This window comes from Methylomicrobium lacus (genome assembly GCF_041897535.1).
Taxonomy (GTDB): Bacteria; Pseudomonadota; Gammaproteobacteria; order Methylococcales; family Methylomonadaceae; genus Methylomicrobium; species Methylomicrobium lacus_A.
In genome coordinates this window covers 516,653-574,323 of the sequence record NZ_CP169217.1, presented here as the reverse complement: position 1 = coordinate 574,323, position 57,671 = coordinate 516,653, and the positions used below count along the sequence as shown (strand labels likewise).

Below are 57,671 nucleotides of genomic sequence, written 5' to 3'. Positions count from 1 at the left end.
AAAAACGCGCCAAACGCTTTGCTCGGCAGCATCCGGAGCTCAAGGAGCAATATCGAAAAACACTGCTGTTGCTGTCTCAAAATCCCCATCATCCATCGTTGCGCTTGCATCCCTTGAAAGGCAAATTGGCTGCCTTACAGTCGGTATCGATCAATATCAGTTATCGAATCACCCTGGAAATGGTGATTACCGAAAAGGAAATCATTTTGGTCAATGTCGGCAGTCATGATGAGGTTTATCAAACATGACTGCCCCCTCCGAATGAGTTATGATCAGCTTTTTTTCAGCGCAAAATCCAACATGGCCGAACCGATCAAAACCACGCATCCCGGCGGTTGCCCGCACGATTGTCCCGATACCTGCTCGATGATATTCGAAGTCGAGGACGGCAAGCTGACCGGCGTCAAAGGCAATCCCGATCATCCGATGACGCGGGGAGGGCTCTGCGTCAAGTTGAAGGATTACGAAAAACGCCATTATCATCCCGATCGCCTCTTGTATCCGATGCGCCGCAGCGGCCCGAAAGGCAGTGGGCAGTTCACGCGGATCAGTTGGGATGAAGCGCTGGACGAGATCGTCAGCCGCTGGCAGGCGATCATCGCCGAACACGGCCCGCAGGCGATCGTGCCTTACAGCTACCTCGGCAATCAGGGCCTGGTGCATGGACTGAACGGCGGCGATGCTTTCTTCAACCGCATGGGCGCGACGGTCACCGAGCGCACCTTCTGCGGCGAGGGTTCGAGCACCGCCTGGCTGCTGACGGTCGGGCCGACCGCCGGGGTCGATCCGGAAAGCTTCATCCATGCCAAATACATCATCATCTGGGCCTGTAATTCGGTCAGCACCAATCTGCATCACTGGCACATCGTCAAGGAAGCGCAGAAACAGGGCGCCAAGGTCGTCGTGATCGATGCCTATGCCTCCCGCACGGCGAAGGAAGCCGATTGGCATATCGCGCCGAAGCCTGGTACGGACGGTGCGCTGGCGATGGCGATGATCCATACGATCATCGAAGAGGGCTTGATCGATCAGGATTATGTCGATAACTACACGGTCGGATTTCCGGAGCTGGCGGAACGCGCGCTTACGCGGACGCCGGAATGGGCGGCCGAAATCACCGGCATCCCGGCCGACGACATCCGCGAGCTGGCCCGCGAATACGCGGTCACGCAGCCTGCCGCGATACGGATCGGCGTCGCGCTGGAGCGGCATCACGGCGGCGGCCAGACCATTCGCGCTGTGGCTTGTCTTCCCGCCTTGACTGGCGCCTGGCGTCATGTCGGCGGCGGCATCCTGCAGTTTCCGGTCTGGGAGCATCCTTATCGGTTCGACGTGATCTGCCGGCCGGACTTGATCCCGGAAGGCACGCGCGTGATCAACGCCTTGCAGATTGGCCGCGCCCTGACCATCGATCCGCCCGCTGGCCCGCCGATCAAGTCGATCATGTGCTGGAACGCGAACCCGGTCACCCAGGCGCCGGAAACCGATAGGATCGTCGAAGGCTTGAAGAACGAGGATCTGTTTCTGGTTTCGGCGGAACACTTCATCTCCGACACCGCCCTGTATGCGGACATCCTGTTGCCGGCGTCGATGGGCGCGGAGATGGAAGACGTCATCCTGTCCTGGGGCCATCTGTACCTGACTTACAATGCCAAATGCGTCGAATCGCCTGGCGAGGCGATCCCGAACAACGAGATTTTCCGGCGTCTGGCCGCGCGGTTAGGTTTTCAGGAAGACAATTTCAAGTGGTCCGATGCCGAATGCCTGGAACATTATATCGACTGGGATGCCCCTGCTTGTAAAGGCATCGATCTGGCGATTTTGCGCAAGCAGGGTTTCGCTCGTTTGAACGTCGGCACCAAGGACGATCGGGCGCCGCACAAGGAAGGCAACTTTCCGACGCCGTCCGGCAAATGCCAGCTGATCGCCGATGGCGCGACCAATTTCGTGCCGGGACCTTTCCGGCAGATGTACGATGGCTTGCAACCGGGCGAAGCGCTGGACCCGTTGCCGGATTATGTGCCTTCCCGGGAAACGGCGGCCACGAATCCGGAGCTTGCCAAACGCTATCCGTTGAACATCGTGTCACCGAAGAGCCACGGTTTCCTGAACTCTTGTTATGCGAACATGGAAAACAAGATTCAGGGGCAGGGCGAGCAATTCGTGCTGATCAACGCCCTCGATGCCGATCAGCGTGGCATCCGGCAGGGCGAGAAGGTCAGGGTCTTTAACGGGCGGGGCGCTTTTGCGGGCGTTGCGAAGATCAGCGAGGATGTGAAGCCGGGATTGGTCGTCGCGACGTTGGGCTACTGGCGACAATTGAATGATGGGACGGTGAACAGCATCAGTTCGGCGGAACTGGTCAATATGGGCAATGCGCCGTCGTTTTCGGATAATTTGGTGCAGGTGGAAGCGCTGCAATGAAAACTTGACGCGACGGCTGCATCATTCTCGATCAATAACGAAATTCATTGCCTTCAGCGGTTTTATTTTTATCGGTGACTCCGGTCAATGAGTAGCCTCGATTCCGCATGGCTACATCGAGGCTTGCTCAATTGCTAAAAGTGCCAGCAGCATTGGCCGCGTGATAGAATGATCCTGCCTGACGGAGCGAATATTCATCCATCTAGCAGGCGGATCGGGAATAATACCAATAATGAGCTAAGGGGATCTTTATGAAAATGCAAACTGTACTGGCAGTTGTTGTCTTCGCGGGAATGGCAAGCGTCAGTTCGCTAACTTACGCGGAAGGCGAGCTGGATAATTTCTGGTTTAATACGCGGATTAAAACGACGATAAAAAAGAATCATGGTGCTGAGACTTCGGGTGTCTTCCCTCCCTCCTCGGCCGTCTTCAATAAAAATCCCATTCACTTTGATAGCGGTAAAGACACTTGCTACTCAGCCTTGAAATGGCAGGGTGCAGGTAGTCGGCGATATTCCCTGATTGCTATTTGTAAAGATAGCGCGGGTGACTTTAAAAATTACACCTCTCCAAATGAGGACGTCCAGAGTGTTGAATACGACGATGGCAGTATTCTTTTTATAGCGACTTCGCTAAACCCGGGAAACGGATTCACGTTGCCACAAGCAGGGCAGCTTGCCGATTCTGCTACTAAAGGCATTAGCTTTGGCGGATCCTTCTATTTAATGACAAGTCTGACAAACGCTGGAGACGTCAAAACGGTTAAACTGCTGACACCTGTTGACGGGAGCACTATTTATTTTGAGCAATTATCGGGCCCGAAGACAATTATCGGTACCTCCGGTCCAGGTCTCACGATGAAGCTAGTGGACACTGATCAAGTTCCACAGGGAGCCAAAGACTGCCTTGCCAGTGTGCTCGGCACAGGTCCTCAGTTCTCTAAGTGCGATCACCCAGACATTTAATCAAAGGGAATGCCACTCTAAACTTTTCGCAGCCATGTGGGTCGGGCACGCTTTTTGTGCCCGACATTTCAAAATACAACCACAGTTTGCTTCGTTTTTCTCCGATCTGGCGCTTAATTGGATTCTCAAAAGTTGGGCAACGATGAAACTGTTGTCCGACCTACAAGGGTAAGACTACTTAAGCGTCAAGTTGGCGATTTGCGAGAGATTCTTGTACTGGGCGATTAAGGCTCATAAATAAGATAGCAGCCAAGCCGAAATCAGTTTTTCAGTCCCGGCAGGATAATATTTGTGGCCAAGCCATATAGCGACGGAATAGCCAAAGACAATAAAGGCAACCACCTGTGAAGTGTACCATCGTTCCAACCGGCGAGTACGGTGAACGAACAAGTCTTTCCTATCGTGGGGCTGTTCGTGAAAGGTTTGCTCTTCATCCAGTACCTGCTTGTGCATGTTTTTCAGGCATCCTCTTTGATTTTCCACCGCTAAAGACAAACCACAGTACAGCAACAGCGCCACTAGGCGCAAGCCCGGCTTAGGTGGTGGGAGAGTCAGCAATTGTGTTAAGGGTTTTTGGAGTTTTTCATCCAAGGCGGCGTCTACCCACGGTTTCAACCCCGGCAAGTAGCTTATTGCCAGCCAGATCAGCACCAGCATTACTATCCAGATTTGTAACCGGCCCAAGCCGTAAACACGGCTGGCTGCATGATCTCGTACTTGGTCGGCTGGCAAGCCATCAAGAGGAGGTTGAAACAACAAAGCTAGGGGGAGCCAGAGCCACACGGTAGCTTTCAGACTCCAGCGCCAAAGCAAGGCTGGGAAGTACCATAACAGAATTATCACGAACCAAGCTACTCGTAAGCCAACATTCTCTGCTGATTTTAATTTTGACCATAACCCCTTTACCGTAAATATATCATCGACTCGCCCCGCGTCGGGCAGCAATTCTGGGAGGTGAGTGAAATCGACCATTAGCAGGTTTTCCCGCCAGTTGTAAGGCATACAAAGCAATCCGGCTATCGGATGGTGTAGTGTGGAATAGATTCGGATGCATAAACTTCTGGTCCAAATGCCCAAGGCCATAAACGGAATTAGAATGGAATACAAGAAATACTGAGTCGCTTTCTCTATCCAACTTGCAATCCCACCCATTGCCGCAACCGTTATCGCAATCGCAACTAAGCCTGCTGCCAAAACCGCAGACAAACCGGCAATCAAACTGACAGAAAAACCGGCAATTAAACCCGCACCGACACTAACACTAATTCCAGAAACAGTAATCGCAACCACAGCCGCCATTAACACGAAAACCGCATCATCAACCAATCCCCTAATCGCAGCTGTTACCGCAACCGCAAACACAACCGTAAATACAAATACAGTAGCACCTAGCTCTGCAGCACGCCAACAAAACGCTAGGCCTTCATACCCATAGAGCCAATCACCGGCAAGATCGTAAGTTATGAAGAGTGTAACGGGAGTTACCAACATGAAGATAAGCGTTTTTTCGCGCCCGGTTGTGTTTCCCCAATATTCTTTGTATTGTTTTGCCAGTGCTAACCCCTGTTCCTTTGATTTTTCTGATCGCAGTAATAGAATGGGAGCGGCTAAGGCGCTCAGTAGCAGCCACCACTGCCTTTCGCAATGAAAAGCCAGCCAGATATAAGCAGTAAGAACCAACAGGGTTTCGGCGATCGCCAACAGCGATATTTTCCCGGTGGAGATGGATGCCTCGGAACAGCGCAGCACCCATTTAGGCGTGCTTAGGGGGAGTTGGTATGCATAATTATTAGAAGTATCCGGGAAGGTAGATTATATATTCTATGCCCGGCTTTTCGATATATCAATTTGGTGATGTGTTTTGGCTTAGCTCCTACTCCGTCCCTTAATGAGGATGGCAAAAGAAAACGAAGCCCGTATGAAGCAACGCGGAATACGGGGTATCGATACCGCAAACAGTCAAAACGGATTCCGCACCCCTTCGAATCCCTGTCATTCTCAAGCGCATAGAGCAGGTCGTCGATTGATCGTAGTTCCGCGGTTTCTGCTTCGATACAGGTTATCGCACAACCTAAGTCCGTGGCTTCGATTACCCCGGATTCCGCAAGCTGCATCCGAGCAACTCGTTAAACCCCAATTTACCCCGATTCGCCGTATTGTCCCGTTTCCTCGTCGATTCCGACGGTCCAGTCTTCGGTAAGCAGGCCAAGGAGAACGTAACGATGCAAGGAAGAATACTGCCAATCGGCGGCGCGTCAAGCCGTGTTCGGATTCCAGTGGATATAATCGACGTGCTGGTTAAAGTCGTCATCGTCGCGTATCGTATGATCCCAAAATCGCCGCTGCCATAACCGATATTCGCCACCGTTGTCGCGGGACAACGGAATTCCAGAAGCGCGAAGCCCGTGTGTAAAGTGGGATTTGATCGCCCGCCAGCGCCCCGAATAATCCGGGTCGCCAGCGGGTAATGTCCAGATGGCGTGCAGATGATCCGGCAAGATCACGATCGCGTCGATGGTAAAGGGCCGTTCCGCCCGCACCGAGCGAAATGCGTCCCGTAACAGGCCAACGTGGCAAACTAGCCTATCCGAAGACCAGTCGCGCAAAGTCACCGTAAAGAAATAAGTCCTGCCCGCGAGCCGATTGCGTCGATAATGCACCATGCCGTTTCAAGAAATAAAATCGTAGCCCGTATGAAGCAATGCGGAATACGGGACATCGAAGCCGCAAGCAGCCATAACCGATTCCACACCCCGTTGAAGTCGTATCATTGGCAAGCGGATAAGTCATGATGTCGATTGATCGGAATCGGACATTTTAAACCTCGATGCAGGTTATTGAACATCCGAATTTGGCGCCTTCGAACCCCGGATTCCGCAAGCTCCATCCAGGCTTCTCTAAAGCGGCCCTTGTTGTCAAGTCTCCGTGCCTGTATTTATATCAGTTTTTCATTCCTCGGAAATTTCGATCAGTTTATGTTTAAAGACAAAAGGTTTTCAGGCTTCTCTCCGCGGTCAATGCCGCACGATGTAATCGGAGGGTTGGCCTCAATCTACTGTGACGGATTGTATCCAAGCCCGGAACGAGGTCCAACCTTCCGAAAACTTTTATCTTTAAAAATGCCGCTCCTTTCCTAACCCTTCGAATGCACTTAAGGCGTTGAATCTAAGTTATTTTGAACAACACTTTCGGTTTTTCGCATTAAACCCGTTGCCAGTCGAATGTCTCTCCGGTGATCCATAAGCGGTGCAGGATGACCGCCAATTTCCGCGCCACCGCCACCCGCGCCTTGCCGACGCCCTTTTGTGCCTCCAGCCGCTCACCCCAACGTTTCAAGGCACAATCTCGCTGCGTATGGCTCAGGAGATTATGCGCCGCCTCCACCAGCAGCCAGCGAAGTAAACCGTCACCTTCCTTGGTAATCCGCCCTCGGTAATCGATGTCGCCGGATTGATAGACGCTCGGGACTAAGCCGAGATAAGCGCCGACTTGGTCGCTGCGCTGAAAACGTTCAGGATCGTCGATAGTGGCCAGGTAAGCCGCCGCCGTCAACGGCCCGACGCCCGGTACGCTCATCAATCGCCGGCAAACGCTGTCTTGCCGGATCCGCACCTTGATCTCTTTGCGTAACACTTCCGCCGCATCGATCGACTGCCGCCACAGATTCAATAATGGCGTTAAAGCGCCCGCCAAGGCAGGTTCGCGCGCCTCGACCACGGCCTGGACTTTCATCTCGAACTCCCGCTCCGCCACCTTCCCCAACTTGATCCCATGCGCCCGCAACAAGCCTCGGATGCGGGCATTGAGTGCATTCGCCGTCTCGACTAGCCCCGCCCGCGCCGCCAGCCAAGTACACAACTCCCGTGCCGCTCCTGATTTGCGGTGCACCGCCGTATACCAACCCGTGCGTGCCATATTCGCGAGGTCGCGGGCGTTCACACGATCGGTCTTCTTCTTGGTACAGACCACCGCCTTGGCGCGCCTCGCATCAATAATCACCGCTTCGTGACCTAATCTTTCCAACACCTGCACCGCCCATTCCGCCAAGGGCGACGCCTCCACGACGCACTTCATCGCCTCCTCACCGCCAAGGCAGATGCGGAAACCATCCGCATCGGTCGGTATCTCTTCTTCCCGCACAATGCCGCCAGCTCCATCCATCAGGCAAATAGCGCTTGCTTTGCTTGCTAAATCAATGCCACAGTAGTTCATGTCAGCCTCCGGTTATTTTGGGGCTTCCTTTGCGGATGACCCCGTGTTTGTTTAATCAACTTTCGGAGGCTGACACTTTTTATTCAAACTGTCCACCCGTTTCGGTGCAGGATGACAGCGGGCCGCTTTATTACATCTACTCGCTGCGGTACATGCAGCAAGTCAAGGCGAAGAAGACGGGCTAGAGCTGTTGGGCAGTAAGTTGAAACTTTCTGTATTATAAACCGTACAATTTAACCTGAGCCCATTATCGAATTTTTATAGCAATGGTAGTAATAAATCCCTAATATGTTCCCTTAAAAAATTTGGCGTACAATTTATTCTCTCTGCTGCTCGAGTTAAGCTTTCACCTGCAAGCACCTTATAGGCTGCTTGCCGTGTAAGGAAGAAAGTATGATCATCATTACCGCCAGGATTCAAACCCTTCTTACCCCAATGTGTAATTGGCGTAACTTGTCTGACCTTCGCTCTCTCCAGATAATTGAGACCTTGTGTCGGCTTTGGATCCGTTGCTCCAGCGACTTCATCACCAAAATATATATCGCCGCTGAATTGATTGAATGCCTGTAATGTTTGTGGAGACTGATTATTAAGCAAATCTAATATACCTTCTCTAACGTTCGGCACATTTACTAAGCCACCATGTGAATTTTCCCGTGTTTGTGGTATATGCGCCCAATATTGAGTCTTTGGCAATCCTGGTAAAGTTGATGATTGGAAAAGTACAGTGCCGTCCCCATTCGAAATCTTTCCGGGTGGTATACTTTGGGTTTCAGTAGTATGTAGTCGCCATTCTCCAGAATATCTTTTCGCCATGTAGGCTGTTTTTCCATTAAGTCCGACAATTACGTTAATTTTATTACTTAATCGTGAGATTATTTTTGGAATGTTTTTATGCAAATCATCGTAATATTTCCAAGCCGAACTTAAAATTTGTTGGCGTAAATCCTTACGTTCGTTATTCATTAAAGCATCAGGATAAAACAATGATGTTTCACCTGCGACGGGATATTTTACATTAATGCCATTAACCGGATTTGATGGCCACACCCCGCTATGCGCGGGAAGGAGTTGGAACAGGCCTGGCATGGTGGCTGCCGATCTTTTCAATGCAGCATTGTTAATCAGAAAGTCAATGGGGGTGCCAACACCTTTTTCGATTACATCGATAGGCTTTAAGGCGCCGTAAAACGGCGGCGCGCAGAAAATAATTTTATCTATAAAATTATCAAATTCTGCTGTGTTAGAAAGCATGTTCATTAACACGCAACCACCCATACTGTGGGTTACAAAAGACACTTTTTGCATGTTATGCCCATTCTGGTCTAATAACTCGCGCAAAAAATTGCATAACCGTTTAGCTTCTAAGGGTATGCTGTCACGCCAGTCATAACAAAACAAACCTCTCCCCACATCGGAAAAAAAATCTCCATAATGGTCACCAAGTACAGGTGGCGATATAGTCGAGCGCGAAATAATACTTTGACCATATAGATCGACCGCTCCTTCTGGAGTTAATTTTGAAAATTCTAGACTATCGACCTCTCCAAACACACCTAAATCTATCCACCTAGTATTATCATCGGCAACATCATACAATTCACCCCCCATTATTCCATGTAAAAAAATTGTCTTATATTTAGATTTTTTTATTCTTTCAGCCCATGTATTCCATACTAATTGTTTGTAATGATCTTCTTTATTCATGGTTTTTTCCTGATAATTATTGACTACACAAAATTACTCTTATTTAACGGCAACTTGAATAATGGAGTCAGGTTAATTTATGTAATTTAACCTGACTCCATTATCCTGGCTGCATATCCTGGCTTTCAGTCAGAAATTCGAACCAACCCACCTTTAGCGGGTGGTTGTTTAGTACAATATCACTCAGTTTAAATAAGGTAACTTAATTCCACTGTAAGTAGGTTAGATAGGCTATGATATGAGGTTCATTAACCGCGAACGGTGTGTTTTCGACAGCTTATTCTTGGTTATGTCGACTATGTCATCAGTCTGATAGTATTTCACCACATCATCACAGCCGTCTCGCCTCTCCTTTCCGCGTAATATAATCTGATACGTAAAACATACTTGCGATCTTTAAAAAGCTGTAATTTCAAGTAGGCGTTACGATCTTCACCGCTATCATCGTCGGCGCTAACATATTTCAATTGCCCACCGTCATCTTCAAAAAGCACTATTAACGTGTCGGATGCGCCAAAAGTTTTTAATTCATATTTGCGTGTCGCATTTGGCTTAATATAAAAATTTTTTTGTTGCCCTGCTTCAATTGTGAGTTGAACCGATTCAAATGGTTTCAAATCGGTATAGTCTGCGACGGTCAACGGAGGATAAAATGTCCGCACCCAAGTTAAATCTCGTTGAGAAAGCCCTCCGGCAGGATTTAGTCCGTTACGATATTTTGTCGGTTCTTTGATTAATCCAGCTTCAAATGGATAATGCATTATCGAGTCCGGATCCCAGTTAGAACCTTGTACTGTATCAGGTGAAATCTTGCGGATAATATTTCAAAAAGTAACCTCGCGTGACCAGCTGTTTGGAGGCTGAGCCAGCGAGTGGTAAACCGCTTCTTCATCCCAAGCGATGCCAGAATTGGGATTTTGATGTTCATGAGGAAAACCCAGGGTATGACCGATTTCATGTATTGCTGTATCGATTTCTGAGGCAGCTTCCGTTAAATTCCAACCAAAATTCATTGTTCATTCGTCGGCCCCATGAGTCAACACATCACGCCCAATGTAAGACCATGCTCCATCACCCAGCATAAAACCAATACGAATTTCGGCATCCTGACGATTTGTTACTTCCATGAATTCAAGACCGATACCTACATCTTTCCAATGCTTAAACGCAGCACGAACAACGTTTTTTTCAGCTTCGTTGGTAGCCCATTTAACCCATTTGCTGGTACCGTTTGCTAATGTTATGTTTTCGCCATCGGTAGCTTTATCGAAGAAATAATAATGAAGTATGGTGCCGTTTGCCCATTTCTTAGCCGACTCCCTGATGAGACGAGCTCGATGTGGATTAACACCGGGATCGAATGGCTTTTCAATATCCTCAGGCATTCGACAATAACGTGGAGTCGTCACTGACGATATTGTTTTTTCCGGTTTATCTATAGTGGATTTTTTAGTCATAGCCATCTCCTTTCATCTTAATTTATGAGATTCTAATTCTGAAGGTTGAATTACCTTTTTTTGGTAATTCAACATTTTCAGGTATTCGATAGATTGCGAAAAAGTCGCAAACCAATCTATGCCGTTTGTTTCGAAATAACCGTAAAACTAATTAATCAGCAATAGTCAACGCAACAATGTCATTACCACGTTTTCCTAGAACTTTAACTTTAGAGTCTTCAATTCGAAGTGTGCTTGTGTAAAAAAGATCGTCAACAGGCATTTTTAACACAGTTAATCCGAGGACTATGAAATGTTCGCTGTTATTACTTGCACCATATACAGGTCGCCCATTTGGCAAAAATAACACGCTGCTTACTTCATCAAATTTCGTTCCTGTACCTAAATGACTAACAATCCATTTGGAATCACCTTCTCCGGTTTTGTAGGCGAATGACTGTCCCGGGCCAAAGCGAAAGGATTTACCGATCAATGCCGGAGAAGACGCAACGTTAATCCCATTGACGACAAACTGAATACGGGGGGGATTATCCGCCGTTCGAGTAGGATACGCCTCGCGAAGACCGTCGTCTGATAGGTAAAATTCATATTCTATTGGTGCGAATGGCAACTTTCGATCAGGCTTTCCAGATTGTTTGAGAGTTGCGGAAAGAGCATTTTCTGAATAAATTATCCACGTCCATGTTGATCCGTCTGAAGATAAATAAAGTTGTTGACGTGATTTGTCGACATCAGCCTCGGCCACTGGCTTGCCGTTGTCTATAAGCTCAACTTTATCGGCTCCATCGATTGTTCTATCGACAACTGTTAGCCATCGCTTTCCATCCCTGCTAAATACGAAGGCCTCAATTGGTTCGTCAAAAATTTCTTTCCCATTTTGATGGAGAAGAGTACGCCCCGCCTTGTCGCCATAAACGAAGGTTGCAACACCATCATCTGTCGATGATATCCAACGCAGAAGGTCCCAATTCATTTTAGCTGAAGCTGGATTTCCAATTACCGACATTAAGCAGTTCTTTGCTGCGATGAAAATGGGTGTTGATGTTGGGGAATTAGTTGGAACATCATGCAATCGATCAAATCTTGAAGGCTGCAAATTACCATTTTTGTACCATCCTACTGTTTTTGAATCAGAGAAAAAGGCTACGTAGTGATTGAAGTCGGAAGACGGTAATATTCTTTGTGAAATTAGTGGTGATATAGGCGAGCCATTGATAAGTATGCTCTTGGGGCCATCTACAAGATAATTTTTGCCACCTTTGGCTGCAAAATAAACCAGTCGGCCTTGAATCCAGACGGCGCCAGGAAAGATTCTGTCGAAGGATGGGCCCGGCCCCTGTAGGGTTACATATCGTTCCATGCTTCCGACCCGCTCTCTGGCAGCATAGTTGTCTCCCTTGGAGGGTAGGACATGCGCCCCTGCTTTAAGTCCTTCTAGCTGAATACTCCCAAGGATTTGTTCGGAAATCATTTGCTCAGCTATAACTGGGCTAATTAACATAGCATATGAAAATGTAGTTAATTTTAACCAATGATTGAGCATAGCTAGCCTCATTTAAAGCGATATGACAATTGATTCACACAAAAAAATACGATATCCGCTATCCAGGATAATAGTTAGGAGGAGCATAATTAGGAGGGTTTGGGATGTCGTTTCCAGGATTTTTACATTCCTTGACTTCGATATTACCCTCCTTATTGGTAGAGAATGCGCAGCCCTTAGTAATCAACAGGTCTAGTAACTTATATTTATCAACTTCCTGTATATGCGAAAAGCAGAAATCATTGAGCTTTGTAATAAGGTAATCATTTTGCAAGCTTTTATTGGTAGGGTGAAAAAGGAAAGACAAACATTCATCAGTAGTAAATGTCTGGTGCAAGTGCATATCTTGCAAAGATTTGATAGCGGATGTAATCTTTTCCGCTGTATTCGCATCGGTTCCTATAGAAATAATGCTTGGTTGGCTAAAACTAGCTGTCGCGCCGCCGCTGTTTGTCGATAAATCTGTTAGCACTTGATCTCTTGCCGATTCGATGCCTTTTCTATTATCAGTCGCATCCTTCCATAGTTTTTCAAATTTAGTTCTTTCACTCATCGTCGCCGTTAGGTCATCTTCTGCTTTCTTCAAGGCTGCCTTTTTAGTTGTATCAGTCGGGGCAGACTCGCTCTCTGCTTTAGCTTTATCATAAACGCCTTGTTTTTCTGATAACGTAGCGCTTGCTTTTTCATAGCTACCTTTATACTTTTCTTCATTTGTACGAGCAGCATCAAGAGATGATTGTATTTTGGCAATGTCCTCGGCAGAACCCGTCGTACTTTTGCCGCCACCTAAAGTGACGAGAGCGGGTCTAGCATAGCCAGTTAGTTGCTCAATAGCAAGCATCGTTACCATCGTGTTTTGATAGCGATGCAGCTCAGTTGCTAATTGATCGCCGGTAATCGTGTTATTTAGTGAATTCACGCAGAGCTGATAGAGCAATTCATTTTGGGTATCGGTAAGCTGGGTGTGCAGACGGAATGATGCGGCTGATTCAGCTGAAGAGCCAGCACCTGCCATTTTTGCCGCAATGCCTGCTGTTTCTTCGGCGCTTAGGTTGCCACTGAACGCTGTACTTAAGGCCTGAAATACATCGGGGCTCTTGGCAGCGCAGGCTCTCATAACCCCATCCTTGCCCATTTTTATAATTGTGGCGGATTGCTTGGCATCAGTGAATGCAATTTTGTATCCGTCGCCCTTTGTAGTTCGAAAGATAGAGTGGTAATTGGCATTACATCCACTGAACAAAAGAAAACAAGAAAATAGTAATGCCCTTTCGTGAGCTGAAACTGGTTTGTTAAATATGGCATACCTCATGGTAGTTCGTTCCTGTCGTTAAACTGAATACAGTTGACATACTCACATCTGTTTAATTCGGGTAGGTAGGGCATGTTTTTTATGTCCGACAATTTCTATGATTTAAAATGGCAATGTGCGCTGGGTTTGATCGCTCCTGTAAAGTCTCATCACCGATAAATATAAAAATCAATAATCTAAAGACGACAGAGGTGCTATCAAACCGCCTACCAGGATGCGTTCAATCGCGTCCTGAATATGTATTAGGCTGTTGTCGAAACACCCATGACTACTCTCAATGAGGCGTGTTCCCGTGTTGACCTGTTTGTCTTTGAGGATAGTCAATGTCCCTTGGGCCGTTGTTGCATAGAATTTCCGCCATTCCTTTACATCCTCCAGGATAGATGCATCCTTATTCCATAATTCCTCGATGGGTTCCTTGGATGCGAAGGCTTTCTCCATGCCCAGCAGCGGGGTCTTGTGGACGCGTTCCAGGGCGCGGCTGACGAGATAAAGGAGGGATTTGCGGTTAGGGCCTACGGTGTCGTCCAATTCCAGGCTGTCCGAAAGCGCGTGAATCTTGAATTGGGCGCTGGCCAGGTTGCCATTGTCCAAGGCCTTCCGGTAGTGGCGGAGAGCAAAAGAGCCAAGTCGCAGGCCGGGGCGAACAGGGTACAGCTTGCCGTATTGAGTTGCTGATTGGCGAGTTCGCTGAGAAGCCGTCCGGTTACGAAAGAGCCTGCCGAGTGGCCGATCATGTGCACCTCCAGCTTGCCGCCGGAGGCCTCGGCCAGTGCATTGATTTGTTTTCCTAGCGCGCTTAACCCGCCTCCCGTGTCTGCCGAACGCTCCACATTCTCCTTCATCTCCGACCACAGACCGCGCGCAACGATATACCGGCAAGCCGATTCCAAGGCGCGGTCGCTGGCTTCGATGAAGGCATCGCCAAGACCCTGCTGTGGCAGGCCCGCCGCTCCGAAGATACCTTTTAAGGCGTCTTCGAGCATGTTCGCCAGAATCTCGCTCCAGCCGCTTTTCCAGGTAACGAACAGCGGATAAATCCCATTATTTTGGAAATTAGGGCCTAGCACTCTAATACGCTGGATGGAGTCCGCTTCCGAGTTCAGTCCACCATGGGCATAGATCGCCAGCCGCCATTTACCGTCACCCGTCTGCTTTTTGAACCATTTCAGCGGCTGCTCATAGCCTAAATATTTGACCGCATCGGCGGCATCTTCCAACTGCGGCAGCCGGTTGATAATCAGGCCGTTATTGCCCGTGACCAAGGTGTGCTGGTAAGCTTGGGCCGAATTCCAGACATCGGTGCGTTTGGCAAGCGAATCGGGGGCGCCGTCAAACCCTAGAATGGAAATAGAGGCGAGAAGATTGCCGCGGCGCAGGAGGCCTGCGAGCGCGGGTTTTTGGGTTGTAGGATGCACTACCGGCACCCCCATCGAAACGGCCCAGGCATCACTGCCATATTTAACCCAATCCTGGTAGGTGAGGATGGCGAAGCCATTCCGGCCCCAGCTCGCACCCCAAGAGTTTTGTACCACAAAGCCTTTCTGGTTGTAGCCCACTATCGCGAAAGCGTGCCCCCCAAGAATTTCCTCGCTATGTTCGATGGGGGGAAGATCAGCATGCGATTTGATATCTCCTTTATCGACGCTAAAATTCCAGCCTGCGTGCACCTGGGACGAAACATAGATAGCCCCCACCTCCTTGACCGCCGCCTGCATGTCGACCACGGAGTCCTTGTTGATCCTGTAATAGACTCCCAATGGCCGGGTCAGGGCGTCTTCGTCCCAACCGCTCTTGGGGCGCACGAACTTGCCTTTCTTGTAGGGCCACAAGGTTTCCAGGCAGACGCCGTGACGATGCCAGCCCTTCAGAGCCCCCCGGCAACTGGAGCCTTCGTAATCCTCGCCTTCCCATTCATCATAAAAGCGCGCCAGATGATAGAGCATACGGGTGCTGACCAAGTCCTTTTTCGCGAAAGAATTACCGGCCCGAAAGGCGTCCAGCCAGAGCAAATAATTAACCACCGCGGCCAAACCAAAGCTGGTACAAGCGCCTTTCGCACCTTGGTCAAGAATCAGTCCGTTCTTAAGGTACGCCGGCAGTATTTTGCCTATCGCTTGTTCGCTGGGATACACCGGCGGAAGATTGCCTAAGGGAGCTTGGTAAACGATATCGCGCAACTCCAGACGATCCGGCCGCGCATCCAATACCAGGTTATTTTTACCAAACGTTGTGGTTTTAGTCGGCATCGCAGAGCTCCATAAACCCAATCCCCAACACACAAATGCTGTTAAGTTAAGAGTAGCTTCGCTCCTTCTCCCTCCGGGAGAAGGCTGGGATGAGGGGGGCAAAATAAAGTATTTTTCCTTATTTTTGATCCTCATCACCCCAACCCTCTCCAGCAGGAGAGGAAGCTTTCTTCTTAACTTAACGGCATTGCCCAACCCCCAGCACGGTGTTAACTTGATTTTGCCTTAGTTTACTAGCTCTGTTGTTTTAAGTTGTGAGCAAAGTGTGATGGTTTTGTTAGCATTCCCTCATGTAATGAATTTATGGGGTTGGCCCTGTGGAACGGAACGTTACCTATGGCAACGGAGATGGGTTTTCTTGAACGGAACAAGGGGAGAGGATATCTACTTTACTGCAGAGATTTCTGGCCGAAATCAGCCTCCCGAACTTAAAACGCTCCTCGCTCCAGCCGAAAGTTTCGCAATTGCTTCGGCTCTTGGCGGCTTGAAGAGATGCGCGAGGAGTTACGGCATCGGGAAGTGAGCCAGAAATTGACATTGGTCAGGAGACTATAAAAATCAAATTTGATTTTTTCTTGATTCAACATGGCTTCTTCGAAGCCACGATCTGAGGTTTTAGTAGTTAACTTGTCGCGGTAACATGGTTATCACAGGAATATCTATTTTACGGCGTTATAGCGTCTCTAAAAATGCGCTACCCGGCATGTTTCGAATTAATTCGATTAGGAGTAGACTCGTGGAACTCATGAAAAAGCTGATAAATCGAAACGCTCATCTTCTGATAGCCATGGTCCCCGTACTGATATATTTCGTCAGTTGTTTTTTGTTTGAGCTGAACGGTAAAAGCAGTCTGACCATCAAAAACCTGATAGTCGATGAGGTCAAAAAACACCCCTCAACGATTTCTTATGCATTCATTGAATATAAATCTCAAATACTTTGGTTGAGCAGTAGTTTATTGTCGATCATTGCGTATGGAGTCGCTTTGATCTGGAGCTCCATTATATTCGCACGCTGCTGCCGGCCCGCTCATTCGATTCATCTGCTCGTCGCCGGAACTGCAATCATCTCGTTTAACTTGCTGCTTCTGATCAAAGCCGATTCGACAAACGCCATTTACAATCATATTTTCGACACGACTTATCAGGCTCTCAGGGTATGTCCTCTGATTTCCCTGACGATGCTCAACATGGTCCATCATGTTATTTTACTGATCAATTTGCTTGCTACGGTTGCGCCCGTATTTATCCTGATTGCGATTTCCTGCGCTATTGCCTCGCCGACGGACACGGAAAATCTGGATTTGAAATTTTTTGTTGATCGTATGAATTATTTAAAACAAGGCATCATGATTGGTTCGCTCATTTTATTATTTGGCTTGATACACATGGACGTGTGGATGCAGTGGCCGGTTGAGTTGATTGAAGCCCCCGACATCAAAGACAAGGTGCAATCTTCTCTCGTGGTCATCTCTCAATTTTGGGGAATTGCCTATTCGTTGATCCTGATCTCTTTCTATGCCACTGCCGTGTATTTTTGGCGCTATCGAACGAGCCTTTATCTGGTCCTGTCGTCACCCCAAACCGATATTTCCGCATGGCTTGACGACAATGGTTTTACCTTTTCATGGCATAAACATGTTTTGCAAATAGGCACTATGTTAACCCCATTTCTAGCGGGATCTTTAAGGACGGGGTTGGATTTATTACCTTTGAATTAACCATTGAACAGGGATGTTGACGAAAAATAATATCCGGGTATTGTGTAAACTTGCCATCCACCGATATATTGGGTTAGTAAACCCCTAATGTCCTGTCCTTGCATGTTTCCTGCTTATTATTGGTATATAACCCTATGAAAAATAAATTTTTTATTGTCATGTTGTTGCTGGCTTTCGGTGCTCCCGCCTTGGCCGATGTGATCGGCTCCGTGGATACCGAATTCAAACTGATTGGCCCCGACAATAAAATCGTCATTGAAGCATTTGACGATCCGGATGTCGCCGGCGTGACCTGTTATATCAGCCGCGCAAAAACCGGGGGAGTTTCCGGAGCCGTCGGCGTAGCGGAAGACACTTCCGACGCCTCCTTGTCCTGCCATCAAACCGGACCGGTGAATCTTGATCCGAAAATTAAAACAGGCGACCGCGATGGCGAGGATGTATTCAAAAAACGCACATCGCTGGTTTTCAAGTCGATGCAGGTGGTCAGGTTCTATGATAAAAATCGCAACACTTTGGTTTATATGGTCTATAGCGACCGTGTATTAAAAGGCTCGCCGAAAAACAGTATCTCCGCCGTACCGATCCAGTCTTGGCGTTAAGGGGATTGCGGCGGCACCTGGGAGCTTAGTGCACGCCCTTACACACAAATGCCGTCATACCCGCCGGGAAGCGGGTATCCAGGGTCAGGGATGGCAAGCCCGATACGTCCCTGTAACCTCGGCAACTGCTCCTGCGTTGCTCTACCTCCTGCATCCATGCAGTCGTGGATTCCGGCAATCCCTGCCGGAATGACGGAGTTGTGTATCAAGGTATGAGATTAATGGGATGCGCAAGGCGTTGCGGTATCCGGGGGGAGGGAAGGAATTGTCGCTGCGTAGGCGGTACTCATACTGCGCCAGCTATCGAACCTTTCGCCTGGAGCCAATTCGTTAGCGAGCGGGAGAGTATTGGCTTTTAACCCCTGCGTTTAATTGCAAAGTCGCTCATCGGCAAAAGGCTTAATGTGAGGGTTTTATTAGGAGTCTTGCTGCGCCCGCCATCATTGCCGGTTGCTATGCAATGATTACGAAAAACCGTGAGCTCTTTAGTCGCGGATTCTTTGCTGATGAATGGCCCAAAGATGCCTTCCCGAGCATAAAAGAACCATTCGGTTCTTCCTGTTTTAGGGTTAAGCTGATTAAAAATTCTTTCTGGTCGGAACATTTGAATTCCCCTTTGTCATGAAATAGATCAAACCATGAGCAAACAAAGCCGCCAAACAAGGCAGTTTGTAATAAAACTCAACCTATGCAGCTGGGACTGAACAACGACGCTGCTTTTTGCCGAATTCCTTATGGAAAGGTGCATTGTATTTCCTCTAGAGTAATGACAAATATAGCAGATTATCTTTCGCTTAAATTTATTTTTCAATAGCGTAGTCTTTGGGAGGCATAATGATGTAGGGATAGGATTTCTAGGGACAGATAATTCCATTATTTTCGCTAAAAATTAGGCGTATTTTTCCAGAGATTAAACTACATGATCTAACGTACATGCTTTCTAATCTGGTTTATGATTTAACAGTTCAGGCTTGATGGCGGCATAAATTTTTAACGATTCATCTACGCCGCTTAATCGATCTTTCAAAGCGGGCGTCTCCGCAATTGCGGCGATCCGGCTATTCCCGACATGGCAAATCAGGGCGGGTAATAAACTCCGGCCGGCATTGCACTCGCTATTTTTCCGGGCCAAGGTAATCTGATGCAGACAACTGACGGTGACCGATGGGGATCATGCTCAAAGCCGTCAATGATATGCGAATCGACTGCCAACTCTGCGGTGTCGAGGAGGGAGGGGATCCTAAGCCGCGGTCCCGTAATCCCTGACGTAATGGCGGTCTTGTGTTTAACAGCATGTTTTTACCGGTATTATCGACGCTGTTGTTTACTCTATAATGTTGCAAAACCGCCAATGGGGAATTTGATGAACTACTTATCGAGACTGTCTTTACCTTTGATTTTTGGCCTAAGTGCCTGTTCCAGCGTGTATTACAGCGGCCTGGAGAAAATAGGAATACCTAAACGGGACGTGATGGTCTATCGGGTCGAAAAGGCGCGGGATACTCAGGAAGAAACGAAGGAGCAATTCAAATCCGCGCTGGAGCAGTTTACGGCGGTCACTCATTTTAAAGGCGGCGATCTGGAGGCGACTTACAACAAGCTAAACCATGAGTATGAGGCCAGTGTTGATAAGGCGGATGAAGTCAAGCAACGCATCAAGGATATCGAGGACGTATCGGAAGCCTTGTTCAGTGAATGGGAAAATGAAATAACCCAATACAGCAGCGCTTCTCTCAAGCGCAGCAGTCAAAACAAGCTCAAAGAAACAAAAATCCAATATCAGCAATTGATTAGGGCCATGAAGAGCGCCGAATCAAAAATCAATCCTATTCTGGTGGTTTTCAAAGATCAAGTGATGTTTATGAAGCATAATCTTAACGCCCAAGCCATTGCCTCTCTGAAAACCGACTTGGGCTCAATAAAAACGGATGTTTCAAACCTGATTGCTGCTATGGAAAAGTCCATCAATGAAGCCAATGCCTTTATCAAAACGATGGAAAAATAAAAAATTAGCCCATTTTTTGATACCGTGACTTGAAGCGCTCTCAACTCACTTTTTTAGATTCAATGGGGAGTAGTGCCGCCTTAAAGTTGGTTCAAAAAGGTCACCCTATTTTTGTATGTGAACCTTCGCATGATATCTTGGCCATTCGCTGAGGCACTGATCCAGCCTTTGGCCTTGATGGTAGCTTTTCCGGGCACGAGCTTGTTCTTGGGTATTTTGGGTTGGGATAGGGTAAAGCGTATTTCCGAGAAGTTGATGCCGTCAATAGATATGCCTTTTTCAGTTGCTATTTCTTCAAGCCGGTTCGTCCACATGCGCATAAATTCTGACTGGCCCGCAGCATCCAAATCTAAAAATAGCTTCTTTCCTTTGATGAGCTTCCAATGACCGGTATAAACATAGGTTTGTGGCGATTCCACTTCGGTAAGCGTAAAGGTTCCATCGTCATTGAATATCATCGTCGAATCGTTCGCGCCTGACCTGGAACCGAGCCGTCTGACCGTCATTTTTGTCTTGCTGTAGGTGCTCCACCTAGTGGCAAAAAGAGCGTTATTCTCGTTGGTACTTCCAGTTCCAGTGCTGCCATCACTATTAGCTGCATTAATTTTCACGGAAGTTCCGTTGTCGTGCCGTACGCGCATCACGCCAGTTGCTGGATCGAAAGTCCAGCCTGGCTGCGCCAAGTCCGTGCGTTGGCTGAGCAGTTGGCCGTCAACTAGCACGCTGGATGGCATAAAGGCAACCCGTAATACTTCGGTCGATGCGGCGTCCGCGGTGACATAGCCAACCCCTGCAGGACTGTAGGAAACCGATTTCACGACCGACGACGAACCGGTGATATGTGTTTCGCCTGCTGGCGCCCATTCGGGAATAGCATGCAGACCTGTCATAAAGTGGCGGATATAGTCGCCGTACCCATCCGTGAACCACTGGTTGTTCACGGTTGGGCCATCAATGACGATGCCGTTAGACCTTGCCATATAGGTAGCCCAGTTGAAGGCTCGGTAGGCTTTCTCCTTGGCAGCCACATCGCCAGTTCGCGCATAAAGCATGGCGTTGATGGAGGCGTATCGGGAGGTATGACTGCCCATCACATGCGGGAATGCATTCTGCTCTTTTATCGCGTTGGCACCATATTGAGGGGCTGCGAAGTTTTCCTCGACCCATGCAATCAGCCCTCGGACATGCGTTTCCCAGTTCGGGTCGTTTTCTGGATGTTCCATGAGATAACGGGCCAGCATCATCGGATTCAGTTGGTTGATGTTGCCGAGATCTGTTTGAATCGGGACGTCTTCGAAATAGTTGGCCCAGACGTTATTTTGCATCGGATAGGTCATCATCCAGGTCCACACGCTCTGGCGAGCATTCTGATAATCGGCCGTATTCCCCAATTTCAGTCGAATCAGTTCGTCGAAAAGTTCAATCGGGCTGACCACATGAGCGCAGTAATCCTCCCTGATTTGTCCGGTTTGGGCATGGACGCGAAACGGCCATGGCGACTGACTGGAATTACCGGTTCGTACCTTGGTGGCTAGGACGTCGGCCGAGTGAATGGCGGCATCCAGATACCGGGGATTGCCGCTGAATTTATACAGCAGTAGCCAGCCATACCCCAACTCACCAATTTTGTCCGGTTCGAGGTAATAGCGGCCGTCACCGCTCCCTGAGTCATCACCGTAGGATGCTCCCTGATAGAGCAGAGAGCCGGCATCGCCGCTGGCGTAGGGTACACCGCCCCAAACCCATGCGGATGGAGTCATGCCATTATCCAGGTGATGAGAGGCCAATTCCTCAACCTTCTGCATGACTGCAATATCACCGGAATACGCATAGTATTTCAACGCCGATTCTATCAGCATGGCGTATAGTCCGGCCGGATTGTGCGGCCAGTTCGCCACCTGTTGGGTATCTGGTGACAGATAACTTTGGCTGAAGTAGGCGGGCTCCCCTGTAGCAGGATCATTGGGGACACGGTTAAGGAAGTAATCCCAGGCATTGGCGATCACCTTTCCATATCCGTCCGCCGGTTTAGGCGTCCACGGTATAATCTGATTGTCACTGTCCAAGACGACAGTGTGACCGTTCAATGTATCGGCTTTTGCTATTCCCGCAGAATTTAACCCGGGGAGGAGAAATTGAAGTATCCCAAGTATTACGGCGGCACTCCATGCTCGGCTCAGGCGTCGCAACCATAACTGACTTCTGGATAACAGATCCGTGCGGTGTGGGTTCGCTGACGTGTAATCGGAATTGTTCATAACCGCTCCTTATTGTCTAACTGTTTAATTTCGTTGCGATAACTTGTTAAGGCGATATGTTATGTTGCGCACGATCCTGTGGATGAATATTTACAGGTTGGCGATGAGGTGCGAAGCCCAAAATTTGATGTGCTTAATTGTTGGGCTTCCTTATATCAGTATCAGCCTACAAAACCCAATATATGGGATGTTGAACGCGCCGACATCATCTCGGCACGACTTCCACGGCAGTGAGATTCCATCGATCAGCGGTTGGCGCAGGAGCGTTGATGGTAACTGTCGTATTCGCCTCTGCAATCCTAGTAAGCGATCGTTGTACCCAGAACGTGTCGTCCGCACCTGTATCTACCCACTGGTGCATCATAGTCTGGGCAGTGCCTAAGGTGCGGTCGATGGCGTTGTCCCAATCGTTGCCAACTCCGAACACCCAGGCATTGGTCTTAGTGGTGGTCAAATAGACACTGGGTGCTCCTGAAGGAGAGGATGCTCCAACGCTTGCGCCGACTCCGCCTGCGCCGGATAGGGATACAACCGTTAGTGACTGGTCGTACTCCTCGTTTGATTGAACGGATTGTACAGATACATTGGAAAGTCCCGTGTTGGCGTACGCACTCCAAACCTCCGATGTGCCGGCCTCGGTATTCGTCCGTCGAACCAGCGTCCAGTTAAGGCCAGCTCCACTGACCGTCGCTGTTTGTCCACCGGTGACTGCTGGCCCGTCTGAAGCGACAAACGCCAGCAACAACGCATTGGGTTCCGAGGTGCTAAACAAAGGGGTGACGACGGTACCTTGGCCGTCCTTCGAAACCACTTGGTCGATGTTGATGCCTGTCGACGTTGCCGGCGCATTAGAACCCGAGGGTAAGGCGAGGCTTTTCGAAAAAGTCACGTCGACCCAGTAGTTGCTCGAACGCCAAGTCTTAGTCGGAAACGCGCTTGGACCATAACTATATACACCGTTACCTCCATTTTCACCATCCCGAAGCATATGAAGGGGCGCATTATCGGTTCCGTTCTCAGCAAAATACCCGGTATCCGCTGCATAATGTCCATTGGGAGCATAATAGGACGCCACGTAGACAGTGTTAGCGGAGATTGCTACAGGCGTTGAGAAGCGCGCCTGCTGCCAACCCGAGGCAGTTTCACTACTGAAAATCGCGGTCGCAATAAGGTTTCCGTCACTGGTCCATAAATTCCCAATGTGGGTGCCATTGTTAGCATTGCCACCCTTGTAAAACCGGATGCCGGTGACGAAACCATTCACGTCCGACTTGAACTTTACCCCCAGTTCAACAGAAGATGCATCCGCATGAATCGAATCTTGCGGCACCGACGTTAAGGTCCAGACACTGCTCTCGCTTGCCCCATCCTCGTAGGTATCTCCTCCCCCGGAGAGACCATCACTATTAGCTGCATTAATTTTCACGGAAGTTCCGTTGTCGTGCCGTACGCGCATCACGCCAGTTGCTGGATCGAAAGTCCAGCCTGGCTGCGCCAAGTCCGTGCGTTGGCTGAGCAGTTGGCCGTCAACTAGCACGCTGGATGGCATAAAGGCAACCCGTAATACTTCGGTCGATGCGGCGTCCGCGGTGACATAGCCAACCCCTGCAGGACTGTAGGAAACCGATTTCACGACCGACGACGAACCGGTGATATGTGTTTCGCCTGCTGGCGCCCATTCGGGAATAGCATGCAGACCTGTCATAAAGTGGCGGATATAGTCGCCGTACCCATCCGTGAACCACTGGTTGTTCACGGTTGGGCCATCAATGACGATGCCGTTAGACCTTGCCATATAGGTAGCCCAGTTGAAGGCTCGGTAGGCTTTCTCCTTGGCAGCCACATCGCCAGTTCGCGCATAAAGCATGGCGTTGATGGAGGCGTATCGGGAGGTATGACTGCCCATCACATGCGGGAATGCATTCTGCTCTTTTATCGCGTTGGCACCATATTGAGGGGCTGCGAAGTTTTCCTCGACCCATGCAATCAGCCCTCGGACATGCGTTTCCCAGTTCGGGTCGTTTTCTGGATGTTCCATGAGATAACGGGCCAGCATCATCGGATTCAGTTGGTTGATGTTGCCGAGATCTGTTTGAATCGGGACGTCTTCGAAATAGTTGGCCCAGACGTTATTTTGCATCGGATAGGTCATCATCCAGGTCCACACGCTCTGGCGAGCATTCTGATAATCGGCCGTATTCCCCAATTTCAGTCGAATCAGTTCGTCGAAAAGTTCAATCGGGCTGACCACATGAGCGCAGTAATCCTCCCTGATTTGTCCGGTTTGGGCATGGACGCGAAACGGCCATGGCGACTGACTGGAATTACCGGTTCGTACCTTGGTGGCTAGGACGTCGGCCGAGTGAATGGCGGCATCCAGATACCGGGGATTGCCGCTGAATTTATACAGCAGTAGCCAGCCATACCCCAACTCACCAATTTTGTCCGGTTCTAGGTAATAGCGGCCGTCACCGCTCCCTGAGTCATCACCGTAGGATGCTCCCTGATAGAGCAGAGAGCCGGCATCGCCGCTGGCGTAAGGGACATCGTCCCACAGCCAGGTGGATGGAGTCATGCCATTATCCAGGTGATGAGTAGCCAATTCCTCGACCTTTTGCACGACTGTCATGTCGCCAGAATACGCATAGTATTTCAACGCCGATTCTATCAGCATGGCGTATAGTCCGGCCGGATTGTGCGGCCAGTTCGCCACCTGTTGGGTATCTGGTGACAGATAACTTTGGCTGAAGTAGGCGGGCTCCCCTGTAGCAGGGTCATTGGGGATCCGGTTAAGGAAGTAATCCCAGGCATTGGCGATCACCTTTCCATATCCGTCCGCCGGTTTAGGCGTCCACGGTATAATCTGATTGTCACTGTCCAAGACGACAGTGTGACCGTTCAATGTATCGGCTTTTGCTATTCCCGCAGAATTTAAGCCCAGGAGAAGAAATTGAAATATTGCTGCGGCAATCCATACTCGGATCAGGCGTTGCAACCATAACTGACTTCCGGATAACAGAGCCGTGCGGTGTGGGGGCGTTGATTTGCGATCGTAATTGGTCATAACTGTACCTGATTGCCAGATTGTTTAACTTCGCCGCAATAAAGCGGGTAAATTTTTAGATTATTTCTTTGCCGCCGCCGAAAATATGTCACAAGAAGCAATATCGCCACTTTCCATGCCTTTGCGCAGCCAATAGGTCCGTTGCTGCCGGAAAAACTGTCCTAGCCTTTTCAGATTTCGCCGAAACCTCGTCCCAACCCGCCTTCAGGGATTCTTTTGCGTCATCCCATTTGTCATCCGTGGTGTCGGCCATTTCCATGGCTTTCGCTTCGGCTCGTTCGAGTTTGGGTTCCAATTCATCAATTGCCGCACGAATATCGCTGATCGCTTCCTGAGATTCGTCCATTGCCTTGTTTTTAAGTTCAGTGAATTTGGCTGGTTGTTCATTAATGGAAGAGATGTTCTTCGAGTCGGGGTAAGGAAATGCTCCTTCCTTGGGAAAAAGGAAGGAGATAAACCCCAAAGCCAGCAAGTTTTATTTTCTATCTAGTGCAGTGTACGTCTACGAAAGTTGTATTTTGTTTCTTTATAAATGGTTGGGTGACACGAACCGATATTGTCTGGGGTCCGTTTTGCCTGGTCTTTACACCGGCCACATAAACCTCTTGAACCGAGCATCCCAGCTGATCCACAATTTCGATTTGGTGAATACCAAGCTCTGGAGCTTCAACGTGTGCCTCATGGTTTACCTGTACTTCAGGCGCCCAGTACGAATATTTTTTATTTCTGGCGCCGAGTGTGTCAGTCCAGGTGATCCTTAGCCCATCCATGATGGCGCCATTTTCGTCATAGAACCTCGTGTCGATTTCATGAGGCGCTCTAGGCCCGACTTTGAAATTGTCGGTCTTGGAATCACTCGGGACAAACCCATGTGTGTTTTGGTCGCAATCGACAATAGATAGGTCTGCGCAACCGTAGTTATCTATGGGGGTCAACCAGGCCTTGTATTCGCCGCCATTATTGGGGGTATCGTCATAAGGAAAGAGCTGGACGGGGACGCTACCTCCGGGGGTGCTTCCTGTAGCGTGCTGCACGCACCCGCCAGTCGCCACAACACCCGCGAAAACACCGCCGACTACTTTAACCTGACGGCATCCAGCAGGATCCGTTGACAACAGGGTCTTTCCTGAAGGATCCGTGACCATAAAAACGTAGATCCCGTCGTCTAAGCCCTTAGCGTTAGTACCGGCGCCCTTGCCTGGTCCGCCGTTTAGGTAAACAAGTTCTTTGCTAGCGTAAATGTTGAAGTTTACCTCGCTGCCGTCCACGAGCGATGTCCAAATTGCTTCGGAAAATGCCGGCTGCGCTATGGCAGTCGCCGCGACCACACTTAGCACAGATAAGATTGTCTTTTTTTTCATGGCTAAATCCTCATGTAAATTGGTATGTCACTTTGCCTATTTCTGATCTAGTTTTAATTTGTTCACTTCATATTCCCTCCACCTGTATTCATAGGTTTTTATTATTCAAGCCGATTTTGGGGCTGTGAGTTGCCGCAATGACGGCTAACGGATTCGAATGAATTATGTCTTCGATTTTTCCCTGCTTTCGCATGGCTGCGACGCAGGCGCTTGCTGGTTCAGGGCTCGATCAGTTTTTTGCTCGTTAGAAAACCGTGCACATTGCCAGCGCTGTCTTCGTAGTAACCCACGATGTCACCGCGCGGATTGATTCCTGTCGCTACCGTTCCCACGTCCCCTTGCAGCGCGGAGCCGGATACCCGGATGGCAGTAAAATTGCCTTTGCTCTGCAGAAAACCGGGCAGGTTGCCATTGGTGTCCGTAGCATTGCCCACGATTTCACCGCGCGGGTTGATTCCGCGAGCGGCGGTTAACGGGGCTTCGGGGACGTCGATGGTGCTGAACAAGCCCTTATTCAGCAGAAATCCGTGCGTATTGGAAGCGGGGCCGCTGTCCTGGTATTGGCCTACGATTTCGCCTTTGGCATTGATCCCATTCGCCAACGTGGAGGTCGCCCCGAGGTAATCGAGGGTGGTAAACTCGCCTTTGCGCAGCAGAAAACCGTGCGTCTTAAAAGGCGGGGATGCGTCCTGGTACTGGCCTACGATATCGCTCCTGGGATTGATCCCATTGGCAAATGTGTAAGTCGAGCCTGGGACGTCGATGGAAGTGAACTCGCCTTTGCTCAGCAGAAAGCCATGGAAGCGTTTGTTAAAATCCAGGTAATGACCGACGATGTCCCCTTTGGGATTGATGCCGGTCGCAAAGGTGGATATCGCATCCGGAACATCGATCGAAGCGAGTTTGCCTTGGCTGAGCAGAAAGCCATGAACCGTGGGTGGACTGCCTTCGTCCGAATAAGAACCCACGATGTCGCCTTTGGGGGTGATGCCATTCGCTAGCGTGGCGCTTGCGCCGGGGACGTCGATGGGAGTGAAGTCGCGCTCCTGTGCCAGAGTCGTGCGCACTAGGCAAAAGGCTAACAGCAGAGAAAAGCCAAGCGTCGTGAAGTGCGGCATCGTCATGAAGGGCATGGTGGACTCCCAATTCGCAAACAGGAAAGTAGCTCGTCGAAGGCGCAGCGGTTGCCAGCTCCTGATCCCGTAGGAGTGAAACCCAGGATGGCTCATAAAACTCTGGAGTCAGGAAACTGTCGATATTGCCTTGGGCTTATGGTAGCCGCTAGATCAAAGAAAAATCTGTACGGTAGCGTACCGAGAGCCTGTGAACTTTCGATTCCTGTTTGAAAAAGAGAGAAAAAAGAAGCTCAGAAGGATTGATTGCCCTCCGATTACATCAATCTGTGCGGCTCGATTTTTCGCGCCAAAAAAACCTAAGCCTGAGTCCACGAACAAGGTTGGCTTAATTCTTTTCTTAGTATACTGGCGCGGCTGGTAAAGATGTGATCAAACCGTGACGGGTTTGTTAGCACTCCCTCCATAAGACAAATAATAATTTTGAGGGTTTTTCATATGGAACAGAACGTGATTTACGCATTCGGCCCGTTTCGCCTGGAAACAAAAACCCAGATCCTGTGCCATGAAGGCGAGAGCATCCGTTTACAGCCTAAGGTTTACCGTTTATTGCTGTATTTTTTGCGGCATCCGGGCCGCCTGATCGCCAGGGAGGAGCTTTTCGATGGGGTGTGGCGCGGTTCTGTTGTCGAGGATGCGTCCTTGCGGCAGGCCGTTAACGCCTTGCGCAAGGCCTTGCTCGACGACAGCAAAACGCCGCGCTATATCTTGACCGTTTGCAAACGCGGCTATCGTTTTCTCCCTGACGTCGCGGTGGCCTATGCCTCTGAGGACAAGGTCAGCACGGTTCAAACGAAGGGGTTGCCCTACCAGTCAAAAACCGAATATTCCGATACCGCATGGCAATATGATGCCGCATTGGAACAGTTGCTCGAAGCGTTTGAACAAGCCGCCGATGGCAACAGGCGCCTGATTTTTTTGAATGGCGATAGGGGGATAGGTAAAACGGCTTTACTTGAGCGGTTTCTGGCCAAAATCAGTCATTCCGATCTGACTATGCTGCGCGCCCGTTGCGTGCAATTAGGCGGAGCCGCAGAACCCTTTCTGCCCTTGTTGGAAGCCCTGGAGCGTCGGTGTCAGGAGCCCTCAGGTAAGCGGCTGATCGAATCCCTGCATCGGGTTGCACCGACTTGGCTGTATCAAATGTTGAATATGCTTGAGCCAGAGGAAATCGCCGCACTGCAGCCGAAAGTTTCGCAGCTCAGTACCGGTCGCATGTTGCGGGAACGCGCCGATTTCTTTGAAAAGCTGGGGAATGATCAGCCTTTAATCCTGATCCTGGACAATTCGCACTGGAGCGATGAGTTCACCCTGGATTTGCTGAATTTTTTGGTGTCCAGATGCTCGCCTACGCGGTTGCTGATGATCCTCAGCTTCCGGTCGAGCGAGAACTGCGCCGGTACCCGGCGGCTTGAAGAGATGCGCGAGGAATTGAGGCATCGGGGATTGTGTCGGGAATTGTCGCTGCAAAGACTGCAATAAGGCGAGTCTGCGATCGAATTTTCGCGGAGTTGGCTCGAAAACTGGATTCGCCGATGGACAATCCGCTGTAGAGGGCTATGACCTAACGACGCTATCGGGGGGTAGGCGGGCTTGATGGGTAAAGACATTAGCTCTCATGATGAGTTGACAAAGGCTATTCAGAACGCCCCAGTTTTAATTTATCGCGGGATTTTAGGTTTGAAAAACAGTCTGCGACCGCATTTGCGGTCGCAGACTGTCAAGTCAATTAGTTGACGACTTTTACGTTTTCCGCTTGCGGGCCTTTAGGGCCGCGGGTAACAGAAAATTCGACTTTTTGGCCTTCATCCAGGCTTTTGTAGCCGCCTGCATTGACGATGCTTCTGAAGTGAACGAAAACATCGGGGCCTGAACTTTGTTCAATGAAACCGAAGCCTTTTTCAGAGTTAAACCATTTGACGGTGCCGGTAGTAAGTGTAGACATAGTAAGTCCTGTATAAATATATATTGATTTTGAGCCTTAAGAAGGCGTGGTCTAGCTGGTAAAATTGGAACTTACTAAATGAAAAACAGGACGAGAAACTACGAGAGAAACGTCGAAATGGTAAACAGAGGGTAAATCTTCTTTTCAAGCTGGGGTCAGTATGTGCTTATTATTCCGCGATGTCAAACTATATTTTGCAATGGCATGGGAGCGAAGCGGGGAGGGGCGGCAAGAAGGCAAATAGATCGAAAGGTCTCCCCGTTAGCCCCTGTTGCCTAACAGGGAGACGCCATTTTTTAGAGGCAACATCAATGAACAGGCTTTCCCTCGTAATCATCACGGCCAAAGAATCCCGAGTTAGCCGAGTCTTTCACCAAAAGTGAATATAAATTACGCGCCGAAGCGACGGTAGGCTTCCCCTTGTAGATGGCCAAGCCCTTCGTCGCCGGGTCTTTATGCTCGTGGATAATCGCATCGGCGACAGCCAAACCCAGGCTTTGTCCCTGATAATTGTCGATGCCGAAATGCACCCCCAGGTAAATCCGGCTCTGGCCGTTTTCCAACTGAAGCTCGGAGAATGTCGAAACATCGCGCGTGGTGCCGTCCTGGCCGCCAATGGGCGTTTGCAGCTGACCGGTCCCATTATTGGTGCCAATCAGCCAAGGCAGTGTGGTCAAAGTCACCGGCGTATTTCCCGGATTGATGTTATCGGAACGGAAAAATGCCCGCAGTATCTCCGTACCCGCCGCGACGGTGGCGCTATGGCCGCTGGTGCTGGATGGATGGGACGGCGTCGTCGCCAACGGCTTCCAATCATAATTGGCCACCGCGCCGGACGCATCGGCGTTGATCGCGGTGATCGGACGCCAGAAAACCAGATCGTATTTCGACTGCCAGGCGGCAATGCGGGCATCGGCCAGAGCATTATCCAGCGCGGCGAACAGCTTGGCGTTCTGATCCAGCGTCAGGTTACGCGCTGCCGACGCGATCCGCGCCGCTTCGTTGACGAAAACTTCCGCATCCGATTTGTAATACAAGGCCTGGAGCAGTTGATCGTCGCTGCGGTTCCCCGGATGCGCCGAATCCTGGCCGTGGGTCTTTACGAAATCCACCTCCTGAGCGTATTCGGCACTGCCGACTTTCAGCGAAGGCGGGACCTCGGCAACCAGTTGTTGTTTTCTCAGGAGGCTCAAGCTAAACGGTGCGACGTTTTTCCAATTGAAGTCGATGGCCGCCGCCGGCTGTATTATTCCACCCACAAATCCGGTCGGAGAGCCAGTGCTAGGATCGATGTCGCCGGCCGATCCGTTACTCGGCCGCCATAATCCGACACCCGGATTGCCCGTGGCATTCGGCGCGACGGCGCCGCTTTCGTTCACAAAGAGATTGGTCGATGGGGTATAGGTTGTCCTGATCGCCGCGTTGTCACCCTGCCTGGCGGCCAATGCGGCGGCTGCGGCCTGGTGTCCTGCCGCGATACCGGGATCGCTGGCGTTAACCCCCGTCAGATCGCTTTCTAACCGATCCTGCAACCACTGGCGGGTTGCGGCCCAGGACTCATTGTTTGGCAAGGCGCCGATCAGTACGTCATACGCCGCCTGCGCCGCCGCAGCCGACGCTGAACGCGCAGTCAAACCGCCGGGAGCAGCGCTTTCCTGAGCGTAATAGCTCTTGCGGCTAAAATGATCGACCGCATTGACCGCGTCGAAGACCGCCCTTGCCTCGATCGCATGAAGACGGGTGGCGACATTCGAGTTAAGCGCGATTTTCTTGTCTCCGGTTGAGAGAGACGTCGCGCCTTTGGTCGCCAGAATCGTGTATTCATTCCAGTCGGTCACCGCGTCGGCAAAAGCCTGCGTTGCCGATAAAGTGGCTGCGACAGCCAAGGCGATCCGGGAGTAAGTTTTTGGGGAGGCTAAAGTTTTCATGATATGTCCTTATTGAGTGAAGAGAGTCAGTCGTCGATAGCGTCGAGCCAGGAGGGCGGCTCGGCGACTTGTCATGTCAAACGACCCGCACCGAGAGCACCCCTTGGATCGAACTGATTCGGGCAAGCAGGGGAGGCGGAATGTGGTCGTTGATGTCGATCAGCGAATAGGCGTAATCGCCGCGGGACTTGTTCAAGAAGTCAACGATATTGATCTTGTGCTCGGCCAGAATGCCGGTAATTTGGCTGACCATGCCGGGCACGTTTTCGTTGGCGATCGCCAGTCGCAAGCCTTCGGTGCGGGGCAAATGAACGTCCGGAAAATTCACCGAACGGCGAATGTTGCCGTTCTCCAGGAAATCGCGTACTTGCTCCGAAACCATGGATGCGCAGTTGTCCTCGGCCTCGACAGTGGAAGCGCCAAGATGCGGCAATACGATCGTGCGCGGGTGATTCAGCAACGCCCGCGACGGAAAATCCGAAACATAGGCATGAAGCGTGCTGGATTCCAGCGCGGCTAAAACGGCGCTTTCATCGACGATGGCGGCGCGCGAGAAATTCAATAAAGTCGCTGTAGGCTTTATCTTGGCGAGACGCGCCGCGTTAATCAAATGACGGGTATGATCGTTCAGCGGCACGTGTAGGGTCACGAAATCGGCGCGCGCCAACAGTTCATCCAGGCTGCCGGCGGCAATCGCATCCGACGATAGCTGCCAGGCGCTTTCAACCGTCAACTGCGGGTCGAAGCCGATCACTTTCAGGCCGAGCGCGGCCGCGGCATTGCTGACCTTGACGCCGATGGCGCCGAGTCCCACGACGCCCAGGGTCTTGCCGGACAGTTCAAAGCCGGAGAAGCGTTTTTTGCCTTGTTCGACCAAGGTTTCCAGTTCTTCGCCGTCGCCTTCGAGATGTTTGGTGAAATACCAGGCATCGGGAATATTGCGCGCCGCCAGCAACAGCCCCGCGATGACCAGCTCGGTCACCGCGTTCGCATTGGCGCCCGGCGCGTTGAAGACAGGAATGCCGCGCTTGGAGTATTCGGCGACAGGAATATTGTTCACGCCGGTGCCGGCCCGCCCCACCGCTTTGATCGTCTCGGGAATGGCTTCCTGATGCAGATCATGGGAGCGTAGCAGGATCGCATCGGGGTGTTCGATGCCCGGTCCAATGAGATAACGGTCGGACGGAAACTTTTCCAGGCCGCTGGGCGATAGCGTGTTGTAGGTTTTGATTTTGAAAGGAGGGAAATGCTGTGTCATCTGGTTTCTCGCTAAGAGTTTCTTATCCTGATCCGGTGTTACTGCGGTGTCGGCAGTCCGTTTTGATCGAACAGTCCTTCGAACAATACCGAACTCAAATAACGCTCTCCGGAATCCGGCAACACCACCACGATCGTTTTGCCCTGATTCTGGGGCAGCTTGGCTTGACGAACCGCCACGGCCACGGCAGCACCGCTCGATATTCCGGAGAGAATGCCTTCTTCTCTTGCCAAGCGCCTGGCATAATCAATCGCCTCTTCATTGGTCACTTGTCCGATTTCGTCAATCAGCGATAAATCCAGTACGTCGGGCACGAAGCCCGCCCCAATGCCCTGTATTTTGTGCGGCGCCGGTTTCAGCTCCTCGCCGGCAAGCCGTTGCGTGAGTACCGGGCTGGCGGCGGGCTCGACCGCGACAGAAAGTATCGGCTTGCCCTGGGTCTGCTTGATATAACGTGAAACGCCGGTAATGGTGCCGCCGGTGCCGACGCCCGCAACAAAGATGTCGATTTTGCCGTCCGTGTCATGCCAAATTTCAGGCCCGGTGGTTTGTTCATGAATCGCAGGATTCGCGGGGTTTTTAAATTGTTGCAGCAAGACGTAGCGATCCGGATCGGACGCGGCGATTTCTTCGGCTTTGGCGATCGCGCCGCTCATGCCGCGCGCCGCCTCGGTCAGCACCAGCTTCGCGCCGTAGGTGATCAATAATTTTCTGCGCTCCAGGCTCATGCTTTCCGGCATCGTCAAGGTCAACGGGATGCCTTTGGCGGCCGCGACAAACGCCAGTGCAATGCCGGTGTTGCCGCTGGTCGGTTCGATCAGTTCCTTGCCGGGCCCCAAAAGCCCGCGTTTTTCGGCATCCTCGACCATCGCGGCGCCGATGCGGCACTTAACGGAATAGGCGGGATTGCGCCCTTCGATCTTGGCGAGAATGGTCGCGTTAGCATAAACGCTGATTCGATTGAGCTTTACCAGAGGCGTGTGGCCAATAGACTTGGCGTTGTCTTCAAACCAATGCGGCATCTTTTTTCCTGATGATTGAGTGGATATTTTTAGGAGTTGTTTCTGGCGGGGCTTAGTTGATAACCTTGAGCTAAGGTTAATCGGGATGCCCTATAAATTGAAACGATATTATTGGGTATGTATATCAAATAATGAGATGAGAACCGCAGGGCAGTTCTGTGCCTGCTGAGGCAAGGTTGATGGCAATCCTGATCAGGATCATGCGCTGTATGCGCGGTGGGTAAAGACTGAAATGCGATTGCAGAAAGGCAGGCTTTTTCGGGGCGCTGATGATGGGTCAACCCTGACGTATCGCCAATAAATAGACGCCCAGGCCAACCATCACCGCGCCGCTGATCAGTTTGAGCCAGCGGCCTTCGTTTTCCTGAAGCCGCCGTTGGCTGAGCGTCAAGATACCGATGCCGAGCACGACCGCATCGTCAAACATATAGGCCGCGTTGTACAGCAACAGATAGCCGTAGTAACTGAAGACGTCAAAGTGCTGCAAGGTCAGGATACGGGTATAAAGCGCCGGAAACCCCGAGGTGCAGAGAAACTCGACGATCTGTACCAGGACGGCCAGAACCACGGCGCCGAGCATCGCGCCAAGCAGATTTTCGGCTTGCAGGATATGGCGGATTTGCGCATAGATGCCGGGTTTTGATCTTTGCGGTATCGACAGCGAAATGCCGCGTCCGTAGGCCAGGAAATCCTTGATATGGATGGTGCCGGCGAGGATCGCCACGGCCGCGATGATCACCTCCGAGCTGCGCGATAGCCCGACGAGCAGGAACAGGTTCAGCCAGGCCGCCATGAAAGCGAGGTAGGCGAGCCCTTCGACCGCGACAAAGGTTCCCGCGACAGCGAGCATGCGCCAGCGATTTTGCATCGGCGCCAACAGCGAGATCATCAGGACCAATACCCACATCGAGCACGGATTCAAGCCGTCGAGCAGGCCCATCGCCAGCGTAAACAGCGGCAGGCCGACCCGATCGAGCGACAGGGTATGGCCGAACAGCGAGACTTTGAAACTTTCCGGCTCCGAAGGCGTGGCGGTTTCTCCTTCGCAGGTCAGGCTTTGATCGACGGAGCAACTGCCGGGTGTAGACGCGATGGCGGGCTGGCTCTGTAGTGCCTGAGCCAGCGCGGCCCGGATTTGCTTCCCAGTGTCAGCTTCTTCCGAAAAGCCGACGATCAACTGTCCATTGATATAAAAGGCAGGCACATTCAATTGCTGGAGGCCTTCGGCGTTCGACAACTGCCGCAAACGCTCTAGCGCGAGGGCGTCCTGGCCGACATCGCGTATCGAAATCCGCACCTCCGGGCGCTCGGCCGACAAGGCGGACAGGAAGGCTTCGGCCTTCTCGCAATGGCGGCAGCCCGTACGCACGAATACTTCGAGATCGACCGTCGTCTGCATCGCACCGGAAGACGCCTGGTTTGCAGTAGCCATCGGTGGGAGCTCGTCCGCAACGGCAGTACCGATGGGTAATGCCAGCAGGAAGCACAGAATGCCTATCTTTGGAAAGTCATGCCAGGATCTGAGCGCTTTCATTCGAGTTCTTGATTGATTCGGTAGGGCTTATTATATGGCGCAAACCGTTAAACTATGGACAAAGTAGATTGAAACTTACCACAGATAACGTTATGAAAGCCTTCGTGATCATTAAAACCGGCTCGACCTTTCCCTCTGTACAAGAATGTTTCGGCGACTTTGAAGACTGGATGAGAGACCGCTGCAGTTTGTCCTCTGACGAGGTTCAGGTCATCAACGTGAGCATGGGCGAGGCTCTGCCATCCGTGCAAGGCAGGAATAGCGATTCCGCCGTCCGCAGAAGATAAAGCGGTTCAAAAAATCCACGCTTGACTTTCCAATGATGGGAAGGTTTAGCATGATGACTCCCCATTAATTCAAAGAGGAGTCAGCCATGAAAGAGCAGTCATCACATCACTACCTTTGGAGGCCGATATGAACATCGGTCAAGCCGCCGAGGCATCCGGCGTATCCGCGAAAATGATCCGGCATTATGAAGCCGTCGGGCTCATTCCGAAAGCGAGCCGGTCATATTCGGGGTACCGGCATTATCAGGAAAGCGATATTCATCTGCTGCGCTTCATACGAAGGGCGCGCGCGGCCGGTTTCAGCACCACGCAAATCAGGAAGCTGTTGTCGCTGTGGAGCGACCGTGAACGTCCGGCGCGCGAGGTCAAACAGTTGGCGATCGAGCATCTGGCGGAACTGGAGCAGAAGATCGCTGAACTGCAGTCGATTGCAACCGCGTTGTCGCACTTGGTGTCCCATTGTCATGGCGGCGAGCATCCCGAGTGCCCGATTCTGGATTCGCTGGCCGGCGAGTGCGCGATCGGCGATTCAGGTGGACAACACGCATCGCGGAATCATCATCACGAAAAATTCGGAGGTCAATCATGAAATCCTTGATTTTCTTGCTTGCATTGCTGGTCTCGGCCCAGGGAGCGGCCGACGGCGAGCATCATCCTGATAGCACCGGGCAGGAAAAGCTCGGCGCCATCGACTTTCCGATATCCTGTTCGCCGGCGGCGCAAGGCGAGTTTAACCGGGCCGTCGCGATGCTGCATTCGTTCTGGTATGAAGAGGCGAACAAGACATTTCGCCGGATTGCCGAATCCGATCCCGACTGCGCGATGGCTTACTGGGGCGCCGCGATGAGTCTGTACCGTCAGTTGTGGGCGACGCCGCCGACCGAAGACGAATTGCATGAGGGGCGCGATGCCTTGCAGAAAGCGAAAGCGCTGAGCGTCAAGACCGAGCGCGAACAGCTTTACCTGGCGGCGCTGGATGCCTTATACCGGAGCGAAGAACCGGCCTATGGCAAAAGAAAGCTCGCTTACGAACAGGCGATGGCGAAGGTGCTGGCCCGGTTTCCGGACGATCTCGAAGCGGCCGTTTTTTACGCGTTGGCCTTGATTTCGACCGCAGCGCCGCAGGACAAGACCTACGCGAAGCAGAAAAATGCGCTGGCGCTGTTGCAAAAGGTGCTGGATGCGGTTCCGAATCATCCCGGCGTCGCGCATTACCTCATCCACGCGAGCGACAATCCTGAACTCGCATCCTTGGGGCTGGCCGCCGCGCGCTCCTATGCGCGCATTGCGCCGGTGGTTCCGCATGCACTGCACATGCCTTCGCATATCTTCATCCGCCTGGGGCTTTGGCAGGATGCGGCCGATTCGAATCTGGCCGCCTACCGTGCCGCGAGAGACTATGCGCGAAGCAATTTTCCGGGCAAAGTCTGGGATCAGCAACTGCATTACATGGATTATATGCTCTATGCCTATCTGCAATCGGGCCAGTTCGACAAGGCGGAAACGATTTGGCGGGAAACGGCGGCGATCAACAAAACACATCCCGACAATACGACTTCCGCTTATGCGTTGGCCGCGATTCCGGCGCGTTATGCGGTCGAGCGCCGGGCATGGTCCGAAGCGGCCCGATTGGGCATTCGTCCGCTGGCCTTTCCATGGGAAAAATTCGGTTGGTGCGAGGCAGTCACGCATTTTGCGAAAGGCCTGGGCGCGGCCCGGAGCGGCGATCCGGCAACGGCGCGGGCAAGCCTACGGCGCTTGGAGGCGCTGCGGGATGCGGCCAAAGTCGCAAACAACACCTATGCGGCGGATCAGATCGAGATTCAGCGTCTGGCGGTCGCGGCCTGGCTGGCGCATGCGGACAAGCAGGATCAGGAAGCGGAACGGCTGATGCGCGCCTCGGCGGATTTGGAGGATGCCACCGAAAAGGACAATGTCACGCCGGGCGCAATCATCCCGGCCCGCGAATTGTTGGGGGATTTGCTGCTGAACATGCGGAAGCCGAAGCAAGCTTTGAAAGAATATAAGGCGTCGCTGCAACGAACGCCGAACCGGATGCATGGCTTGCAGGGCGCGGAAAAGGCGGCTCAGGCCGGATAATGATCGATGATCGCGAGCGCCCGGTCGATCTCTTCCAGGCCGTTATAAAAATGCGGCGAAAAACGGATGCCGGCGCCGCGCAGCGCGCAGATCACCTTTTGCTGCATCAGATACGGATAAAGCGCCGGGTTCGGAATTTTTTTGTGCCGGAAAACCACAATGCCGGATTTCGGATGCGACGGGGCAGGGCCTAGCAGTTCCAGTTCGGGATGCTGTTCGATGCGCTCCCGAAGATAGTCGATCCGTTCGAACAGCGCGGCTTCGATAGTCTCGATGCCGGTTTCGAGCAGCAGCGACAGGCTGGCCGATAAGGCATGAATGCCGATCATGTTCGGGCTGCCGCATTCGAAGCGGCGGGCGCCCGGATGCATTTCCCAGGGTTTGTTCTCGTAGTTGTGCGTATCCTTCATCATGTGCCAGCCGAACTGGGTCAGCTTGAGCCGGTTCCGCGCTTCCGGCGTCGTATAGAAAACGCCGAGCCCTTCCGGGCCGAACATCCATTTATGGCCGTCGGCCATCACGAAATCGGCCTGGCAGGCCTCAACGTCGAAACGCACCGCGCCGATGCTTTGAATCGCATCGACGCAGAACAGGATGCCGCGCCGCTTGCAGAATTCGCCGATCCGTTCGATGTCGAGCCTGAGGCCGGTCGCGAACTGTATCGAGCTGATCGTCAGCAGGCGTGTGTTGCGGTCGACCAGCTCGAACAAGGCGTCTTCGGGCGAGGCGGCGGCATAAAGGTCGGCCTGGCGCAGTTCGACGCCCTGTGTCGCGAGCGACTGCCAGGGCAGGCGGTTGGACGGAAATTCCTCGTTGCTGGTCACGATGTTGTCGCCGGCATTCCATTCCAAGCCATAGGCGACGAAAGACAGCGCCTCCGAGGTATTCTTGACCAGCGCGATGTCGTCGGCGCTCGGCGCCTTGATCAATGCCTTGAATTGTTCGCGCAGCAGCGCTTCCTTTTTGAGCCAGTCCGGATAAAACGCCGCGCCGTAGGTGCAATTTTGCTCGGCGAACTCGGCCACCGCCTGGCGCGTTCTTTCCGGCCAGGGCGCGACCGCGGCATGATTCAAATAAACCAGGTCTTCGGCCAAGGGAAATTCGGGGTGTCTATCGGACATTAGTTTTCTCGCTCGATGATTTGCACGCGCTGGGTGATGCCGCACACCAGCGTATAAGGGATCGTGTCCGCGCAGTGCGCGATTTCCTCTACCGGCAACGCCTCGTTCCATAACGCGACCGGATCGCCGGGTTTCGCGTCCGGCTGCGAGGCCAGATCGACCGTGATCATGTCCATCGACACGCGGCCGATCAGCGGCACGCGGCGGCCATTCACCAAGACCGGCGTGCCGGTCTTCGCATAGCGCGGGTAGCCGTCGCCATAACCGACCGCGACTACTCCAAGGAGCGTCGCTTCGGGACAGCGCCAGGTGCCGCTGTAGCCGACCGTCTCGCCTTGGCGCACAGGCTTGACCGCGATCAACTGCGAATACAGGCCCATCACCGGCTGCAAGCCGAGCTCCCTGCGGGTCAGTTCCGGAAACGGCGAGATGCCGTAGAGCATCACGCCGGGCCGCACCCAGTCGGCCAAGGCTTCCTGCCAGCCCAGTACGCCCGCCGAGTTCGCGATGCTGCGCTCGCCTGCATAGCCTTCGAGCGTGGCGTTGAACAAGGCGATCTGCTCTGGCGTTTTCGGGTCCGCCTTGTCGTCCGCATTGGCCAGATGTGTCATGAAGCGGATCGGGCCTGCTATGATTCGGCATTGCCGCAGGCGTTGATAGACGCCGGCGACATCGGCCGGGCGAAAACCGAGCCGGTTCATGCCGGTGTCGATCTTGAGCCAGACGCCGAGTTGTTCGGTTTCCACGCGGGTTTCGAGGATTTCGAGCTGCTGAAAGGAATGCACGACCGTGTCGAGGCGCTGCTGCAAAAATGCATCCAGATCCTCGCCGTTGCGGAAGCCTTCCAGCACCGTGATCGGCTGGGTAAAGCCGGCGTTGCGCAGCCTGATCCCTTCGTCGCCCCGCGCGACCGCGAACGCATCGACGCCGGCCAGCGCGTCGGCGATGCGCAAAAGGCCGTGGCCGTAGCCGTTGGCCTTGATCACCGCCATGAGTTTCGCTGTGGGCGCATGGCGTCTGGCGACGGCCACGTTATGTGCGACCGCCTCGGTATTCAGCACGGCATAGGCGGCGGGCGTCATCGTTTTGTTCTCCCCGCCGGAAGCTTCGTGAGGCTATTCATAAAAGTCCTGGTCATACTGGCTGCCTGCGTAATTCTCGAAACGGGTGTACTGGCCGAGGAAGGTCAGGCGCACGGTGCCCAACGGGCCGTTACGCTGCTTGCCGATGATCAGTTCGGCAATGCCCTTGTCCGGGCTGTCCTCGTTATAGACTTCATCGCGGTACACGAACATGATCAAGTCGGCGTCCTGCTCGATCGCGCCCGATTCGCGCAGGTCCGACATCACCGGCCGCTTGTTCGGCCGCTGTTCGAGGTTACGGTTCAACTGCGACAATGCGATCACCGGTACATTCAGCTCCTTCGCCAGCGCCTTCAGGCCGCGCGAAATGTCCGAGATCTGCTGCACGCGGTTCTCGCCGCTGCTCGGCGACTGCATCAGCTGCAGGTAGTCGAGCACGATCAGGCCCAGCTCGCCGTGCTCGCGCACCAGTCGCCGCGCCCGCGAACGCACTTCGGTCGGCGTCAAGGCGGGGGTGTCGTCGATGAACATCTTGGTCTCGGCCAACAGGCTCATCGCGGAAGTCAGCCGCGGCCAGTCGTCGTCTTCGAGCTTGCCGGTCCTGACCTTATGCTGGTCGATGCGGCCCAAGGACGACATCATCCGCATCGCCAAGGCATCGCCCGGCATTTCCATACTGAACACCGCGACCGGCTTTCGGCTTTTGATCGCGACATTCTCGGCCATGTTCATCGCGATGGTGGTATTGTGGACGACAGTCATGTCTTCCAGCAAAAACAGGCGGTTGCCGTCGCAGACGAAGCCGTAGTAGTCGTCGACTTTATCGTATTCGATTTGTATGCCGGTGTGTTGCCAGGTCCGGTGCGATGTCCAGGGCGCCGCTTTTTTACGCGCTATATTGACCGGAATTTCATCGATGTTGCCCGAAAACCTTACCCGGTAAACGGTTGCGGAATAACCGATTGATTTAATGCCGGCTTGTTTTTCGATCAGCGAAGTTCTAAAGCCCAAGCTGTCGCAGAGGAATTTGATTTGTTTCGCCAGATCCGGATTTTTTTGGGTGATTTCGTACACTTTGTACTTCGCCGCATAATGGCCATCGCTATCGATCAAGCCGGCCAGGAGTTTTAACCGGTTGGCGCGGGAGTTTGTTAGAAATAACTCCGGAATATGTTTGTTGTTGAGCAAGTTCAGTTCGCGTAGGACTTTTTGCAATGAAAAAGTATTTTGATGGTTGCCGCGTTGTCCGGAACTGATGCTATAAAGCGGGCATTTATCCTTGCCGTGCGGGTCTTTCGCCGGTTTTTCGGTCAACTGCAAGTTCAAGCTGGCGGCGTAGCCTCTTAAATAATCGACGACTTCGGCGTCGGTGGTGGCAATATCGACCGCGGCGCTGACGCCATCGCCCAGCCATAAACCGAGAAAATACGGACAGACCGGCAAGGGGTGTTCGGCAAATTCGACCGCGACCTTGTAGCCTTTGTAATTGGAGCGAAACTTGGCCGATGCGGCCAGGTAGTCGGTCAAAGGCAGATTGAGTACGTCTCCAATCTTGTGCTTGTTTTCATTGCGGCTGCGTTTCAGCGACAAGATGTGCGAGGCATTGACGCGGTAATCGATGCCTTTATTCTGCCGCACCCAATACATGGCTTCCTGTCCGCGCGCCAGGGACAGCACGCGTCTGGGCGTGGAATCATCCCCCATTAACAAATCGCCGACTTGTATCTCTTCTACCGCTTTCAGTTCGCCGGAGTACATCAGAATGCGGGTGCCTTGGCCGAAACATTTGCCCATCGACGGCCTACCCGCGACGATGATCAAATCGGCCGGTTGCAGGCCGGAGGTCAGGCGGTCGAGTTCGGTAAAGCCGGTGCTCGCGCCGGTGACCGTGCCTTCCTGCGCGAACATCACCTCGATCCGGTCGACCGCCTTGGCGAGCAGCGATTTGATCGGCTGGAAGCCGCTTTGTCCCTTTTGTCGCTGTTCGGCGATCCTGAACACTTCGCGTTCGGCGTTTTCGAGCAGTTCGGCGGTATCGCGGCCTTCGGTATTAAAGGCGGAGTCCGAAATGTCGGTGCCGACATGAATCAACTGCCGTAACACCGAGCGGTCGCGTACGATGTTCGCATAGCTGACGATGTTCGCGGCGCTCGGCGTGTCCTTCGCGAGCATGCCCAAATAAGCCAGGCCGCCGGCATTGTCGAGTTCGCCGATGGCTTCCAGTGCTTCCGATATCGTGACCACGTCGAAAGGAATCTGTTTGTCGGCCAGATTCTCGATCGTTCGGAAAATCAGCCGGTGGTCCTTGCGGTAAAAATCGTCGGCGGTGACCTTGTCCGCGACCGAGTCCCAGGTCTGATTGTCGAGCATCAGGGCGCCCAGCACCGCTTGTTCGGCCTGGATCGAATTGGGAGGAACTTTTAAAGAGTCGTGCGCGTAGTCGCGCGGAAAGCTAAGGCTGTCAGGCATCTAATCGGAAGATAAAAGAGTCGGTGATGATTATGAAGGGCAAGCGTCCTTGATTTGATATACTGTTATTTTATCAAAATTCGCGGTAACCCGTTGCGCCGTCAGCCGCATTGGGAAAAATTCATTGGGAGTAAAAGATGCTGAATAAAGTTATGTTGATAGGAAGGTTGGGGGTCGATCCTGAAGTTCGCTTCCTGCCGAGCGGCGGTCAGGTCACGACGATTCGCCTGGCCACCAGCAGAAGATGGAGGGATAAACAGACGAATGAACGCAAGGAAGAGACCGAATGGCACCGCGTGGTGTTTTTCAGCCGTCTCGCCGAAATTGCGGGCGAATATTTGAAAAAAGGCAGCCAGGTCTATGTCGAGGGACGCATCCGGACCCAGAAGTGGCAAGGACAGGACGGCCAGGACCGTTACACGACCGAAATCGTCGCGGAAGAAATGCATATGTTAGACAGTCGCAGCGGCGGCACCGCCAGCTTTGGCGGCGATCAAGCGCAATCGGGTTATGCCTCTTCGAGCCGGCCGTCGGCTCCAGCGCAACGGTCGGATGCGCCGACGTCTTCGGGCTCGATGCCGCCGTCTCCGTCTAATTATGATGATTTCGACGACGATATTCCGTTCTAATTCCTGCCAAGTGATAATTTGTTAAAAATTGTCTATGGAACCCGCATCACTGCGGGTTTTCTGTCCTGCGTTTCGATGCTTGTCAGTAAAGGATATTCCTCAGCCTTTATCTTTTACACAGTAAACCGTAGCTTGAAGGCAATTACCCAGTATGCTTCCGGTTCAACTTTCAAGGAAGTATCGGCCAGCGTTCTTAAAACAGTAAAGATCGTACTCCCGCCGAAAAGTGTATCTGAAAAATATACAGCGGCAGTATCCGCTATTTTTGCAAGGCAAGATATTTTAGAGCAGGAGAATGAAAAATTAGTGGCGCTACGCGACTGGCTATGCTAGTGAGCGGCCAGATAACGGTTCAATCATCAACCGAATGAGCATGGTCATCAGGCAATGATTACTGGCTGGCAAAACCTTAACCTATCTATAAAACATCATCATGATTAACGTCATCACCGCGATGTTTTTCAAGATAGTTGTCGTATTTTTCATGCAGTTTCCTTTCTAATGGCTTCATTTGCCACGGGTGTATTTTCCGGGTTCAGCCATACCTCACCGATAGGCGAGCAGTTTCTGGTTTCACCACTCCATCGTTCCGGCCGTTGTTGCTTGGCGGCTTCATAGACGCCCTTGCGCGCGGCCAGAATCGCCTTGTCCAAGCCCAAGTGACGCTGAGCGGGTGTCACGAAGCGAATACCGCTATGGCGATGCTCGTGGTTATACCAGCGGACAAAATCGTTGACCCATCCTCTCGCGGCGTCCAGATTGGCGAACGGTTGCGACGGATAAGATGGGGTATATTTCAGCGTCCCGAACAGGCTGTGCCGGTCATTCCAAGAAAACAGAATTCAACCATCGGGAGTGATGAAATGGATTGGTGTCTCTACAAATATCGCCACCTCGTTGAAAATCTGTTTGCGCGGCTAAAGCATTTCAGAGCCGTCGCCACACGATATGACAAATTGAAGCGCAATTTTGAAAGCGTCATCGCCTTGGCCTGTGCTTTCATCTGGCTACCGATGTGAAACGGCAACAGCCCCTACATTTTTAAAGCATCGAGTGTGAAGCCATTTTTCACCAATTTTTCAGGCCTTCGGAGAACATTCTCCTTTCAAAGGCGGTATCGCTTACTGCCTTCTGATTGGCCAGCCCCCAAGTGCGAAAAGCAATGCCAGCAACAAACACAGAGCAAGACTCAATGTTTCAGACACGAACGATAACCCGAATATTGCGAAATAGAGAAGGGGGCCAAACCGATACTGCTTAGTAATTTGCGCGGCCTCGTCGTTTTTTACGCGGGTTGAATTTGTTGACAGTAGTCTTTTCGAGGCATATCGCCATAGCATGTCGAAGGTGAGCGAAATGGCCAGAAATGTTCCTGTATACAAGTTTGCGGCCACCCTTGCGTCGGGATGGAGCGAATACTCCGCTATTAGCGCCGTTGGGAAGGGTACGAACGCAACAAAGAGCAGTAATAGACCATTACAGTAAAGGAAGGGATGGTCAATTCTTCTGATCAACCCGAAGATCCAGTGGTGGTGTACCCAGATGACAAGGATTGTGAAGAAGCTGGTCAAGAACGCCAAATAGCTAGGCCAAAGCGCGGCTAAGGCTTGCGTCAACCCCTTTGCTGCAACCAGTTCATGGCTTGGTATCTTGATTTCGATTACAAGCAGCGTCATGGCTATAGCGAAGACGTGATCACTAAACCCTTCTATCCGTCCTGTCTCTTTTTCTTCGTGCATGTGCATGATGTTTTTTGCCTTGGTAACAAGCCAGCGGTATGGTTATACAGTAATCTGGATGTTCTGCCCTTTTAGACAGTCATAAAGTTTCGATTGATTGATCGACTGACGGTTTATGAGCGATTGTATTGAAAATACTTTTTTACGAAGCCCTTTTATGAGTTGGCAGGAAAAAACCGACCCTAAATAATCGGCAATGGAGAACTTAAAATGTCTACAAAAGTTAAAGCGGCCTTGAAATCGCCGATATACACCTGCCCGATGCATCCGGAAATCCGTCAGTTGCAGCCTGGCAGTTGCCCCAAATGCGGAATGGCCTTGGAACTAATGGTCGAGCCGATCGCTGTATCTCGGACCCAATACGTCTGCCCCATGCACCCTGAGATTGTGCGCGATGAACCGGGGAACTGCCCGGTTTGTGGTATGGCCCTGGAACCGCGGACAGCCGAAGTGGAGCCCGAAGACCGCGAGCTAAAGGCCATGTCGCTGCGTTTTTGGGTTAGCGCTGCATTATCTCTGCCATTGTTCATTCTGGCCATGGGCCATGATCTATATCCGGCCGCCATGCCCGGTTTTCTGGATGCACGAAGGCTGCAATGGCTTCAATTAGCGCTTGCCACGCCCGTTGTGCTCTGGGGAGGCAGGCCGTTCTTCGTGCGTGGATGGGCATCCTTAATCCATCGCAGCCTCAACATGTTTACGCTGATTGCCTTGGGGATCGGCGTTGCCTGGCTCTATAGTCTGGCGGCTACCGTCTGGCCCGGTCTATTTCCAGACAGCTTGCGTAGCATGGCGGGCAGGGTGCCTGTTTATTTCGAGGCGGCTGCCGTCATCACGACCTTGGTGCTGTTAGGGCAGGTTTTGGAGCTGCGGGCGCGTAGCCGCACGGGGGCCGCGATCAAAATGCTGTTGGGACTCGCGCCGAAGACGGCGCGCCGTGTGCTGGAAGACGGCAGTGAACGCGATGTGCCTTTGGAGCAGGTTCTATCAGGCCAAGTGCTACGGGTGCGTCCCGGCGAGAAAGTGCCGGTGGACGGCACGGTTCTTGAAGGCGTCAGCGCCGTCGATGAGTCCATGGTGACGGGTGAGTCGATTCCCGTAGAAAAAAGGGCTGGTGATCAGTTGATTGGCGCCACGGTGAACGGCACCGGCAGCCTGTTGTTGCGCGCCGAAAAGGTGGGGGCCGATACCCTGTTGGCGCAAATCATCCATAGGGTCGGCGAGGCGCAACGCAGCCGCGCGCCTATCCAGAAACTGGCCGACACCGTCTCGGGCTATTTCGTGCCAGCGGTGGTGGCTATCGCCGTCGTCACATTGATTGTCTGGTCCCTTTGGGGACCGGAGCCGCGCCTGTCCCACGGCATTGTCAACGCCGTGGCCGTGCTCATTATCGCCTGTCCTTGTGCATTGGGTCTCGCGACGCCCATGTCCATCATGGTGGGCACCGGGCAAGGCGCTCTGGCGGGCGTCCTGATCAAGAATGCCGAGGCCCTGGAAGTCCTCGAAAAAATCGATACGCTGGTGGTGGACAAAACGGGCACCCTGACCGAAGGCAAGCCACAGCTGGTCTCAGTCATTGCCGCGAAAGACGTGGATGAACAGGAATTATTGCGCCTCGTCTCAAGCCTGGAACGGGGCAGCGAGCATCCCCTGGCATCGGCTATCGTCAAAGGAGCCGAACAGCGTGACATTCGGGCGGTATCCGTGGAAGAATTTCAGTCCCTGACTGGACGGGGAGTGACGGGTAAAGTCGATGGCCATGCGGTCGCGCTCGGCACCGCGTTGCTGATGGACGATTTGGGCGTTCCATTTGACAGCCTGGCTGAAACAGCGGAAGCGCTGCGCCAGGAAGGGCAGACCGTGATGTTGGTGGCCATAGAGGGGCGGGAAGCAGGTGTGCTCGGCGTGACCGATCCGATCAAGTCTTCTACCCCGGAAGCCATTGCGGCGCTGCGCCGGGAAGGAGTGAACATCGTCATGCTGACTGGAGATAACCGGCTCACGGCGGAAGCGGTAGCGCGCCGTTTGGGTATCGATCGGATCGAGGCGGAAGTGTTGCCCGACCAGAAAGCTGCGACGATTAAGCGGCTACAGAATGAAGGCCGTAAAGTCGCCATGGCGGGCGACGGTATCAATGATGCGCCGGCTCTGGCCCAGGCGCAAGTGGGTATTGCGATGGGCACGGGCACCGATGTGGCCATGGAAAGCGCTGGAGTTACCTTGGTGAAGGGCGATCTGCGCGGTATTGTGCGGGCGATACGGCTAAGCCGGACAACCATGCGCAACATTCGCCAGAATCTTTTCTTTGCCTTCCTATACAATACCTTGGGAGTGCCCATCGCCGCCGGAGTGCTCTACCCGGCATTCGGCTTGCTGTTGTCACCCATCATCGCCGCGACGGCAATGAGCCTCAGCTCGGTATCGGTTATTGCCAACGCCCTGCGCCTCAAACGAGTACGTTTATAAGCGCAATTTTGCTCTCTGTTAAAAAAGAATGAAAAAAACAATTCGAAGCTTACCCAACAATTCAGCCGGTAAAGATTATGTCGTCGGGGACCTGCATGGTTGCTTTGCTTTGTTACAGCGTGTTCTGAACGAGGTTAATTTTAATGAGGCCCATGACCGGCTGTTTTCTGTCGGTGATTTGATCGATCGAGGCCCCGACTCCTTACCCTGTATAGAGTTGTTGGCTGAGCCATGGTTTTATGCAGTCCAGGGTAATCATGAAATTATGATGCTGGATTTTTTCCAGTCCTATCGACGTCATGGCCATCTTGAGCATTTGAAAGATGTTAATCACACAGGGTTTCTGTTGTACGGCGGTGAGTGGGTTGAACACTATTTTCAGGCCGACAAACACCGTATGTCCTCGGAGTTCGATCGATGCCTCTCATTGATAGAGGATTTGCCTTTAATCTGGGTGGTGGGGGAAGGTGAAAATCGCTTTCATGTGATCCATGCCGACTTGGTCAAACCCGGTTACCGGGCAGCGGAGTCTCCCGTTTGGCTAAATAGTGATATCGATCGTTGGTTAGACGAAGACGCCATACCATCAGCCGTTGCAGAACGTTTACTGTGGAGCCGAACGCTCATGTCGAGTCAGTTAGTGATGCAAAGTCACGCCAGGTTTCAACCCGATCTATCGCCCACGTTTTGCGGTCATACTTATGCAGCGAGGCCTCGGCAAGCGTTATCTCATATTTGTTTGGATACCGGTGCCTTTGTATCAATAGGACGCTTTGATGATGATACCGATGCCGATTATGGGCTGACATTGATTGATGTTCAGGCATCTTCCTGGATTTCAGCTTCTTATAGAAGAGATCATCTTGTTCGTGGCGAGTTGAGAATCTTCAACATGCCGAAAAGAAGCTGACGAGGGCATTGATGAAATTCCGACGGCTTATGGGGTGGGCTGACGAGCCGTTATTCATGCGCGGCATTGGCCGCAACCAGGGGCCGGGTAATGCGCTGCTGATCACTTTGGAGTATGAACATTTTGAAAGGATGAGCGCTAGGTTCGGTGCGACCACACGAAGCGGGGGCGTCCCCGGGATCGATTATGGGGCATCATCCGCCTCTGAATCGCAGTGCGTTTGATTTGATCGGAGATAGCTGATTATGCTCCCGGCAGTCAGCTTGAAGGTGGGTGCGATGTCGAAGCCTGCGCTCCTCAGCGCTTTAGCGGTCCATTTGTTGCTGGTGTTCAGCAGGTAGTACCGGCCCTCGCCGGCATAGAACTGGCTGTCACTGTAGATGCCTTTTGAAAGTGCGATAATCTGGCCTGCACCATCCCGCGCAAAGCTGTTGGCCAGGAATGCCTTAAGGGATCTGAGCCCCGTTTCCGAGATGCAAGTCTCTGCTACCTCGCTTCCTGAAAAGTACACGCGCGGATGGCTCGGTAGGGCGGCGACATGCAGGACGGCGCCCTCCGACCAGGCTATAGCCTGCAACGTCAGACGCGTTGTGCCTTCGCGGGCCTGATAGAAATTTTTGTCGCCCCAGCCCACTTCATAGTAAGGCACAGACCCGAAGCGGCTCTTGAGTTCCGGAACGGCGTCGTTCAGGTGGCGGGCGGGAATGATGAGCCCGGCGTGCCAGCCATGGCTGGCTACAAACAACCGGTTTAAGCGAGCCTCCTTTCCCTTCTGTTCCGGATTAACGACGTAGGGCTTGCCCGAGCACGCGGTCAGCGTCAGCAGCAACAGAACGATGCGGCCGTGGGTCATGATCCTCGCCGCCGCGCACAATGCTCCCTCTCACTTGACAATGGAAACCGTAACCGCCTTATTGACAATCCTTTGCAGGTTATCGACAGGGAAGTTAGGTGTATGCATGATACGAGCCCGCAAGCTCCATACGATCTGAGCGACAATCGCGGCTCAGGTTCGCCAAGGATGCGAAGGCAAATCGGCAAGTCCGATCACATCGACTCCGGCTTTTGCCACCTGATGATCGTTTTCCACCGAACTGCCGCTTACGCCGATGGCACCGATCAACACACCGTCCTGATCGACAATCGGCACGCCGCCGGGAAAAGTAATCAGCCCTTGGTTTGAATGTTCGATGCCATAAAGCGGGCCGCCCGGCTGCGATAATTGGCCGATTTGTCCTGTATTCATGCCAAAGTAACAGGCGGTCTTGGCTTTTTTGATGGCAATATCGATAATGCCGACCCAGGCGCCATTCATTCGGGTAAACGCTTTCAAATCGGCGCCGGAATCAACCACGGCGATGCACATTTGTGTACCTAATTTCTTCGCTTCCGCAATCGCTGCGGCGATCGCCTGTTCCGCTTGTTCGTAACTAACATGCATGCCTTTCTCCCAATTTCCGCTGTAATGTAAGAAATAATGTCTCATTCTGGCTGGGTCTTGATACGGCTTGAATGATGGCACCGAGCGCATCGGCGCCGATCGCTTTATTGGGCAGAAGCTATTCACGCCGACCTACCGACCGCAACACACCCACTACAATGACCGAACCTGAATGAATTGAGTTCCTAATAATCTCGTGCGCTGGCAAAGGTCACAGTGGCATGACTATCTATGACGCAGGCAAATTGGCATGCAGATGCGAGGGGAGGTTTTTCAACTTCAAAACAAGCGTTCAATACTTATGATTGCCATGAAAAAGTGGGGGTGGATAAAAGTGGTGCCAAATATCTTGGGGTGAAGAATATTAATTTCTTGCTGATGTTGGCATGTTGATTGAACTTTGTTGAAATATTCCAAGCCAAAAATTGGAGTGATAGACAAACAGGATCATCGATTCATTAATAAAATTACGCAACCGATGATAGGATTCAAATCCTTCCCTTCAGAAAAGGCCACCGTAGATGGGAGCGAAATGGGGCGTATGATTCGAAAGGCTCATCTTCTTGTTAAGAATGTCGGCTTATCAGTAGTTTATGGCTTTAGCCGGATAAGTTTGTCTGCAAATAGGCGAGGGTTAAGTAAGTCCTTTGAATTTTTAAGACAGAACCGCATCAATTTTACTGAAAAAATGGGGGAATTATGAAGTCTTCTAAGCCATTTTTACCAGGTAAAGCCTTGGCGCTTGGCCGACGTACATTTCTGAAACGTGCTGCGGCGGCATTTACCGCGCTGGGAGGTTATTTGCTGGGCCCTCGTTTCAGTCTTGCAAAAGCCTTGGTGATAACCCCCGAAACGCTTCCGGAAAGCGCCGCGCAGTCTGCTGTCCAAACCACAGAGGTTCTCCGCTACCACACTGTGATAGTGGACGAAAACAATAAAATCCTTCCATGGTATACGCCGATCGAGAACGCCTACGATAATTACCTCGATCAACTCTGGACATGGCTGCCTACCGTTCCGAACGATCCCAGGACTTCCTTGCCGATGTATTATCTCAGTTGTGGATTTAATCCCGGCAATCCCATAACCCCCTACTACTACGAGAACGATTGGGGCGAACGGATCCCGAACTTCGTCGAGTTCGCTCGATTGTATTATGCCTACACGGGTAACATGGTCCCGCTGGACATTGCCAAGAATCTTGCAGACTATGCTCTCGCCCACGGAATGACCTCGTCGAATTATGCGTGGCCGAACTTCCCTTACGGTACCGCCGATGGTCTAGCCACGGAAATCAACGGCGACAACGTGGCCTGGGACCTGAATGACATTCTGATCGATCTCGGAAGCGATATCGGAATGAGCTTCTACAAACTTTATCTCTTCTATGGCACTCCCGCCTACCGGACTGCCGCCATCAACGTTGCCGACACCTTGGCAATCAATATCCAGCCGGGGAGCGCTACTAATTCGCCGTGGCCCTACGTGGTCAATGCGAGTACGGGAGAGTCCAGATCGCGATACACCTCACACTTCGCCGGAGCGCTCACTCTTTTCGATCTTCTTATCGAGCATGGAGAGCCCAATGCGGCGGCATACACAACGGCCCGACAAACGCTGAAAGACTGGATCCTGCAGTATCCTATGCAGAACGGTAATTGGGTCTGCGGGCACAGCGACGTCCATATTGATGGAAACACTAATTGGAGCAATACCACTAAGAGCAACATGAACTTGTACCTATTGGATAATCCTGACTTCGATCCGAATTTCCAAGCAGACGTGCTGAGACTCTTGCAGTGGACCGAAGATAACTTTGTGAATGTCAATACTAACGATGGGTTGTCCGGGCAGTATTACGGGGCTTCCGTGGTGGCCGAACAATTCGCCTACATGATGCGGATGGGCTATCAGACGGCTCGGCAGGCGGCGGAATATGCTGGATACTATGCGCTGACCGGCAATCAGACGTACAAGGACAAGGCTTATCGCGGATTCAACTACTCGACGTATATGATGAAGTCGAGCGGAGAATCATCGGATGGTCCGACCGACAATGTCGGATACTGGTGGGGGGATTGCTATGGGGAAGGCCCCCGTATGTTCTTCTACGGATTCAAGGCGGTTCCAGAATGGGCGCCACCCCGGGAGAATCATATTCTCTATTCGAAGACGGTGCTGAAGAATGTCATCTACACACCAACCAGCGTACAGTTCACGGCCACGGATGAGGAGGGAATAGAATATCTACGTCTGGCATTCTTGCCTGCCACAGTGACAGTGAACGGCGAAACGCTCTCGTTGCGCTCTGACCTGGCCGCAGAAGGTTACACGGTAAAGGAACTGGGAAATGGCGACTATGCGGTAGTTCTTAAAAGGGCGAGGATTGGCGATGTGGTGTTTTCCTCAGGCGGCTTGCCCATAACATTTACTATCGCAGCAGTAGCAAGCACAGGCGGAGCCATAACCCCCTCGGGAAACATAGTAGTCAATGAGCAGGCAAACCTAAGCTTCTCCATTGCAGCGAACAGCGGATATGCAATTGCAGATGTCAAGGTCGATGAAGTTTCGGTGGGAGCAGTGGCCACCTATACATTCACCAGTGTAACTGCAAACCATACGATAGCGGCCTCATTCAGTGTCATCAACGTGGGCGGCATAATCGGGTATGACGGTTCTGGAACCACAACCGACAATATCAGCGATGCGAAGGGCTGTTACATTAACGCTACACGTTTTCTGGCAACCGCCGATCTCAACGTTACAACCATGAAGGCCAAGGTGCTCGGTATTACCGGCAGATACAAATGTGCCATTTATAGCGACAGTAATGGACGTCCGTGGAATCTACTTAAGGAAAGCACGGAAGTTATTAACCCGACAACCGGATGGCAGACCTTTAATCTACCCTCTGTGCAAAGCATCCAAAATGGTGCTTATTACTGGCTTGCGATTTGGTCGAATGTCAGGAGCAACAACGCAGGGATATATTGTGATAGATCAGGAGCCACAACCCGGTGGACCAGCGCGCTAACCTACGGTACTTGGCCAAATCCTATTACAACTGTAAGAGGCAATTCGTATCGGTATTGCATTTATGCAGAAGATGTAGGTTCGGGCTCCAATCCTCCACCCACTCTAGTAACCCCGGCTTCTGCCAGCCCCAATCCGGTAACAGGAACAGCGACCAGTTTAAGCGTACTTGGAGCGGATGATGGTGGCGAAGCAAACCTGAGCTATACGTGGGCAACCACAGGATCACCTCCTGCGCCGGTGACCTTCAGTGTCAACGGAACGAATGCAGCGAAAAACACGATTGCAACCTTTACGAAGGCCGGCAGTTACAGCTTCCAGGTCGCCATAAAAGATCAGGGAAACCTGACAGTAACCAGCAATGTCGCCGTAATGGTCAACCAGATGTTAACGGCTATTTCTGTTTCTCCGGCAAGTACGAGCGTGGTAACCAGAGCAACTCAGCAGTTCACAGCAACGGCCATGGATCAGTTTGCTGCCAGTCTGATAGTGCCGCCGACATTCACCTGGAGCGTAGACGGCGGCGGTGCGATCAGTACTAGCGGCCTATTTACTGCTAACTCGGTCGGCGGTCCGTTCACGGTGACAGCAACAAGCGGAGGCATAAGCGGGACAGCAAGCGTAACTGTCACTGCTGTCAACAACCTGCCGACTGTAACAATAGCCGCTTCGGCCAATCCCAATCCAGTGACTGGGATAGCGGTCGGTTTAAGTGTGCTTGGAGCGGATGATGGCGGCGAAGCAAACCTTAGCTATACGTGGGCAACCACAGGATCACCTCCTGCGCCGGTGACCTTCAGTGTCAACGGAACGAATGCAGCGAAAAACACGATTGCAACCTTTACGAAGGCCGGCAGTTACAGCTTCCAGGTCACCATAAAAGATCAGGGAAACCTGACAGTAACCAGCAATGTCGCCGTAATGGTCAACCAGATGTTAACGGCTATTTCTGTTTCTCCGGCAAGTACGAGCGTGGTAACCGGAGCAACTCAGCAGTTCACAGCAACGGCCATGGATCAGTTCGCTGCCAGTCTGATAGTGCCGCCGACATTCACCTGGAGCGTAAACGGCGGCGGTGCGATCAATGATAGCGGTTTATTTTCTGCGGGAAGCACAGTCGGCGGTCCGTTCACGGTGACAGCAACGAGCAATGACATCAGCGGGACAGCCAATATCAGCGTGATGTCAGGAATCAGCATTTTGGGAAATAATCTTGTCGGATCCTCGAATGATGTCAGCGGAAGGAATGATCTTAACTGCTGGAGGTTTCAAGCAACTTCGAGCTTTACTGCCAATACTATGAGAATCAATTTGGCATCTGCAATTACCGGAAGAATGAAATTGGCAATTTATGCTGACAATAATGGCAGTCCTGGCGCCTTATTGATGACGACAAATGAAATTACCAACCCAGCGTCCGGCTGGGTAGCGTTTACGCTTACAAGCGGCTATGTCATAACGACAGGAAGTTACTATTGGTTAGCGGCTTGGGCCAATGTAAATTATACCCCCAAGTGTCAGACGACTGGAGGGACAGCCAGGTACCTTACTAGAACATATGGTTCCTGGCCTGATCCATTGACTGGAACTCTTGGGCCATATTCGAATTATGAGAGCATCTATGCCTCTAATGGGTAATTTTGGGCATCAGTGTCATGCGGAGTAAGAGCCACGGCCGATAAATTGTAGGGCGATCCGCACATCAAACTGCCATCAACGTAAAAAGATTTATCCCTATGTGAATGATGACACGGCAAGAAATCGCAAAATATCTCCGTGGCATCATCAAAACACAGGGCTTTTTTATTCCTCGATGCCCAATTCCTTGATTTTACGAGTCAGGGTATTTCGTCCGTAACCCAGTAAAATGGCCGCCTCGTGCCGCCTCCCGTGGGTGAAGTTTAGCGCGGCCTGGATCAGGATCGTCTCGACCGTCGGAATCGTTTGCTTGGCGACCTCGTGTTCCTTGGTCTGCAGCTGGCGGTCGACCCAGGATCTGAGCATAGACTCCCAATTGCCGCTCTCCGCTTCCTTTTCCTGAGGTTTGTTCAACAATTCGGGCGGCAGGTCGTGCTGGTGGATCTCGCGCCCGGATGCCATCACAGTCAGCCAGCGGCAGCAGTTTTCGAGTTGGCGGACGTTGCCGGGCCAGTCCAGGCTGCCGAGATAGCTTTCCGCATCCGGCCGCAGCGTCTTGACCTCGGTGTTCAGCTCCTGCGCGGCCTGGGTTAGAAAATGTCTGAGCAAGAGCGGAATGTCCTGTTTGCGGTCGCGCAACGGCGGAATGTGTATTCGGATCACGTTCAGACGATGGAACAGGTCTTCGCGGAAGCGGCCCTGTTCGACCAGCACTTCAAGATTCTGGTGCGTCGCGGCAATGATGCGGACATCGACCTTGACCGAAAGGTGCGCGCCGACCGGATAAAACTCGCCGTCGGCGAGCACCCGCAGCAGGCGGGTTTGCAGTTCCGCCGGCATGTCGCCGATCTCGTCGAGAAACAGCGTGCCGCCGTTGGCTTGTTCGAAACGCCCGGCCCGCCGCGCCTGAGCGCCGGTAAAGGCGCCTTTTTCATGGCCGAACAGCTCCGATTCCATCAGGTCTTTCGGGATCGCGGCCATGTTCAGCGCGATGAACGGGTTCTTCGCGCGCGGGCTGTGTTTGTGCAAGGCTTTGGCGACCAGTTCCTTGCCGGTGCCCGATTCGCCGTTGATCAGCACGGTGATGTTCGAGCGCGCCAGCCGGCCGATTGCGCGGAATACTTCCTGCATCGCCGGCGCGGCGCCGATGATTTCGGGCGCCGATTCCAGCGCGGCGGCTTCTTTCTGGTTTTCCTGTTGCTGGCGGCTGTGCGTGCAGGCGCGCTGGGCCAGTTCGACGACTTCATTGATGTCGAAGGGTTTGGGCAGGTATTCGAAGGCGCCGCCGTGAAAGGCGGATACCGCGCTTTCGAGATCCGAGTGCGCGGTCATGATGATCACCGGCAAGTCCGGATAATTTTTCTGCACGCGGTCCAAGAGTTCGAAGCCGTCCATGCCGGGCATACGGATATCGGTCAAGAGCGCGTCGGGTTTGTCGTGTTGCAGCGCGTTCAACAGTTCCTTCGCGTTCGCAAAGCTCATCGTCTGCATGTTGGCTTTCTGCAGCGCCTTTTCGACGACCCAGCGGATCGATTTGTCGTCGTCTATGATCCATACGGTTTCGGGTTTAGTCATGGCCGGACTCTATCGGTAACAGGATGGAAAAGGTGGTGTTGCCAGGCTCGCTCTGGCATTCGATCAGGCCGCTGTGCTGGCTGATCAGCGAGTGAGCGATCGACAAGCCAAGGCCGGTGCCTTCGGGGCGCCCGGTGATCATCGGATAAAAAATCTGATTCATCATTTCGGCGTCGATGCCGGGTCCGTTGTCGGTAATGTCGATTTTGACCGTCAGTTTGTGGCATTTGCGCCCGATCGTGACATTGCGCTTGATGCGGGTCTTGACCCTGATCACGCCGGTGCCGTCGACGGCTTGCACCGCATTGCGGACGATGTTCAATACCGCCTGAATCAACTGGTCCTTGTCCGCCTTCAGTTCGGGGATGCTCGGATCGTAGTCGCAGAGGATCAACAGATTGCCGCTCGTTTCGGCCTCGACCAGTTGTCTGACACGCTCCAGCACTTCATGGATGTTCAACAGTTTTTTGTTCGGCAGTTTGTTAGGGCCGAGCATCTTGTCCATCAAGCCTTGCAGCCGGTCCGATTCGGCGATGATGATGCCGGTGTATTCCTTCAGATCGGGATCGATCAGTTCCAGGTCCAGAAGCTGCGCCGCGCCGCGCAGGCCGCCCAAGGGGTTTTTGATTTCGTGTGCGAGGCCCCTGACCAACAGCCGGGCGGTGTTTTGTTGCGATAAGAGCTGCTCCTCTTTCGATATTCGGAGGTGATTGTCCACCTGCAACAGTTCGACCAGTACTTCGGTGCGCCCGTCGTCGCTTAAGATTGGCGTTGCACTAAAAGTGATCGTTACGGTTTGGCCAATCCGGTTTAAGGTCAGCGCCCGATCGAGCAACGGCTCGGCCATCGTCAGCGACAGTTTCAAATTGGCGAGCAGAGCCGGATCGGAGGTCTTGAATAAGTCTTGGGCATTCTGGCCGAGCAATTGATTGGCGCTGTCGGCCAGCAACACTTCGCCCGAGGTGTTGATGTAAGCCAGGTTTAGGTCCTGGTCGAACAATAAAATCGCGGAATTCAGGTGATCCAGTATCCTTTTATGCATGGCTTGCCCTTAAAAATTAACTCATAGCCTTTCGACCTTAGAGATAAGCAATTTACAGACCAAGGTACAAAAAAGTGCGAAAAAAGAACGTTGAGGACGCGTTTGCCTCCTGATCAGGAGATTATTATAGAGCAGGGCAAAAAAAACGCCCCATTATGGGGCGTTTTTTGGCGAGCTAGACAGCGGTGTAAATCGCTTTTTACAGGCTGTAGTACATGTCGTATTCGACCGGGTGGGTGCTCATGCGCAGACGGGTCACGTCGGCCATTTTCAGGTCGATGTAACCGTCGATCACGTCGTCGGTGAAGACGCCGCCACGGGTCAGGAACTCGCGGTCTTTATCGAGTGCTTCCAGCGCTTGGTCGAATGCATGGCAGACTTGCGGGATGTTTCTGGCTTCTTCGGCCGGCAAGTCGTACAAGTCTTTGTCCATCGCTTCG

The 57,671-nt window shown here is 52.2% G+C and carries 47 protein-coding genes and 2 pseudogenes (2 of these 49 running past the window's edge); 17 read left to right on the top strand and 32 right to left on the bottom strand.

Features of this window, described 5'->3' with window-relative positions; translation table 11 throughout:
- The 3 genes from ACEPPP_RS02545 to ACEPPP_RS02535 all read left to right on the top strand — a co-directional run.
- A protein-coding gene (locus ACEPPP_RS02545; protein ID WP_374089495.1) for a type II toxin-antitoxin system YafQ family toxin crosses the window boundary here: on the top strand, positions 1-248 show its 3' portion. The gene continues 34 nt to the left of window position 1, outside the view; the window shows 248 of its 282 coding nt (coding positions 35-282); its start codon lies off the left edge, out of view; the stop codon is at positions 246-248.
- 52 nt (positions 249-300) lie between these two features.
- Positions 301-2,424: a molybdopterin-dependent oxidoreductase gene (locus tag ACEPPP_RS02540; protein WP_374089494.1), complete on the top strand. Its 2,124-nt coding sequence runs from the start codon at positions 301-303 to the stop codon at positions 2,422-2,424.
- A gap of 251 nt (positions 2,425-2,675) precedes the next feature.
- Positions 2,676-3,389: a hypothetical protein gene (locus ACEPPP_RS02535; protein ID WP_374089493.1), complete on the top strand. Its 714-nt coding sequence runs from the start codon at positions 2,676-2,678 to the stop codon at positions 3,387-3,389.
- A gap of 231 nt (positions 3,390-3,620) precedes the next feature.
- Here the strand turns inward: ACEPPP_RS02535 and ACEPPP_RS02530 are convergent, their stop codons facing one another.
- From ACEPPP_RS02530 to ACEPPP_RS02480, 11 genes are all read right to left on the bottom strand, one after another.
- Positions 3,621-5,090 carry a hypothetical protein gene (locus tag ACEPPP_RS02530; RefSeq protein WP_374089492.1) on the bottom strand — a complete coding sequence of 490 codons (1,470 nt, stop codon included), beginning with the start codon at positions 5,088-5,090 and terminating at the stop codon, positions 3,621-3,623.
- A 554-nt stretch (positions 5,091-5,644) separates the two neighbouring features.
- A complete protein-coding gene (locus ACEPPP_RS02525) occupies positions 5,645-6,052 on the bottom strand; it encodes a transposase (RefSeq protein ID WP_374089491.1) in 408 nt (135 codons plus the stop codon).
- 538 nt (positions 6,053-6,590) lie between these two features.
- The gene (locus ACEPPP_RS02520) at positions 6,591-7,601 is read right to left on the bottom strand and encodes an IS110 family transposase (protein WP_374089490.1); all 1,011 of its coding nucleotides are present in this window, start codon (positions 7,599-7,601) and stop codon (positions 6,591-6,593) included.
- A 258-nt stretch (positions 7,602-7,859) separates the two neighbouring features.
- Positions 7,860-9,308, bottom strand: a complete 1,449-nt coding sequence (locus ACEPPP_RS02515) for a lipase family alpha/beta hydrolase (RefSeq protein ID WP_374089489.1) — start codon at positions 9,306-9,308, stop codon at positions 7,860-7,862.
- Positions 9,309-9,628: 320 nt separating this feature from the next.
- Positions 9,629-10,069, bottom strand: a complete 441-nt coding sequence (locus ACEPPP_RS02510) for a hypothetical protein (RefSeq protein ID WP_374089488.1) — start codon at positions 10,067-10,069, stop codon at positions 9,629-9,631.
- Positions 10,070-10,132: 63 nt separating this feature from the next.
- Positions 10,133-10,321, bottom strand: coding sequence for a hypothetical protein (locus ACEPPP_RS02505; protein ID WP_374089487.1), 189 nt, complete (start codon positions 10,319-10,321; stop codon positions 10,133-10,135).
- Between the two features lie 3 nt (positions 10,322-10,324).
- Entirely contained in the window at positions 10,325-10,765 is a 441-nt protein-coding gene (locus tag ACEPPP_RS02500) for a hypothetical protein (protein WP_374089486.1), read from the bottom strand.
- A gap of 151 nt (positions 10,766-10,916) precedes the next feature.
- Complete coding sequence (locus ACEPPP_RS02495) at positions 10,917-12,308, bottom strand: hypothetical protein (RefSeq protein ID WP_374089485.1); 1,392 nt, start codon at positions 12,306-12,308, stop codon at positions 10,917-10,919.
- Between the two features lie 58 nt (positions 12,309-12,366).
- Positions 12,367-13,620: a hypothetical protein gene (locus ACEPPP_RS02490; RefSeq protein ID WP_374089484.1), complete on the bottom strand. Its 1,254-nt coding sequence runs from the start codon at positions 13,618-13,620 to the stop codon at positions 12,367-12,369.
- A gap of 168 nt (positions 13,621-13,788) precedes the next feature.
- Positions 13,789-14,151, bottom strand: a complete 363-nt coding sequence (locus tag ACEPPP_RS02485; protein ID WP_374089483.1) for a hypothetical protein — start codon at positions 14,149-14,151, stop codon at positions 13,789-13,791.
- Positions 14,136-15,869: a C1 family peptidase gene (locus ACEPPP_RS02480; protein ID WP_374089482.1), complete on the bottom strand. Its 1,734-nt coding sequence runs from the start codon at positions 15,867-15,869 to the stop codon at positions 14,136-14,138. Before ACEPPP_RS02480 ends, ACEPPP_RS02485 begins: the two co-directional genes overlap by 16 nt.
- A gap of 736 nt (positions 15,870-16,605) precedes the next feature.
- Here ACEPPP_RS02480 and ACEPPP_RS02475 point away from each other — a divergent pair.
- Both ACEPPP_RS02475 and creA read left to right on the top strand, forming a co-directional pair.
- A complete protein-coding gene (locus tag ACEPPP_RS02475; protein WP_374089481.1) occupies positions 16,606-17,589 on the top strand; it encodes a hypothetical protein in 984 nt (327 codons plus the stop codon).
- 134 nt (positions 17,590-17,723) lie between these two features.
- Positions 17,724-18,191 (top strand): protein CreA, encoded by a 468-nt coding sequence (gene creA / locus ACEPPP_RS02470; protein ID WP_374089480.1) that lies wholly within the window; start codon positions 17,724-17,726, stop codon positions 18,189-18,191.
- Positions 18,192-18,546: 355 nt separating this feature from the next.
- Here creA and ACEPPP_RS02465 read toward each other — a convergent pair whose 3' ends face one another.
- Positions 18,547-18,795, bottom strand: a complete 249-nt coding sequence (locus ACEPPP_RS02465; protein ID WP_374089479.1) for a hypothetical protein — start codon at positions 18,793-18,795, stop codon at positions 18,547-18,549.
- Between the two features lie 759 nt (positions 18,796-19,554).
- On the opposite strand from ACEPPP_RS02465, the gene ACEPPP_RS02460 reads away from it, so the two are divergent.
- A complete protein-coding gene (locus ACEPPP_RS02460; RefSeq protein WP_374089478.1) occupies positions 19,555-20,196 on the top strand; it encodes a DUF2959 domain-containing protein in 642 nt (213 codons plus the stop codon).
- Positions 20,197-20,276: 80 nt separating this feature from the next.
- Here the strand turns inward: ACEPPP_RS02460 and ACEPPP_RS02455 are convergent, their stop codons facing one another.
- From ACEPPP_RS02455 to ACEPPP_RS02435, 5 genes are all read right to left on the bottom strand, one after another.
- Complete coding sequence (locus ACEPPP_RS02455) at positions 20,277-22,454, bottom strand: hypothetical protein (protein WP_374089477.1); 2,178 nt, start codon at positions 22,452-22,454, stop codon at positions 20,277-20,279.
- Between the two features lie 205 nt (positions 22,455-22,659).
- A complete protein-coding gene (locus tag ACEPPP_RS02450) occupies positions 22,660-25,518 on the bottom strand; it encodes a DUF4082 domain-containing protein (protein ID WP_374089476.1) in 2,859 nt (952 codons plus the stop codon).
- 88 nt (positions 25,519-25,606) lie between these two features.
- A complete protein-coding gene (locus ACEPPP_RS02445; RefSeq protein WP_374089475.1) occupies positions 25,607-25,990 on the bottom strand; it encodes a hypothetical protein in 384 nt (127 codons plus the stop codon).
- Between the two features lie 10 nt (positions 25,991-26,000).
- Positions 26,001-26,879, bottom strand: coding sequence for a hypothetical protein (locus ACEPPP_RS02440; protein ID WP_374089474.1), 879 nt, complete (start codon positions 26,877-26,879; stop codon positions 26,001-26,003).
- Between the two features lie 218 nt (positions 26,880-27,097).
- Complete coding sequence (locus ACEPPP_RS02435; RefSeq protein ID WP_374089473.1) at positions 27,098-28,012, bottom strand: hypothetical protein; 915 nt, start codon at positions 28,010-28,012, stop codon at positions 27,098-27,100.
- A gap of 438 nt (positions 28,013-28,450) precedes the next feature.
- Here ACEPPP_RS02435 and ACEPPP_RS02430 point away from each other — a divergent pair, with 438 nt between their 5' ends.
- The gene (locus ACEPPP_RS02430) at positions 28,451-29,494 is read left to right on the top strand and encodes an AAA family ATPase (protein ID WP_374089472.1); all 1,044 of its coding nucleotides are present in this window, start codon (positions 28,451-28,453) and stop codon (positions 29,492-29,494) included.
- 247 nt (positions 29,495-29,741) lie between these two features.
- On the opposite strand, the gene ACEPPP_RS02425 is transcribed toward ACEPPP_RS02430, so the two are convergent.
- From ACEPPP_RS02425 to ACEPPP_RS02405, 5 genes are all read right to left on the bottom strand, one after another.
- Positions 29,742-29,957: a cold-shock protein gene (locus tag ACEPPP_RS02425; protein ID WP_374089471.1), complete on the bottom strand. Its 216-nt coding sequence runs from the start codon at positions 29,955-29,957 to the stop codon at positions 29,742-29,744.
- A 308-nt stretch (positions 29,958-30,265) separates the two neighbouring features.
- A complete protein-coding gene (locus ACEPPP_RS02420) occupies positions 30,266-31,885 on the bottom strand; it encodes a vanadium-dependent haloperoxidase (RefSeq protein WP_374089470.1) in 1,620 nt (539 codons plus the stop codon).
- A 76-nt stretch (positions 31,886-31,961) separates the two neighbouring features.
- Complete coding sequence (locus tag ACEPPP_RS02415; protein WP_374089469.1) at positions 31,962-33,143, bottom strand: phosphoglycerate dehydrogenase; 1,182 nt, start codon at positions 33,141-33,143, stop codon at positions 31,962-31,964.
- 38 nt (positions 33,144-33,181) lie between these two features.
- Positions 33,182-34,165: a cysteine synthase A gene (cysK, locus tag ACEPPP_RS02410; protein WP_374089468.1), complete on the bottom strand. Its 984-nt coding sequence runs from the start codon at positions 34,163-34,165 to the stop codon at positions 33,182-33,184.
- Between the two features lie 277 nt (positions 34,166-34,442).
- On the bottom strand, positions 34,443-35,597 hold the full coding sequence (locus ACEPPP_RS02405; protein WP_374089467.1) for a glutaredoxin family protein: 1,155 nt from the start codon (positions 35,595-35,597) through the stop codon (positions 34,443-34,445).
- Between the two features lie 516 nt (positions 35,598-36,113).
- Between ACEPPP_RS02405 and cueR the strand changes: the two genes are divergently transcribed.
- Together cueR and ACEPPP_RS02395 are read left to right on the top strand one after the other, a co-directional pair.
- Positions 36,114-36,575, top strand: coding sequence for a Cu(I)-responsive transcriptional regulator (gene cueR, locus ACEPPP_RS02400; RefSeq protein WP_374089466.1), 462 nt, complete (start codon positions 36,114-36,116; stop codon positions 36,573-36,575).
- Positions 36,572-38,086 (top strand): hypothetical protein, encoded by a 1,515-nt coding sequence (locus ACEPPP_RS02395; RefSeq protein WP_374089465.1) that lies wholly within the window; start codon positions 36,572-36,574, stop codon positions 38,084-38,086. The genes cueR and ACEPPP_RS02395 overlap by 4 nt, the downstream gene beginning before the upstream one ends.
- Here ACEPPP_RS02395 and ACEPPP_RS02390 read toward each other — a convergent pair.
- From ACEPPP_RS02390 to dnaB, 3 genes are read right to left on the bottom strand one after another with little or no spacing between them, the layout of a single operon-like run.
- Positions 38,074-39,207: an aminotransferase class V-fold PLP-dependent enzyme gene (locus ACEPPP_RS02390; RefSeq protein WP_374089464.1), complete on the bottom strand. Its 1,134-nt coding sequence runs from the start codon at positions 39,205-39,207 to the stop codon at positions 38,074-38,076. The two genes, ACEPPP_RS02395 and ACEPPP_RS02390, sit on opposite strands and share 13 nt — an antisense overlap.
- Positions 39,207-40,289, bottom strand: coding sequence for an alanine racemase (gene alr, locus ACEPPP_RS02385; protein ID WP_374089463.1), 1,083 nt, complete (start codon positions 40,287-40,289; stop codon positions 39,207-39,209). The genes ACEPPP_RS02390 and alr overlap by 1 nt, the downstream gene beginning before the upstream one ends.
- Positions 40,290-40,322: 33 nt before the next feature.
- Complete coding sequence (gene dnaB, locus ACEPPP_RS02380) at positions 40,323-42,659, bottom strand: replicative DNA helicase (RefSeq protein ID WP_374090867.1); 2,337 nt, start codon at positions 42,657-42,659, stop codon at positions 40,323-40,325.
- A 236-nt stretch (positions 42,660-42,895) separates the two neighbouring features.
- Between dnaB and ssb the strand changes: the two genes are divergently transcribed.
- Together ssb and ACEPPP_RS02370 are read left to right on the top strand one after the other, a co-directional pair.
- A complete protein-coding gene (ssb, locus tag ACEPPP_RS02375; protein WP_374089462.1) occupies positions 42,896-43,387 on the top strand; it encodes a single-stranded DNA-binding protein in 492 nt (163 codons plus the stop codon).
- Between the two features lie 18 nt (positions 43,388-43,405).
- Complete coding sequence (locus ACEPPP_RS02370) at positions 43,406-43,720, top strand: restriction endonuclease subunit S (protein ID WP_374089461.1); 315 nt, start codon at positions 43,406-43,408, stop codon at positions 43,718-43,720.
- A 149-nt stretch (positions 43,721-43,869) separates the two neighbouring features.
- Here the strand turns inward: ACEPPP_RS02370 and ACEPPP_RS02365 are convergent.
- Positions 43,870-44,202: pseudogene (locus tag ACEPPP_RS02365) on the bottom strand (integrase core domain-containing protein); the annotation flags it as partial.
- On the opposite strand from ACEPPP_RS02365, the pseudogene ACEPPP_RS02360 reads away from it, so the two are divergent.
- Positions 44,203-44,406 (top strand): annotated as a pseudogene (locus tag ACEPPP_RS02360) (transposase); the annotation flags it as partial.
- A 102-nt stretch (positions 44,407-44,508) separates the two neighbouring features.
- On the opposite strand, the gene ACEPPP_RS02355 reads toward ACEPPP_RS02360, so the two are convergent.
- The gene (locus tag ACEPPP_RS02355) at positions 44,509-45,132 is read right to left on the bottom strand and encodes a TMEM175 family protein (protein WP_374089460.1); all 624 of its coding nucleotides are present in this window, start codon (positions 45,130-45,132) and stop codon (positions 44,509-44,511) included.
- Positions 45,133-45,336: 204 nt separating this feature from the next.
- On the opposite strand from ACEPPP_RS02355, the gene ACEPPP_RS02350 reads away from it, so the two are divergent.
- Together ACEPPP_RS02350 and ACEPPP_RS02345 are read left to right on the top strand one after the other, a co-directional pair.
- Positions 45,337-47,592, top strand: a complete 2,256-nt coding sequence (locus ACEPPP_RS02350; RefSeq protein WP_374089459.1) for a copper-translocating P-type ATPase — start codon at positions 45,337-45,339, stop codon at positions 47,590-47,592.
- Between the two features lie 28 nt (positions 47,593-47,620).
- Positions 47,621-48,502 (top strand): metallophosphoesterase, encoded by an 882-nt coding sequence (locus ACEPPP_RS02345; RefSeq protein WP_374089458.1) that lies wholly within the window; start codon positions 47,621-47,623, stop codon positions 48,500-48,502.
- A gap of 184 nt (positions 48,503-48,686) precedes the next feature.
- Here the strand turns inward: ACEPPP_RS02345 and ACEPPP_RS02340 are convergent, their stop codons facing one another.
- Both ACEPPP_RS02340 and ACEPPP_RS02335 read right to left on the bottom strand, forming a co-directional pair.
- Positions 48,687-49,355, bottom strand: coding sequence for a TIGR02117 family protein (locus ACEPPP_RS02340; protein WP_374089457.1), 669 nt, complete (start codon positions 49,353-49,355; stop codon positions 48,687-48,689).
- 153 nt (positions 49,356-49,508) lie between these two features.
- Positions 49,509-49,943 (bottom strand): heme-binding protein, encoded by a 435-nt coding sequence (locus ACEPPP_RS02335; RefSeq protein ID WP_374089456.1) that lies wholly within the window; start codon positions 49,941-49,943, stop codon positions 49,509-49,511.
- 231 nt (positions 49,944-50,174) lie between these two features.
- On the opposite strand from ACEPPP_RS02335, the gene ACEPPP_RS02330 reads away from it, so the two are divergent.
- Genes ACEPPP_RS02330 through ACEPPP_RS02320 form a run of 3 tightly spaced genes read left to right on the top strand, consistent with a single transcriptional unit; the run spans position 50,175 to position 54,614 of the window.
- A complete protein-coding gene (locus ACEPPP_RS02330; RefSeq protein ID WP_374089455.1) occupies positions 50,175-50,336 on the top strand; it encodes a hypothetical protein in 162 nt (53 codons plus the stop codon).
- A gap of 10 nt (positions 50,337-50,346) precedes the next feature.
- On the top strand, positions 50,347-50,646 hold the full coding sequence (locus tag ACEPPP_RS02325) for a hypothetical protein (RefSeq protein WP_374089454.1): 300 nt from the start codon (positions 50,347-50,349) through the stop codon (positions 50,644-50,646).
- Positions 50,643-54,614 carry a hypothetical protein gene (locus ACEPPP_RS02320; RefSeq protein WP_374089453.1) on the top strand — a complete coding sequence of 1,324 codons (3,972 nt, stop codon included), beginning with the start codon at positions 50,643-50,645 and terminating at the stop codon, positions 54,612-54,614. Before ACEPPP_RS02325 ends, ACEPPP_RS02320 begins: the two co-directional genes overlap by 4 nt.
- A 165-nt stretch (positions 54,615-54,779) precedes the next feature.
- On the opposite strand, the gene ntrC is transcribed toward ACEPPP_RS02320, so the two are convergent.
- The 3 genes from ntrC to glnA all read right to left on the bottom strand — a co-directional run.
- On the bottom strand, positions 54,780-56,189 hold the full coding sequence (gene ntrC / locus ACEPPP_RS02315) for a nitrogen regulation protein NR(I) (protein WP_374089452.1): 1,410 nt from the start codon (positions 56,187-56,189) through the stop codon (positions 54,780-54,782).
- Positions 56,182-57,231 carry a nitrogen regulation protein NR(II) gene (gene glnL, locus ACEPPP_RS02310; protein ID WP_374089451.1) on the bottom strand — a complete coding sequence of 350 codons (1,050 nt, stop codon included), beginning with the start codon at positions 57,229-57,231 and terminating at the stop codon, positions 56,182-56,184. The genes ntrC and glnL overlap by 8 nt, the downstream gene beginning before the upstream one ends.
- A 199-nt stretch (positions 57,232-57,430) precedes the next feature.
- A protein-coding gene (gene glnA / locus ACEPPP_RS02305) for a glutamate--ammonia ligase (protein ID WP_374089450.1) crosses the window boundary here: on the bottom strand, positions 57,431-57,671 show its end. Its footprint extends 1,169 nt past the window's final position; 241 of the gene's 1,410 nt are visible here — the last part of the coding sequence; the start codon falls outside the window, past its right edge; the stop codon is at positions 57,431-57,433.

Bases quoted from the DNA above. Each gene is read 5' to 3' on its own strand.
- ACEPPP_RS02340 (WP_374089457.1), bottom strand. From the start codon at position 49,355: ATGACCCACGGCCGCATCGTTCTGTTGCTGCTGACGCTGACCGCGTGC.
- ACEPPP_RS02440 (WP_374089474.1), bottom strand. From the start codon at position 26,879: ATGAAAAAAAAGACAATCTTATCTGTGCTAAGTGTGGTCGCGGCGACT.
- ACEPPP_RS02520 (WP_374089490.1), bottom strand. From the start codon at position 7,601: ATGAACTACTGTGGCATTGATTTAGCAAGCAAAGCAAGCGCTATTTGC.
- cueR (WP_374089466.1), top strand. From the start codon at position 36,114: ATGAACATCGGTCAAGCCGCCGAGGCATCCGGCGTATCCGCGAAAATG.
- ACEPPP_RS02505 (WP_374089487.1), bottom strand. From the start codon at position 10,321: ATGAATTTTGGTTGGAATTTAACGGAAGCTGCCTCAGAAATCGATACA.
- ACEPPP_RS02335 (WP_374089456.1), bottom strand. From the start codon at position 49,943: ATGCATGTTAGTTACGAACAAGCGGAACAGGCGATCGCCGCAGCGATT.
- alr (WP_374089463.1), bottom strand. From the start codon at position 40,289: ATGACGCCCGCCGCCTATGCCGTGCTGAATACCGAGGCGGTCGCACAT.
- ACEPPP_RS02500 (WP_374089486.1), bottom strand. From the start codon at position 10,765: ATGACTAAAAAATCCACTATAGATAAACCGGAAAAAACAATATCGTCA.
- ACEPPP_RS02320 (WP_374089453.1), top strand. From the start codon at position 50,643: ATGAAGTCTTCTAAGCCATTTTTACCAGGTAAAGCCTTGGCGCTTGGC.
- ACEPPP_RS02330 (WP_374089455.1), top strand. From the start codon at position 50,175: ATGACGCAGGCAAATTGGCATGCAGATGCGAGGGGAGGTTTTTCAACT.
- creA (WP_374089480.1), top strand. From the start codon at position 17,724: ATGAAAAATAAATTTTTTATTGTCATGTTGTTGCTGGCTTTCGGTGCT.
- ACEPPP_RS02350 (WP_374089459.1), top strand. From the start codon at position 45,337: ATGTCTACAAAAGTTAAAGCGGCCTTGAAATCGCCGATATACACCTGC.
- ACEPPP_RS02465 (WP_374089479.1), bottom strand. From the start codon at position 18,795: ATGTTCCGACCAGAAAGAATTTTTAATCAGCTTAACCCTAAAACAGGA.
- cysK (WP_374089468.1), bottom strand. From the start codon at position 34,165: ATGCCGCATTGGTTTGAAGACAACGCCAAGTCTATTGGCCACACGCCT.
- ACEPPP_RS02405 (WP_374089467.1), bottom strand. From the start codon at position 35,597: ATGGCTACTGCAAACCAGGCGTCTTCCGGTGCGATGCAGACGACGGTC.
- ACEPPP_RS02435 (WP_374089473.1), bottom strand. From the start codon at position 28,012: ATGCCCTTCATGACGATGCCGCACTTCACGACGCTTGGCTTTTCTCTG.
- ACEPPP_RS02425 (WP_374089471.1), bottom strand. From the start codon at position 29,957: ATGTCTACACTTACTACCGGCACCGTCAAATGGTTTAACTCTGAAAAA.
- ACEPPP_RS02495 (WP_374089485.1), bottom strand. From the start codon at position 12,308: ATGCTCAATCATTGGTTAAAATTAACTACATTTTCATATGCTATGTTA.
- ACEPPP_RS02540 (WP_374089494.1), top strand. From the start codon at position 301: ATGGCCGAACCGATCAAAACCACGCATCCCGGCGGTTGCCCGCACGAT.
- ACEPPP_RS02450 (WP_374089476.1), bottom strand. From the start codon at position 25,518: ATGACCAATTACGATCGCAAATCAACGCCCCCACACCGCACGGCTCTG.
- ACEPPP_RS02395 (WP_374089465.1), top strand. From the start codon at position 36,572: ATGAAATCCTTGATTTTCTTGCTTGCATTGCTGGTCTCGGCCCAGGGA.
- glnL (WP_374089451.1), bottom strand. From the start codon at position 57,231: ATGCATAAAAGGATACTGGATCACCTGAATTCCGCGATTTTATTGTTC.
- ACEPPP_RS02345 (WP_374089458.1), top strand. From the start codon at position 47,621: ATGAAAAAAACAATTCGAAGCTTACCCAACAATTCAGCCGGTAAAGAT.
- ACEPPP_RS02490 (WP_374089484.1), bottom strand. From the start codon at position 13,620: ATGAGGTATGCCATATTTAACAAACCAGTTTCAGCTCACGAAAGGGCA.
- dnaB (WP_374090867.1), bottom strand. From the start codon at position 42,659: ATGCTCGACAATCAGACCTGGGACTCGGTCGCGGACAAGGTCACCGCC.
- ACEPPP_RS02525 (WP_374089491.1), bottom strand. From the start codon at position 6,052: ATGGTGCATTATCGACGCAATCGGCTCGCGGGCAGGACTTATTTCTTT.
- ACEPPP_RS02515 (WP_374089489.1), bottom strand. From the start codon at position 9,308: ATGAATAAAGAAGATCATTACAAACAATTAGTATGGAATACATGGGCT.
- ACEPPP_RS02430 (WP_374089472.1), top strand. From the start codon at position 28,451: ATGGAACAGAACGTGATTTACGCATTCGGCCCGTTTCGCCTGGAAACA.
- ACEPPP_RS02480 (WP_374089482.1), bottom strand. From the start codon at position 15,869: ATGCCGACTAAAACCACAACGTTTGGTAAAAATAACCTGGTATTGGAT.
- ACEPPP_RS02455 (WP_374089477.1), bottom strand. From the start codon at position 22,454: ATGAACAATTCCGATTACACGTCAGCGAACCCACACCGCACGGATCTG.
- ACEPPP_RS02415 (WP_374089469.1), bottom strand. From the start codon at position 33,143: ATGACACAGCATTTCCCTCCTTTCAAAATCAAAACCTACAACACGCTA.
- ssb (WP_374089462.1), top strand. From the start codon at position 42,896: ATGCTGAATAAAGTTATGTTGATAGGAAGGTTGGGGGTCGATCCTGAA.
- ACEPPP_RS02460 (WP_374089478.1), top strand. From the start codon at position 19,555: ATGAACTACTTATCGAGACTGTCTTTACCTTTGATTTTTGGCCTAAGT.
- ACEPPP_RS02390 (WP_374089464.1), bottom strand. From the start codon at position 39,207: ATGTCCGATAGACACCCCGAATTTCCCTTGGCCGAAGACCTGGTTTAT.
- ACEPPP_RS02420 (WP_374089470.1), bottom strand. From the start codon at position 31,885: ATGAAAACTTTAGCCTCCCCAAAAACTTACTCCCGGATCGCCTTGGCT.
- ACEPPP_RS02535 (WP_374089493.1), top strand. From the start codon at position 2,676: ATGAAAATGCAAACTGTACTGGCAGTTGTTGTCTTCGCGGGAATGGCA.
- ACEPPP_RS02510 (WP_374089488.1), bottom strand. From the start codon at position 10,069: ATGCATTATCCATTTGAAGCTGGATTAATCAAAGAACCGACAAAATAT.
- ntrC (WP_374089452.1), bottom strand. From the start codon at position 56,189: ATGACTAAACCCGAAACCGTATGGATCATAGACGACGACAAATCGATC.
- ACEPPP_RS02355 (WP_374089460.1), bottom strand. From the start codon at position 45,132: ATGCACATGCACGAAGAAAAAGAGACAGGACGGATAGAAGGGTTTAGT.